Consider the following 57671-nt stretch of genomic DNA (forward strand, 5'->3'; position numbering starts at 1 on the left):
AGCCGAGCCACGCGGGGTGGTTACGGTCGCCTGTTCCACTCGGCGATCACGGGCCGGCCGTGCTCGGTGGACAGCCGGCTGACGGTGCCGGTGGCCAGCTGGAACAGCCGGCCCTCGGCGGGCGGAAGGCCCAGCCGGCGGGCGGCGAGCACCCGCAGGAAGTGGGCGTGGGCGACGAGGACGACGTCCCCGGCGTCCCCGGCGAGCGCGGCGTCGACGCGGTCCAGGACCCGGTCGGCGCGCGCCCCGACCTCCCGCGGTGACTCGCCCGGATGCCCCTCGGGACCGGGCGGTACCCCGTCGGTCCACAGGTCCCAGGCGGGGCGCGTGCGGTGGATGTCGACCGTGGTGACGCCCTCGTAGCCGCCGTAGTCCCACTCGTGCAGATCGGGGTCGGGCACGACCCCGATCAGGCCCGCCAGTTCGGCGGTGCGCATGGCGCGGCCCAGCGGGCTGGCCAGCGCCAGGGCGTACGTCCGCCCGGTGAGGATCGGGGCGAGGGACTTGGCCTGTTCCTCGCCCAGTTCGGTCAGGGGCAGGTCGGTCCAGCTCGTGTGCTGTCCCGACCGGCTCCACTCCGTCTCACCGTGGCGGACCAGCAGGAGGTCCCCCACGGTGGTTCAGTCCTTCTTCTCGACCGCGTGGCCGCCGAACTGGTTGCGCAGCGCGGCGATCATCTTCATCTGCGGGGAGTCGTCCTGGCGCGAGGCGAACCGGGCGAACAGGGACGCCGTGATCGCGGGCAGCGGGACGGCGTTGTCGATGGCCGCCTCGACCGTCCAGCGGCCTTCGCCCGAGTCCTCCGCGTAGCCGCGCAGCTTCTGAAGGTGCTCGTCCTCGTCCAGGGCGTTGACGGCGAGGTCCAGCAGCCAGGAGCGGATGACGGTGCCCTCCTGCCAGGAGCGGAACACCTCGCGGACGTTCTCCACGGAGTGCACCTTCTCCAGCAGCTCCCAGCCCTCGGCGTAGGCCTGCATCATGGCGTACTCGATGCCGTTGTGGACCATCTTCGAGAAGTGCCCGGCGCCGACCCGGCCCGCGTGGACGTAGCCGTACGGGCCCTCCGGCTTGAGCGCCTCGAAGATCGGCTTCAGCGGCTCCACGTGCTCCTTGTCGCCGCCGACCATGAGCGCGTAACCGTTTTCCAGGCCCCACACACCGCCGGAGACACCGGCGTCGACGAAGCCGATGCCCTTGATGCCGAGCGCGGCGGCGTGCTTCTCGTCGTCCGTCCAGCGGGAGTTGCCGCCGTCGATGACCGTGTCGCCGGGCTGCAGCAGGTCGCCGAGTTCGTCGATGACGGTCTGGGTGGCGGTGCCGGCCGGGACCATCACCCACACATGGCGGGGCGCGTCCAGCTTCTCGACCAGCTCTTCGAGGGACTTGACGTCCGAGACGTCGGGGTTGCGGTCGTAGCCGATGACGGTGTGGCCGGCGCGGCGGATCCGCTCGCGCATGTTGCCGCCCATCTTGCCGAGACCGATGAGACCGAGCTGCATGATCAGTTCTCCGATGCGTTCTTGAGAGTGCGGTAGGCGGCGACCAGGGCCTTCGAGGAGGGGTCGAGACCGGGCACGAGAGCGCCCTCGGTCAGGGCGGGCTCGACCCGCTTGGCGAGGACCTTGCCCAGCTCGACACCCCACTGGTCGAAGGAGTCGATGTTCCACACCGCGCCCTGCACGAACACCTTGTGCTCGTAGAGGGCGATCAGCTGGCCGAGCACCGACGGGGTCAGCTCGGTCGCCAGGATCGTGGTGGTGGGGTGGTCGCCGTGGAAGGTGCGGTGCGCCACCTGCTCCTCGGGCACGCCCTCCGCGCGGACCTCCTCGGCGCTCTTGCCGAAGGCGAGGGCCTGGGTCTGGGCGAAGAAGTTGGCCATCAACAGGTCGTGCTGCGCCTTGAGTTCACCGCTCAGCTCGCCGACCGGGCGGGCGAAGCCGATGAAGTCCGCGGGGATCAGCCTGGTGCCCTGGTGGATCAACTGGTAGTAGGCGTGCTGGCCGTTGGTGCCCGGCGTGCCCCAGACCACCGGCCCGGTCTGCCACTGAACGGGCCTGCCGTCGCGCTGCACCGACTTGCCGTTGGACTCCATGTCCAGCTGCTGGAGGTAGGCGGTGAACTTCGACAGGTAGTGGCTGTACGGCAGCACCGCGTGCGACTGGGCGTCGTGGAAGTTGCCGTACCAGATGCCCAGCAGGCCCAGCAGCAGCGGGGCGTTGGCCTCGGCGGGCGCGGTGCGGAAGTGCTCGTCGACCAGGCGGAAGCCGTCGAGCATCTCGCGGAAGCGGTCCGGTCCGATGGCGATCATCAGGGACAGGCCGATCGCGGAGTCGTACGAGTAGCGGCCGCCGACCCAGTCCCAGAACTCGAACATGTTGTCCGGGTCGATGCCGAACTCGGTGACCTTCGCCGCGTTCGTGGACAGCGCCACGAAGTGCTTCGCCACGGCCTTCTCGTCGCCGTCGAAGGCGTTCAGCAGCCACGAGCGGGCCGAGGTGGCGTTGGTGATCGTCTCGATCGTGGTGAACGTCTTGGACGCCACGATGAACAGCGTCTCGGCCGGGTCCAGGTCACGGGTCGCCTCGTGCAGGTCGGCGCCGTCCACGTTGGACACGAACCGCAGGGTCAACTCCCGCGCGGTGTACGGTCGCAGCGCCTCGTAGGCCATCGCCGGTCCGAGGTCGGAGCCGCCGATGCCGATGTTGACGACGTTCCTGATCCGCTTGCCGGTGTGGCCGGTCCACTCGCCCGAGCGGACCCTGTCGGCGAAGGCGGCCATCTTGTCGAGGACGGCGTGCACCTTCGGCACGACGTTCTCGCCGTCGACCTCGACGACCGCGTCGCGCGGGGCGCGCAGCGCGGTGTGCAGCACGGCCCGGTCCTCGGTGACGTTGATCCGCTCGCCCCGGAACATGGCGTCGCGCAGGCCGGACACGTCGGCGGCGGTGGCGAGTTCCTGCAGCAGGGCGAGGGTCTCGTCGGTGATCAGGTGCTTGCTGTAGTCGATGTACAGGTCGCCGACCCGTACGACGTAGCGTTCGGCGCGGCCGGGGTCCTGCGCGAACAGCTCGCGCAGGTGCGGCCGGCCCTCGGCGCGGTGGTCGGCGAGGGCCGTCCACTCGGGCCGGTGGGTGAGCTTCGGAAACTCAGGTGCTGCCATGTCAGGCGTTCTCCCTGGTGGCCTCGCCCTTCAGGGCGATGGCGTACATCTCGTCGGCGTCGAGGCGGCGCAGCTCCTCGGCGATGAGTTCGGAGGTGGGGCGGACCTTCAGCGCGAGGGTGCGCGGCGGCTGGTGCGGCAGCGTCAGCGTCGCGAGCGGCCCCTCGGGCCGGTCGACGACGATCTCGCCGTTCGCGGTCCCGAGGCGTACGGCGGTCACGACCGGGCCGGCGGTGATCACGCGGTCCACGGTCACGTTCAGCCGGACCTCCAGCCAGCGCGAGAGCAGCTCGGCGCTGGGGTTGTCGGCCTCGGCCTCGACGGCCGCCGAGGTCACCTTGGTGCGGGCCTGGTCCAGCGCGGCGGCCAGCATCGAGCGCCACAGCGTGAGCCGGGTCCAGGCGAGGTCGGTGTCGCCGGGGGCGTAGTTGCGGGCGCGGGTCGCGAGGACCTCCATCGGCTTGAGGGCCGCGTACAGGTCGGTGATCCGGCGCTGGGCGAGCGCGCCGAGCGGGTCCGTCGACGGGGCGTCGGGAGCGTCCACGGGCCACCACACCACGACGGGCGCGTCCGGCAGCAGCAGCGGCAGGACGACCGAGTCGGCGTGGTCGGACACCTCGCCGTAGGTGCGCAGCACGACCGTCTCGCCGGTACCGGCCTCGGAGCCGACCCGGACCTCGGCGTCGAGCCGGGAGTTGGTGCGGTCGCGCAGGGTGCGCACATGCCGCTTGATGACGACCAGCGTCCGCATGGGGTGCTCGTGCGAGGCGTCCTCGGCGGCCTTGATCGAGTCGTAGGCGTTCTCCTCGTCCGTGACGATCACCATCGTCAGGACCATGCCCACGGCCGGGGTGCCGATGGCGCGGCGGCCCTGCACCAACGCCTTGTTGATCTTGCTTGCCGTGGTGTCGGTCAGGTCGATCTTCATGGCCTGCGCCAGCTCCGTCCGTCTCGTGCGAGCATCTCGTCCGCTTCCTCGGGTCCCCAGCTGCCCGACGCGTACCGCGCCGGCCTGCCGTGCGCCGCCCAGTACTCCTCGATCGGGTCGAGGATCTTCCAGGACTCTTCCACTTCCTGGTGACGGGGGAACAGGTTCGCGTCGCCGAGGAGCACGTCCAGGATGAGCCGCTCGTACGCCTCCGGGCTGGACTCGGTGAACGACTCGCCGTAGGCGAAGTCCATCGACACGTCCCGGATCTCCATCGACGTGCCCGGCACCTTCGAGCCGAAGCGGACCGTCATGCCCTCGTCGGGCTGGACGCGGATCACGATCGCGTTCTGCCCCAGCTCCTCCGTCGCCGTGGAGTCGAACGGGGAGTGCGGGGCCCGCTTGAAGACCACCGCGATCTCGGTGACCCGGCGGCCCAGCCGCTTGCCGGTGCGCAGGTAGAACGGCACGCCCGCCCAGCGGCGGTTGTCGATGCCCAGCTTGATCGCGGCGAACGTGTCGGTCTTCGACTTCGGGTCGATGCCGTCCTCTTCGAGGTAGCCGACGACCTTCTCGCCGCCCTGCCAGCCGCCGGCGTACTGGGCGCGCACGGTGTGCCTGCCCAGGTCCTCCGGGAGCCGCACCGACTTGAGCACCTTCAGCTTCTCGGTGAGCAGCGCCTCCGCGTCGAACGCGATCGGCTCCTCCATCGCCGTGAGGGCCATGAGCTGGAGCAGGTGGTTCTGGATGACGTCACGGGCGGCGCCGATGCCGTCGTAGTAGCCGGCGCGGCCGCCGATGCCGATGTCCTCGGCCATGGTGATCTGCACGTGGTCCACGTACGACCGGTTCCAGATCGGCTCGTACATCTGGTTGGCGAAGCGCAGCGCCAGGATGTTCTGGACGGTCTCCTTGCCCAGGTAGTGGTCGATGCGGAAGACCTGGTCCGGCTCGAAGACGCCGTGCACGATCGCGTTCAGCTCGCGGGCGCTCGCGAGGTCGTGGCCGAACGGCTTCTCGATGACCGCGCGCCGCCAGGAACCCTCGGTCGGGGAGGCCAGGCCGTGCTTCTTCAGCTGCTGCACGACCTTCGGGAAGAACTTCGGCGGCACCGAGAGGTAGAAGGCGAAGTTGCCGCCGGTGCCGCGGGAGGCGTCCAGCTCCTCGACCGCGTCCTTCAGCTGCTTGAAGGCGGTGTCGTCGTCGAAGTCGCCGGGGATGAACCGCATGCCCTCGGCGAGCTGCTGCCACACCTCCTCGCGGAACGGCGTGCGGGCGTGCTCGCGCACCGAGTCGTGCACGACCTGTGCGAAGTCCTGGTCCTCCCACTCCCGGCGGGCGAAGCCCACCAGCGAGAAGCCCGGCGGCAGCAGACCGCGGTTGGCCAGGTCGTACACGGCCGGCATCAGCTTCTTGCGGGACAGGTCACCGGTCACCCCGAAGATGACCAGGCCGGACGGACCGGCGATGCGGGGCAGCCGGCGGTCGCGGGCGTCGCGGAGCGGGTTGACCCAGTCGGCGGCCGGGCCCACCGGCACGGTCACCTCCGCCGGCGCCGCCGGTTCCTTCACCGGTGCCTCGGCCTTGGCGGGTGCCTTCCCGGCGGCCGGGGCGGCGGGTGCGTTCTGCGTCATCGGGCGTCAACTCCCTTGCTCTTCAGGGACGTCGCGACGGCACCCAGCAGGTCCTGCCAGGCCGTCTCGAACTTGGCGACGCCCTCGTCCTCCAGCTGCTGGACGACCTCGTCGTAGGAGATCCCGAGCGACTCCACGGCGGCCAGGTCGGCGCGGGCCCGCGAGTAGCCGCCGGTCACCGTGTCGCCGGTGATCTCGCCGTGGTCGGCCACCGCGTTCAAAGTGCCCTCCGGCATGGTGTTGACGGTGCCCGGAGCGACCAGCTCGTCCACGTACAGGGTGTCCTTGTACGCGGGGTCCTTCACCCCGGTGGACGCCCACAGCGGGCGCTGCCTGTTCGCCTTCTCGCCGGCGAGCGCCAGCCAGCGCTCGGAGGCGAAGACCTCCTCGTAGGCCTCGTAGGCGAGCCGGGCGTTGGCGAGGGCCGCGCGGCCCTTGAGGGCGAGGGCCTCCTCGGTGCCGAGGGCGGTCAGCCGCTTGTCGATCTCGGAGTCGACGCGGGAGACGAAGAACGACGCCACCGAGTGGATGCCGGCCAGGTCGATGCCACGCTCGCGGGCCTTCTCCAGGCCGGCCAGGTAGGCGTCCATGACCGCGCGGTAGCGCTCCAGGGAGAAGATCAGGGTCACGTTGACGCTGATGCCGAGCCCGATGACCTCGGTGATGGCCGGCAGACCCGCCGTGGTCGCCGGGATCTTGATCATCACGTTGGGGCGGTCGACCAGCCAGGCCAGCTGCTTGGCCTCGGCGATCGTAGCCTCGGTCCGATGGGCGAGGCGCGGGTCGACCTCGATGGAGACGCGGCCGTCGCGTCCCTCGGAGGCGGTGTACACGGGGTGCAGTATGTCGGCGGCGGCGCGCACGTCGGCGGTCGTCATCATCCGCACTGCCTCGTCCACCGTCACCCCGCGCACGGCGAGGTCCGTGAGCTGCTCCTCGTAGCCCTCACCGGAGCCGATGGCGGCCTGGAAGATCGACGGGTTGGTGGTGACGCCGACGACGTTCTTGTTCTCGATCAGTTCCGCCAGGTTCCCCGAGGCGATCCGCTTGCGCGACAGGTCGTCCAGCCAGATGGAGACCCCTTCGTCGGCGAGGCGCTTGAGGGCTCCGGCGGTGGCGATTGCTTCGGTCACGTCAGTCATCTTTCTTGTCTCGTCGTCGCGTTGTCTTCTCGCGGACGTATATCGCGGATGGGTGTCCCGGGTCAGGCGCGCGCGGCGGCGAGGGACTCGCGGGCCGCGGCGGCGACGTTCTCGGGGGTGAAGCCGAACTCGGCGAACAGGGTCTTCGCGTCGGCGGAGGCGCCGAAGTGCTCCAGCGAGACGATCCGGCCGGCGTCGCCGACGTAGCGGTACCAGGTCAGCCCGATCCCCGCCTCGACGGCGACGCGCGCCTTGACGGCCGGCGGCAGCACCGCGTCCCTGTAGGCCCGGTCCTGCTCCTCGAACCACTCCACGGACGGCATCGACACCACGCGTGTGCCGATCCCCTCCGCCTCCAGCGCCTCCCGCGCGGCCACGGCCAGCTGCACCTCGGAACCCGTCGCGATGATGATCACCTCCGGGACCTCGGTCGAGGACTCGCGCAGCACGTAGCCGCCCTTGGCCGCGTCCTCGTTCGGCGCGTACACCGGCACGCCCTGGCGGGTGAGCGCGAGCCCGTGCGGAGCGGGGCTGGTGGCGTGCCTCTTCAGGATCTCGGCCCAGGCGACCGCGGTCTCGTTGGCGTCCGCCGGGCGGACGACGTTCAGGCCCGGAATGGCGCGCAGGGAGGCCAGGTGCTCGACCGGCTGGTGCGTCGGGCCGTCCTCGCCGAGGCCGATGGAGTCGTGCGTCCACACGTACGTCACCGGCAGCTGCATCAGCGCCGCCATGCGCACCGCGTTGCGCATGTAGTCGGAGAACACCAGGAAGGTGCCGCCGTAGATCCGGGTGTTGCCGTGCAGGGCGATGCCGTTCATCTCCGCGGCCATGGAGAACTCGCGGATGCCGAAGTGGACGGTACGGCCGTACGGGTCGGCCTCGGGCAGCGGGTTGCCCGTCGGCAGGAAGGAGCTGGTCTTGTCGATGGTGGTGTTGTTGGAGCCGGCGAGGTCGGCAGAGCCGCCCCACAGCTCGGGGAGCACCGGGCCGAGCGCCTGCAGCACCTTGCCGGAGGCGGCGCGGGTGGCGACGGACTTGCCCTCCTCGAACACCGGCAGCGCGTCCTGCCAGCCGGCGGGCAGCTCGCCCTTGCCGACCCGGTCGAACAGCGCCGCCCGCTCCGGCTGGGCCGCGCGCCACTCGGCGATCCGCTTGTCCCAGGCCGCGTGCGCCTCGGCGCCCCGGTCCAGGGCCCCGCGGGTGTGCCGGAGGACGTCGCCCGGGACCTCGAAGGTCTGCTCCGGGTCGAAGCCGAGCAGGCGCTTGGTGGCCGCGATCTCCTCCTCGCCGAGCGCGGAGCCGTGGGAGGCCTCGGTGCCCCGGGCGTTGGGGGCGGGCCAGGCGATGACCGTGCGCATCGCGATGATCGAGGGCCGCTCGGTCTCGGCCTGCGCGGCCTTCAGCGCCCGGTACAGCGCCTCCGGGTCGACGTCGCCCTCGGCGGTCGGCTCGATGCGCTGGGTGTGCCAGCCGTAGGCCTCGTAGCGTCCGAGGACGTCCTCGGAGAAGGCGGTGGCGGTGTCGCCCTCGATGGAGATGTGGTTGTCGTCGTAGAGGAAGACCAGGTTGCCGAGCTTCTGGTGGCCGGCGAGCGAGGATGCCTCGGCGGAGACGCCCTCCTCCAGGTCGCCGTCGGAGACGATCGCCCAGATCGTGTGGTCGAAGGGGGAGGTGGCCTCGGGGGCCTCGGGGTCGAACAGGCCGCGCTCGTAGCGGGCCGCCATCGCCATGCCGACGGCGTTGGCGACGCCCTGGCCGAGCGGGCCGGTGGTGGTCTCGACGCCGGCGGTGTGGCCGTACTCCGGGTGGCCGGGGGTCTTCGAGCCCTGGGTCCGGAAGGCCTTCAGGTCGTCCAGCTCCAGCTCGTACCCGGCGAGGAACAGCTGCGTGTACAGGGTCAGCGAGGTGTGACCGGGCGAGAGGACGAAACGGTCACGGCCCGCCCACTCCGGGTCGGCGGGGTCATGACGCATCACCTTCTGAAAGATCGTGTACGCGGCCGGCGCCAGGCTCATCGCCGTGCCCGGGTGTCCGTTGCCGACCTTCTGCACCGCGTCGGCCGCCAGCAGACGGGCCGTGTCGACGGCGCGCCGGTCGAGGTCGGTCCACTCGAAGCTGTCGGAAGTCTGCGTGGTCATCTTCAAGAAGTCCTCGTTCAGTGCGGGATCGCTGGCCTGACGTGTTCAAACTTAAAAGTCTGACTTTTTCGGCGGAAGGTCGGGGTGTGTCAGTCTGTGGTGAATCTGGGACAGCGATCACGGAACATGGACGGCGCGAAGAGGACATGGCTGACAGAACGCCACAAGCTGACGACAGTGCTACGGACGGCGACGGAATCAGAACCTTCCCCTTCCCGACCGAGCTGGCCGTCGGCCGCGTCGGCATGCAGGTCGGTCCCATGGGCACCGGCCGCACCTGGCACGCCGACGCCCCGCTGGAACGCGTCCACCGCATCGACTTCCACGTCGTGATGCTCTTCACCGAGGGCCCCGTACGGCACATGATCGACTTCGCCGAGTACGAGGCCTCGGCCGGCGACCTGCTGTGGATCCGCCCCGGACAGGTCCACCGTTTCTCCCGGGAGAGCGCGTACCACGGAACCGTCCTGACCATGCAGCCCGGCTTCCTGCCGCGGGCCACCGTCGAGGCCACCGGCCTGTACCGCTACGACCTGCCGCCGCTGCTGCATCCCGACCCGGCGCAGCTCGCCGCCCTCCAGGCCGCCCTCGACCAGCTGCGGCGTGAATACGAGGACACCGCCACCCTCCCGCTCAGCCTGCACACCGCCGTCCTCAGGCACACCCTCACCGCGTTCCTGCTCCGTCTCGCCCACCTCGCGGCCAGCTCCGCCGAGGCCTCCCGGCAACAGACGGACAGCACCTTCACCCGGTTCCGGGACGCCGTCGAGGAGGGCTTCGCCACCAACCACAGCGTCAGCGCCTACGCCGACGCGCTCGGCTACTCCCGCCGCACCCTCGTACGCGCCGTCCGCGCGGCCACCGGCGAGACGCCGAAGGGATTCATCGACAAACGCGTGATCCTGGAGGCCAAGCGCCTCCTCGCCCACACCGACCTGCCGATCGGGCGCGTGGGTGCGGCGGTCGGCTTCCCGGACGCGGCGAACTTCTCCAAGTTCTTCCAGCTGCACACCGGACGGACGCCGGTGGCGTTCCGGACGGAGCTGCGCTGAGCGGCGCCGGCCGGCGGCGGACGAAGGCGAAGGGGGCTCCACGCGTGTGCGTGGAGCCCCGGACCGCCAGGAACGCCGTCAGTGCCCGAAGTCGAACCAGTTCACGTTCACGAAGTCCGCCGGCTGACCGCTCGAGAAGGTCAGGTACACGTCGTGGGTGCCGGTCACGGAGCTGATGTTGGCGGGGATCGTCTGCCAGGACTGCCAGCCGCCGGTGTTGCCCACCGCGAAGCTGCCGATCGGTGCGCTCGTGGGGCTGTCGAGCCGCACCTGCACCAGACCGCTGACACCGCTCGCGGCGCCGCTGGCGACCCGGCCGTAGAACTGCGTGGCCGGCGTGGAGCCGAAGTTCACGCCCTTGTACAACGCCCAGTCGCCGTTCGCGATGTACCCGATGTCCTGCCCGCCGCCGGTGTCGGTCGTCGTCTCGGTGCCGATGCCGGACTGGCCGTCGTAGGACTCGGCCTGGATCGGGCTGTAGGCGTCCCGGTTGCCGGACGGCGGGGGAGTGGTGCCGCCCGAGCCGGACTGGAGCACCTGCACGTAGTCCACGACCATCGGGTGGTCCGGCTCGGTGGCGCTGGTCGGGCCGCCGCCGAACGCCCCCGGGAAGCCGCCGCCCATGGCCACGTTCAGGATCACGAAGAAGCCGTGGTTCGTGGCATTGGCCCAGGTCGTCGCGTCCATCTGGTTCGCCGTGACGGTCTGGTAGTTGACGCCGTCGACGTAGAAGCGGATCGCCTCGGGAGCCACCGAGCGGTCCCACTCCATCGTGTAGGTGTGGAAGCCCGACTGGCAGGTGGTGTTCGGGCAGGCGGTGGAGTTGCCGAGGCCGGTGGTCTCGTTGCACGGGCCGCCGGGGTTGGTGCCGCAGTGCATCGTGGCCCACGTCTTGTTCAGGCCGTTGACGTTCTCCATGATGTCCAGCTCGCCGACGCTCGGCCAGTTCTGGTAGTTCCCGCGGTACGGCGCGCCCAGCATCCAGAACGCGGGCCAGTAACCGGCGGCCGCGTTCCCGGTCACGTTCGGCATCTGGATCCGGGCCTCCACGCGCAGCTTGCCGCCGGCCGGGGGCTGGAAGTCGGTGCGGGTGGTCTCGATCCGGCCGGAGGTCCAGTTGCCGGAGGCGTCGCGGCGCGGGGTGATCAGCAGGTCGCCGTTGCCGTCGAGGGAGACGTTGTTCGTGCTCGACGTCATCGACTCGACCTCGCCGGTGCCCCAGTTGGCGGCACCGCCCGGGTACGAAGTGCCGGTGTCGTACTGCCAGTTGGAGCTGTTCACGGCGGAGCCGGCCGGTCCGTTGAAGTCGTCCAGGAAGACCTGGGTCCAGCCCGACGGGGGCGCGGGCGCGGTGGCGTTCGCCGGCGTGGTCGCGGCCGTGGCGGCGGCCGCCGCCAGACCGAGCGTCGTGACGACCGCGAGGAGTGCGCGCCGCAGGGGACGGGGGCGCGGGGCGCGCGGTCTGGGTATGCCGGAGGGTGCGCTCATGGGGGACCTCTCGGAGTACGGGGAGTGCGGGGCGGTGTGAGAGCCCTCCCATCCGTGGCCGGTTGAGAGCGCTCTCACGGTGCCGCCAATGTGCTCCCCGCCCCCGCGGCCGTCAAGCCTTGAAACAGGGAAAGTCCCCCAGCGGCGGGGGAGTTCACGGGGTGAAGCCACCCGTACCCGCTCAGACCGCGCTGCCCGCCTTCGGCCGGCGCCCGCGAGCGTCGAGCCGTCGTCACGGGTGCCCCGCACGGCCACCGGCGTGCCGCTGCCGGCCGCCACCTCGACCGGGCTGGTGAAGAGCTGCCTGCTTGGCGCCGGGGTGGGGGTGGGCGGTGTGGGTGTTGGTGTGGCTGGGGCGGGGCGTCGGTGAGGGATGTCGGAGTGGCCGGGAGCGGTGGTGACGGCGAGGGCGTCGGCGTGCAGGGGGTGGGCGTCGGCGTGCACGGGGTGGGCGTGCGTGCAGTGCCGGGGCTGCTGGGGGCTGGGTTGGTGGTGCTTGTGCGGTGCGGGTGTCGCCGGGGTGGCCTGCCGTGCCGGGGTCGTTGGGGTGGTGGCCGTTGTGCTGGGGTCGGCGGGTTGGTGGTGCTTGCGGTGCGGGTGTCGGTGGGGTGGTGCGTGCCGTCGCCGGGGCTGCTGGGGTTGTGGTGCCCGTCGTGCCGGGGCCGCGGTGGCCGTGGCGGCTTTTGCCGGATTGCGTCCGAAGGGGCCGCCGCCGCTGGCCCGGCACCGAACACGGCGAACGGTCCGCCCGGGAGCACGTCCGCGGCTGCCGCCCCGGCCGGTTCCCTGGTGCCCTAGACCCACGCCGCGCCATCCTCCGTGTCCGTGTCCGCGTCCGCCACTGCGCGGGCAGCTCGCGCCCCGCTTCTGGGTGTGCCCGTGGAGCAAGGGGTGCCGCCGGAGATTCCGGCGGGGACGCCCTCCTGGGGCGCCCGCGGTCGTTGTCAGGAGGGGCAGGCGGGGCGGGACGGGTCGGGTCCGCGTGCACCGCGAGCCGGCCGCCAGCCCAGGGCCCGGGAGATCCCGAGGCCCGCCAGCCGGACCGCCGGGGCCAGCGCCGGCACCTGGGCACCCTCGTGGGGCACCACCACCGACACCGCCGCGACCACCTCCCCGTCCGGGCCGCGTACGGCCGCCGCCACCGACAGCGCGTCCTCCGTCACCTGACGCTCGCTGACCGCCACCCCCGAGCGGCGCACCTCGGCGAGCGTGCGCCGCAGCCGCACCGGATCGGTGAGCGTGTACGGGGTGAAGGAGGCGAGCGGCCCGGCGCAGTACTCCTCCTGCAGGGCCGGCCCGGCGTGGGCGAGCAGCACCAGGCCGACGCCCGTGGCGTGCAGCGGCCAGCGGGCACCGACGCGGATGTGCACGCCCACCGCAGAGCGGCCCGACAGCCACTCGACGTAGACGACCTCCGCGCCGTCCCGCACCGCCAGCTGCACGTTCTCGTGCGTCGCCTCGTACAGGTCCTCCAGATACGGCAGCGCGAGCTGGCGCAGGCCGAGGCCGCGGGGGGCGAGCGCGGCCACCTCCCACAGCCGCAGCCCCACGTGGTAGACCCCGGACGCGTCGCGCTCCAGCGCGCCCCACGCGGTCAGGGCGGCGGCCAGCCGGTGCGCGGTGGTCAGGCTGAGCCCGGCCCGGCGGCTGATGTCGGTCAGCGACAGGGCGGGGTGGCCGTGGTCGAACGCGGCGAGTACGGCCAGCAGCCGGTCGGTAGCGGACCGTTCACCCACCGGCACCCACCTCACCCTGTCGCCGTTCCTCCCGCGCCGCGTCGGCCGGGACCGTTCTCGCCGACCCTACGCGCGACAGGCCGCCGGGTCAGCGGGCGCGGGTGCGGATCCGGTGTCCTCAACGGACGTGGGGTCACCGGCCTGCGGTCACATCCACGAAGACGGGGTTGGAGTAGAACCAGGTGTCGGCCCACGGGTCACCCTCGCCGGGCTCGTGCGGGACCGGCCCGTGCGGGTCCACGGCCGCGCCCAGGTAACCGGTTCCCTGCCGGTTGCCGTCGCTGCCGCGCAGGCGGACGTGGAACGGCTCGTCGCCGGCGGTGAGCGGCACGCGCAGGGTGTAGGTGCCCGTGCGGCCGCCGACGTCCGCGGAGTGCACGACCCTGGTGTCCGGTGCGCGCCAGCTGTCCCGGTCGGTGACCGGGCCGCGCACGGCACCCCGGATCACGTCCACGTGCGCCAACCCGGGCAGGATGCCGTGGGGGTTGGGGCGGGAGGCGGTCGTCACCGTCACGGACAGGGTGATCCGCTCGCCCGCGTGGACGCGCAGCCGCCCGCCGAGCGTGACGCCCGGGCTGCGGTCGTGTTCCCGCCTCAGTCGGACGTCGAGCCCGTCGAGCAGATGGCCGTGGTCGACCCACACCCGCCCCGCGCGCAGGCCCGCCATCACCGCGCGGTAGCCGTAGCGGGTCACGCCGACGTGGGTGCGGCTGAACTCGCCGGGCCAGAAGTCGCTGCCGGGCCGCGCGGTGTCCGTGCGCACCGGGTCGGGCAGCCGGCCGGTGTTGTCGAAGTTCCGGCCGGGCGCCCAGTCGCCGTTCTTCCAGGTGTCGAACACCGTGCGGTGGTTGTCGGAGTTGGACGTGATCGTGAACAGTCCGCCCTCGGCCAGCAGCGCGTCCCACAGCCCGCCGACCGTCGCGGTCGCCCAGTCGAAGCCGCCGTAGGTGAGGTAGGCGCCCGCCGGGTAGCCGGACCACGACTGCGCGGACGGCTTGTTCTCGTACTCGCCCCGGATCGACGTCGGGCCGCGCCGGCCGGGGATCGCCGCGCCCTGGGCGCCGGGTGCGCCCTCCATGCCGACCACGATCTCGGGGGCCGCGTCGCGCCAGGCGCGCAGCTCGTGCGGGGAGTCGATGCCGAGGCGCAACGGGTGGTTGGCGAGCACCAGGACGTCGTCGACGTAGCCCGAACGGCGTTGCTCCGCCAGCCACCGGAGGGCCTTGACGGCGTGGGCCTCGTTGCGGGCGGTGTCCGGGTCGGCGGCGCCGCCCTTGTCGTAGCCGAGCAGCTTGCCGTCGTAGGCCAGCTCGAACCGGGTGAGCAGGTCCACCTCGTGCGGTCCGGGCGCGGCGAACACGGTGGCGTGTTCGGCGGCCGGGATGTACCACTCCAGGCCCTGGAAGATCAGCTGGCGCGGGTTCTCGGCGCGGGCCCTGAGGATCTCCTGGTGCTCCAGCGCGGCGCCGTAGCGGGCGTGCCCGACGTTGGAGTGCTCGTTGAACACCATCCAGTCCAGGCCGTACGTGGCGGCGGCGGTGGCCTGCTGGGAGAAGGTGTACTTGGCGTCGTGGCTGTAGACGGAGTGCACGTGGTGGTCGCCGACCAGGTAGGCGAGGTGGGGATCGGCACCGCCGAGCCGTGCGCCGCCGGCGTCGGCCGCGAGGGCGGGCGCCGCCGCCGGCCCGAGGGTGAAGGCCGCCCCGAACAGGCCTGCGCTTGCGAGGAGTCGGCGTCGGGAAAGGCCCTGGGCGTCCAGCTCGGCGGGTGAGACCGCCGGGTCGGCCCAGACGGGGAGCTGCTGCTCGGTCACGAAGATCCTCGCGGCGGGGGTCGGTGGCTCAGTGGGTCATGAAGGCGGTGACGGGCAGCGCGCGGGCGACGACGCGGACGTCGCCGAGGCGGCCGTGCAGGATCTGGTCGATCTTCCCGGCGTACGTGTAGCCGCCGAGCAGCCACGGCAGCCCGACGGAGGCGATCCCGACGGCCGGCGCCTTCGGGTTGCGGACGACCGGGCAGCCCTGCACATAGAGGGTGGTGTGCCTGCCGTCGTTGACGACCGCGAGGTGCCACCAGGTCTCCAGCGGGGTCTCCTGCCCCCAGTTGGTGGCGATGCCCTCCTGGTTGAGCGGACGCATCGCCCACTGCGGCTCCCGGTCGTTCGACAGCGACAGGGTGGCCAGCGGCTCGTCCGGATCGTCCGCGGTCTTGCCGGCCGCGCCGCCCGTTCCGGTCCGGCTGACGATGCCCGACCAGGCGTGGTGGGCCGGGTCCCAGTCGGCCGGCAGACGGTAGAACGCCTCGATGGTGTAACCGTTTTCGAAGGTGGCCGAGTTGAGCGGCGCGCCGTCGACCGTGCGCAGGTACGCGCCCTTCAGCGGGGCCTTGTAGCCCTGGAACTCCAGGCTGCCGTGGCCGGGTTGGTCGGGGTGGTGGTCGGCGGACCAGCCGAGCGAGCCGCTGCCCACCGTGACCAGGGTGAGGTCGTTGCCCCGGCCGGACAGGTCGCGGACGGTGCCGGAGACCGGTGACTCGAACCGCCAGTAGGCGGCCGTCCCCGGTACCAGCATCGTCGCCGCGGGCCGCGCCGGGCGGGCCGGCACGGGGGCGAAGCCGGAGAAACGGTCGGCGAAGTCGACGCCGGCCGAGAAGCGGTCCGCGTCGCCGCTCAGCTCCATCTCCTGCCGCTCCAGCTCGTTCAGGCCCTTCTTGGCCCGGCCGAGGATCCACGGGGAAACGGTTTCGACGTCGATGACGTTCCGGTCCAGGTCGAAGCGGTAGAGGCGGATCATCGCCGCGCCGCCGAAGTAGCGGTTCTGGTAGTTGGTGAGGTGCAGGTGCACCTCGTTGCCCGCCGCGTTCTTGCGCACCGCCCGCGCGGCCGGCCAGTAGTGCCCGTTCAGGGTCAGGAAGATCTGGTCGTGCTCGGCGATCAGCCGGTCCCACAGCTGCTGCCCGTATGCCGACAACTGGTCGTCGGCCACGACGAGTTCGTGCGTGGTGAGGATGACGGGCGTCTTCGGGTGCCGGGCGAGCACGTCCTTCGCCCACGCGTAGCCCTGTGCCGACAGCCGCCAGTCCAGCGCCAGCACCAGCCACGCGCGTCCAGCCGCCCGGAACCGATGGCAGGTGTTGTACCCGTCCGAGGAGGCCTCCAGGAACGTGGACGTGTTCCTGGGGCGTCGTGGGCCGAAGGTGTCCAGGTACGGCGTCGGGCCGCGCTGGTCGTCCGTGGAGGACCGCACGTCGTGGTTGCCGGCCAGCACGCTGTAGCCGACCCCCTTGCGGTCGAGGATCCCGAACGCCTTGCCGATCGCGGCGAATTCCGCCTCGGCGCCGTTCTGGGTGAGGTCGCCGAGGTGGGACAGGAAGACGATGTTCTCGTCCCTGCCGTGCTCCAGCAGATAGCGCAGCGAGGCCTCCACGGGCGCCGGGTCGATGCTCGGCCCGTCGAAGAGGTACTGGGTCTCGGGCATCACCGCGAGGGTGAATCGACGGCTCTCCGGATCGGGCCGCCGACCGCCCGCCGGTGCCGCGTCGGCGACGGCCGGCACCGCGACCCCGGCCGTGGCCGCGGCACCCAGCAGCGCGGTGGCCCTGAGGAAGCTGCGTCGCCCGGCACCGGCCTGCGCGGCCTCGCCCCGGACGGGGTCATGCGACGTACACACGTGTGCTCCGTAGAGGTCATGAGATGAGTGGGACGCGGGAAGGGGGCGGCTGTCGGCGTCAGAGGGCACGCAGCGCCCGGCCCGGCCGACGACGACTCGTGGACGGCGCCCGACGGGAGGGCGGTGCGGCCGGTTCGGACGGTGCGGCGGTCAGGCGCCGCGGGGCGTCCTGGGCTTGCGCGGCAGCCGGGGGCTGTGCGGCAGCCTCTGGGTGAGCGATGCGCTCGGGTTGTGTGGTGACCTCGGGGTGGGTGGCGTCTTCGGATGGGGTGGCGGTCCTGGGCCGTGGGCTGGGCTCGGGCGGTGCGGCTTGCACCGGCACGGTCGGTCCTGCGGGCCGTGCGGCAGCACCGAGCCGAACGGCGCCGCGGGGTCGTACGGCGCCCTCGGGCGGTGTGGTGTCCTCGCTCTCCGCGGGGCCGGCGGGGGCGGCAGGTGGGGCCGGTGTCGGCAGGCGCAGGCGCGGTGTGCACAGGCGTGTACCGCGCGGTGCCCACGGTGTGTCCGCCGCCGTCGCCAGCCGTAGCGTCAGCCAGGCGTCGTGGCCGTCCCGGGGGAGCGGGAAGGGCAGGGGGACTGCCGCCGTCTCGCCCGGCCGCAGATCCGGCAGTTCGGCCGGAGCGGTCAGGATCCGGCCGTCGGCCCGCACCAGTTCCCAGGTCGCCGTCAGCCCGCCGAGGCCGCGCACATAGTGGTCGTTGGCGAGGACGACGCCCTCGTGCCGGTGGCACCGGACACGGACCGCCGCCGGGTTGTCCTGGTGCTCGTACGGCCCGGCACCCGCGCGCCCGGCCGGTCTTCCGTCGCTCACGCGGTGCACCCTTCCGTGGTCCCGGGACCGCAGGATGAAGCCGCCCTGAAGAGCCGGGGTGGACTCGGTGGCCGCGCAGTGGTCGCCCTGAGTGCCGGCCAAGGCTTGTCGAGGGCGGTGGCCATCAGTAGCTCACCCCCAGGTGCTTGGCGATGCGCCGGCAGGAGTGCATGGCGTCCCTCCAGGCCCGTTCGGGGTCCTTGCTGAGGACGCCGACGCTCTTGATCTCGTCCTTGACGGGCTGGGAAAGCGCGGTGTCGTACGGGCTGTCGTAGGCGACCGGGATCCGCTGCGCGGCCGGTCCGAAGACGTCCGTGGTGATCTGGCCGCCGAAGAACGGATCGGGCTCGCGCAGCGCCTTCATGCCGTACGAGGCCGGGTGGAGGGAAACAGGCCCGCGTCCACGAAGCCCTGCCTGGTTCGCGGCGTCCAGCACCCAGGAGGTGATCCGGAACGCCTCCTCGGGCTCCCGGCAGGCCCTGGTGACGGAGAGGAAGGAGCCGCCGATGTCGGACGGCCCGCCGGGACAGGCGGCCACCCGCCAGCGGCCCTTCGTCCTCGGCACCCCGGTCTTGATGTCGTTGGTCGCCCAGGAGGCGTTCAGCTGGCTCGGCAGCTTGCCGTCCTGTACGGCCGACCACTGGTCGGGGGTGCCGCTGACCAGGTCGGAGACGATCCGCCGCCGCTTGGCCTCCACCGCCCGGTCCCAGGCGGTCCGCACATGCTCCTGGTCCCCGATGAAGTGCCGTTCCCGGTCGACGTACCGCTTCGGGCCCTGCGCTCCGCGAGCGCGCCGAGCGCGGCGACGGCGCTGCCGGTCCGCGTGTAGGCCGTCGCCTCCGTCTCGTTGGGGAGGAAGGCGTGGCACAGCGCGAGCTGGTCGAGCGTGTCCCGCGACCACTGCCGGGTCGGGTCCCAGCCCACGTCGGCGAAGACACGGGTGCCGTGCGCGGCGGCTCTGCCGAGCCACGCGGGCGCCTCGGTCTCCAGATGGACCAGCGCGGAGGGCGGGTCGCCCACCAACTCGTCCTGCGAGTACGGCGGTCCCTGGCCATGGGTGACCAGGGCGCGGTCGGCGCCCGGCGCTCCCGGCTCGCGGTCGGCACCCGGCGTCCCGGGCAGGGCGAGGGCGACGGTGACCGGGGTCGGCCAGCCGGGCGCCGTGCGGGACGGCGTGAGGTCGACGCCCTCCTGTCCGGCCAGCACCTCCCGGCACCAGGCGCCGTAGAAGTCGTCACCGAGCACCGTGGCCAGCGACGTGCGCAGGCCGAACCGGGCGGCGGCGACCGCGAGGTTGGCGACGCCGCCGGGTCCGCACCCCATGCCGGAGGTCCAGATCTCCTCGCCCGGCACCGGCGGTCCCGGCAGCCCCGTGAGGACGAGGTCGTAGAAGAGCAGCCCGGCCAGCAGCACATCGGGCCGTTCGTCGTCCACGGACACGAAGACGTCCTCTCGTCGGAACTCTTCACACCGGTGCACGGAGTCGTGCGCGCCTCCGCAGATTTGCTCGATAGTCGAGCAAAAACGAGCATGATGGTGAGCGGAGATGACGAGTACGGTGCATGCCGTGCTGGTAGAACGACGACATCAACGCATCCTGAGCGCCTTGCGCTCCGGCGGCCCCGCCTCCGTCGCCGAGCTGTCCGAGCAGCTCGGGGCCAGCCCGGCCACCGTCCGGCGTGACCTGGTCAAACTGGAGGAGGGCGGCCTGCTCACCCGCGTCCACGGCGGTGCCGTCGTGGAGGAGGGCGACCAGCCCTTCGCCGAGGTCGCCGAGGTGCGGGTCGCCGAGAAGGACGCCATCGCGGCCCGCGCGGCGGCGATGATCACCGACGGCCAGTCGGTCCTGCTGGACATCGGCACCACCGCCCACCGGCTGGCCCGCCACCTGCACGGCCGCCGCCTCACCGTCATCACCGGCAACCTCGTGGTCTACGAGGAACTGGCCGACGACGAGGACGTCGCGCTGGTGCTGCTCGGCGGCATGGTCCGCCGCGAGTACCGCTCGCTGGTCGGCTTCCTCACCGAGGACAACCTCCGTCAGCTGCACGCCGACTGGCTCTTCCTCGGCACCAGCGGGATCCGGCCCGGCGGGCAGGTGATGGACACGGCGGTGGTCGAGGTGCCGGTCAAGCGGGCCATGATCGCGGCGAGCGACCGGGTCGTCCTGCTCGCGGACGCCGCCAAGTTCCCCGGCACGGGCATGGCGAAGGTCTGCGGATCCGAGGAGCTGGACGTGGTGGTGACGGACGCGCCCGTGGACCCGGCCACCGGGGCCGCCCTGCGGGAAGCCGGAGTCGAGGTGGTCCTGGCGGACGACCGGGGAAGGGTGCAGACGTGAAGCTGACGATCCTGGGCGGCGGCGGATTCCGTGTGCCGCTCGTGTACGGTGCCCTGCTGACCGACCGCGCCGAAGGGCGGGTCACCGACGTGGTACTCCACGACCTGGACGACCGTCGACTGTATGCGGTCTGCCGTGTACTGGAGGAACAGGCCGCCGGCGTCCCCGACGCGCCCCGGGTGACCGCCACCACCGACCTCGACGAGGCCCTCGCCGGCGCCCACTTCGTCTTCTCGGCGATCCGCGTCGGCGGCCTGGAGGGCAGGGCGAACGACGAGCGGGTGGCGCTCGCCGAGGGTGTCCTCGGCCAGGAGACCGTCGGCGCGGGCGGCATCGCCTACGGGCTGCGCACCGTCCCCGTCGCCGTCGACATCGCCCGGCGCGTGGCCCGGCTCGCCCCCGACGCCTGGGTCATCAACTTCACCAACCCGGCCGGACTGGTCACCGAGGCCATGTCCCGGCACCTCGGCGACCGCGTCATCGGCATCTGCGACTCGCCCGTCGGCCTCGGCCGCCGGATCGCCCGTGTCCTCGGCGCCGACCCGAACCAGGCCTTCGTCGACTACGTCGGCCTCAACCACCTCGGCTGGGTGCGGGGCCTGCGCGTCGCCGGACGCGACGAACTCCCGCGCCTGCTCGCCGACCCCGCCCTGCTCGGCTCCTTCGAGGAGGGCAGGCTCTTCGGCACCGACTGGCTCCAGTCGCTCGGCGCGATTCCCAACGAGTACCTGCACTACTACTACTTCAACCGCGAAGCCGTACACGCCTACCGGCAGGCCGGGCGCACCCGGGGCGCCTTCCTGCGCGACCAGCAGGCCCGCTTCTACGCCGAGGCCCTGCGTCCGGACCGCTCCGCCCTGGCCGCGTGGGACCGCACCCGCGCCGAGCGCGAGGCCACCTACATGGCCGAGAACCGGGAGAGCGCCGGGGCCGGCGAACGCGAGGCCGACGACCTGTCCGGCGGTTACGAGAAGGTCGCCCTCGCCCTGATGCGGGCCATCACCCGCGACGAGCGGACCACGCTGATCCTCAACGTGCGCAACGGCCACACGCTGTCGGCGCTCGACGGGGACGCCGTCATCGAGGTCCCCTGCCTGGTCGACGCGAGCGGCGCCCACCCCGTCTCGGTCGCCCCGCTGCCCGGCCACGCCACCGGGCTGGTCTGTTCGGTCAAAGCGGTCGAGCGGGAGGTGCTCGCCGCCGCCGAGTCCGGCTCGCGGCGGACCGCCGTCAAGGCCTTCGCGCTGCATCCGCTGGTCGACTCGGTCAGTGTGGCCCGCAGACTGGTGGACGGCTACGCCGAGGTCCATCCTGGCCTCGCGTACCTTAGGTGAGCAGACTGAGAAAGCGCTTTCCGTCCCTCTGTCCCCTCCCTTGCTCACCGCTCCCTCCTGGAGACCGCCATGCACGACGAACGCCGCCGTATCGAGGAGCGCGTCGCCCGCCTCCACGACCAGCGCATCAAGCCCGCGATCTACGCGGCCCGCGTCCCCCTGGAGGTGGCGGCCTGGCAGGCGCCCGGGGAGCCGGTCTCCTTCGAGGAGGCCGCGGCCGCTTCGTACGCGCCCTTCGCCATGGACACCCCCTGGGGCCCGCCCTGGGGCACGACCTGGTTCCGGATGCGCGGCGAGGTGCCCGCCGAGTGGTCCGGCAGGCGTGTCGAGTCCGTGATCGACCTCGGCTTCACCGGCGACTGGCCCGGCAACCAGGCCGAGGCGCTCGTGCACCGCACCGACGGCACCCCGCTGAAGGCGGTCAACCCGCTCAACCAGTACGTGCCGGTCGCGAACCCGGCGGCAGGCGGCGAGGCGGTCGACTATCTGGTGGAGGCCGCGTCCAACCCGGACATCCTCGCGAACGAGTTCACCGCACCCACCCCGCTCGGCGATCCGCGGACGGCGGGCGACCGTCCACTGTATACATTCCGCCGCGCCGACCTCGCCGTCCTCGACGAGGAAGTCTGGCACCTCGACCTCGACCTGCAAGTGCTGCGCGAACTCATGCGGGAACTCGGCGAGCACGACCCGCGCCGGCACGAGATCACGCACGCCCTCGACCGGGCCATGGACCTGCTCGACCTGGACGACGTCCCCGGCTCGGCGAGCGCCGTACGCCAGTCCCTGCGCCCTGTGCTCGCCAAGCCCGCCCACGCCAGCGCGCACATCCTCTCCGGCGTCGGACACGCGCACATCGACTCCGCCTGGCTGTGGCCGATCCGCGAGACCAAGCGCAAGACATCGCGGACCTTCTCCAACGTCACCGCGCTCGCCGACGAGTACGAGGAGTTCGTCTTCGCCTGCTCCCAGGCCCAGCAGTACGAGTGGGTCCGCGACAACTACCCGCACGTGTGGGAACGGATCAAGAAGTCCGTGGCGAAGGGCCAGTGGGCGCCGGTCGGCGGCATGTGGGTGGAGGCCGACGGCAATCTGCCCGGCGGGGAGGCCCTCGTACGCCAGCTCGTGCACGGCAAACGGTTCTTCATGGAGCACTTCGGCATCGAGACCAAGGGCGTCTGGCTGCCGGACTCCTTCGGCTACACCGCGGCCTACCCGCAGTTGGCCAGGCTCGCCGGCAACGACTGGTTCCTCACCCAGAAGATCTCCTGGAACCAGACCAACACCTTCCCCCACCACACCTTCTGGTGGGAGGGCATCGACGGCACCCGGATCTTCACCCACTTCCCGCCCATCGACACCTACAACGCCCGCTTCAGCGGCGAGGAGATGTCCCGGGCCGTGCGCAACTACGCCGAGAAGGGCGGCGCCACCCGCTCCCTCGCCCCCTTCGGCTGGGGCGACGGCGGCGGCGGCCCCACCCGCGAGATCATGGAACGCGCCCGCCGCCTCAAGGACCTGGAGGGCTCGGCGAAGGTCGAGATCGAACACCCCGACGCGTTCTTCGCCAAGGCCCGCGAGGAGTACCCGGACGCCCCGGTCTGGGTGGGGGAGCTGTACCTGGAGCTGCACCGCGCCACCTACACCACCCAGGCCCGCACCAAGCAGGGCAACCGGCGCAGCGAACACCTCCTGCGCGAGGCCGAGTTGTGGGCCACCACGGCCGCCCTGCACGCGCCGGGCTACGCCTACCCGTACGAGCGGCTGGACCGGCTGTGGAAGACGGTCCTGCTGCACCAGTTCCACGACATCCTGCCCGGCTCCTCCATCGCCTGGGTGCACCGCGAGGCCGAGGCCGAATACGCCCGGGTGGCGCGGGAGCTGAACGCGCTCACCGGCGAGGCGATCGCCGCCCTGGGCACCGGCGCCCCCCGTGTCTTCAACACCGGCCCCCGCGACCGCGCCGAGGTGGTCCGCACCCCCGACGGCGCACCGGTGTACGTACGCGTACCCGCGAACGGCTCCGCGCCCCTCGCCCCCGCCGAGCCCCCGCACCCGGTGACGGTGAGCGGACGCACCCTGGAGAACGGGCTCGTCCGGGTACAGTTGGCAGCCGACGGAACACTGTCGTCTGTATACGATCTACGGGCGGAGCGTGAAGTCCTCGCCGGACCGGGCAATCTGCTGCGCCTGCACACCGACCTCCCCAACTACTGGGACGCCTGGGACATCGACAAACACTACCGCAACCGCTACACCGACCTGCTGGAGACCGACTCGGTCACCGTGGTCGAGGACACCCCCCTCGTCGGGGCCCTCCGCGTGGTGCGCGCCTTCGGCAAGGGCTCCCGGATCACCCAGACGATCACCGTCCGCGCCGGCAGCGCCCGTGTCGACATCGAGACGGACATCGACTGGCACGAGACGGAGAAGATCCTCAAGGCCGGCTTCCCGGTCGACATCCGCGCCCCGCACTCGTCCGCCGAGATCCAGTTCGGCCACGTCCAGCGGCCCACCCACACCAACACCACCTGGGAAGCGGCCCGCTTCGAGGTCCCCGGCCACCGCTGGGTGCACATCGCCGAACCCGGCTACGGAGTCGCCGTGATCAACGACTCCACCTACGGCCACGACGTCACCCGCGCCGTGCGCGACGACGGTGGTACGACGACCACGGTCGGCCTCAGCCTGGTCCGCGCCCCGCGCGTCCCCGACCCCGAGGCCGACCAGGGCAGCCACCACCTCACCTACGCCCTCCTGCCCGGCGCGAGCATCGAGGACGCGGTCGCCGAGGGCTACGCCCTCAATCTGCCGCTGCGCGTGGCCGATTCGGCGGGCGAGCCCGAGCCCGTCGTCACCGCCGAGGGCGAGGGCCTGACCGTGGAGGCGGTCAAGCTCGCCGACGACGGCTCCGGGGACGTGGTGGTCCGGCTCTACGAGTCCCGGGGCGGCCGCGCGGGCGGCGTCCTGCGCACCGGGTTCCCGCTGGCCCGTGCCGAGGTCACCGACCTGCTGGAACGCCCGCTCGCCCCGGCCGAGACGGACGGCGACGCCGTACCGGTCGCCCTGCGGCCCTTCGAGGTGCGGACCCTGCGGCTGGCCGTCGCACGCTGAGGCGTCGGCCTCCCCCTGCCCCTCCGCCTCGCAGGGGCAGGGGCACGGGGAGCGGCGGGAGCGACCACGGGCGGCCCGCGGTCGGCGTACGTCCTAAAGGGGCAGTACCCCGGCCGTGGACGCCGCCTGCACCGGCACATGGGCCACCGGCAGCGCGACCCCGGCCTCCGTTGCCCTCTGCCGAGGGAACGCCGTCGGCAGCAGCGGCCGCGGGCCCGACACCACCGTGTAGTCCTGCCCGAGGAACGGCGGTTCGACGACCCCGGGGTCCTCGCCCAGCGCCAGTCGCACCGCGGCCCACGGGGCGTTCACCCCGCACAGCGACAGCTGGTGCAGACCCCCGGCGGGCCGCGTGCTGACGTCGAGCAGCACCGGCTCGTCGCCGTACATGCGGAACTGGACGTTGGACAGGTAGTGCAGTCCGAAGCCCTCCGCGATCAGCCGGGCCGGGGCCAGCCACCGCTCGTCCAGGGTGAAGCCGCGCCGGCGGCCGTTCTTGGTGCGGCCCACCGCGAGCCTCACCCGGTTGTCCGGCCCGGCGAGCACGTCGACGGACACCTCGGGCTGCTCCAGGCGCGGCATCACCAGCCAGTCCACCGGCTCCTGCGACCGCCGCAGCGCCTGCAGCACCAGGTCCAGATGTACGTACGGGCCGGGGAAGCCGGCGAGGTGGGCCAGCGAGAACGGGGACCGCGTGATCACCCGGAAGCCGACCCCGCCCGCCCCGGCCGCCGGCTTCAGGCACGCCGTGTGCCCGGACGTCTCCAACTCGTCGACCGCCGCGAGGAGTTCGTCCGCCGTGCGCACCCGCCACCAGGGCGGCACGGGCACGCCCACCGAGCGGACCGCCTCGTACGCGGTCGCCTTGTCCTCGAAGACGGCCACCGCCTCGCGCGTCGGCGCCAACAGTGCGGTACCCGCCGCCGCGAACTCGCCGCGGTGCGCCACGATCGCCGCCTGGTGCAGCCGGGGCACGAAGACGTCGATGCCGCGCCGGGCGCACTGGTCGAGGGCGTACTCCACGTAGGCGGCCGGGGAGAGCCCCTCCGGCTCCAGGCCGGCGGTGTCGGCGGCGGCCAGCACGGGGGAGTCGGGATCCGCGTGCGTCGCATGGATCTCCACGGCGCGGTCGCTGGGATTTCTCCGCAGCTGTTCCATGAAGAAGACGTTCTCCGCGTACGTGCGGTTGAGCCAGACGCGTACGCGAGAGAGCATGCGGGCCGCCTTTCGTGGGATTCGGGCAGGGCGCAGCAGCCCGGGCCCGGGCAGGAGAAAGGAAGGGACACCGAACGGACCCTGGGAAAAGGGAGGTTGGGGCGACGGTGTTGGGGGCGATCATACGGCTTTCAAACGCCTGCTCGTGCAACGCCGGGATCACGGGATTCCGGACCCCTACCGCACCCCCTACCCGGTGGGGTACCCCCTTGTCCCGGCTGCGGGAATGTGTTCTTGTGGTCCGGTCGAGGGTGATCCGAAAGGGGTACGCGGTGGAGTCGACGGCCGGGGCCGGACAGCTGCTGGCCATCAGCGACCTGCACATCAGCTATCCCGAGAACCGCGCCCTGGTCGAGCGCATGCGGCCCACCAGCGACGACGACTGGCTGATCGTCGCCGGTGACGTGGCCGAGACGGTCGCCGACATCCGCTGGGTCCTCGCCACCTTCGCGGGCCGCTTCCGCAAGGTGCTGTGGACGCCGGGCAACCACGATCTGTGGACCCACCCGAAGGACACCGTCACCCTGCGCGGCGTCGCCCGCTACGAGCACCTGGTCGCGATGTGCCGCGAGCTGGGCGTGGTCACCCCGGAGGATCCCTACCCGGTGTGGGAGGGCCCGGGTGGCCCGGTCGCCGTCGCCCCGCTGTTCCTCGGGTACGACTACTCCTTCCTGCCTGCCGGCTGCGCCACCAAGGCCGAGGGCCTGGCCTACGCGGAGAGCACGGGCGTCATCTGCAACGACGAGTACCTGCTGCACCCCGACCCCTATCCGAGCCGGGACGCCTGGTGCCGGGCCCGGGTCGCCGAGACCGAGCGCCGGCTCGCCGCACTCCCCGAGGGCCTGCCCATCGTGCCGGCCAACCACTACCCGCTGCACCGGCACCCCACCGACGTGCTGTGGCACCCCGAGTTCGCCATGTGGTGCGGCACCACGCTGACCGCCGACTGGCACCGACGGTTCCCCATCGCGACCATGGTCTACGGCCATCTGCACATCCCCCGCACCACCTGGCACGACGGAGTCCGCTTCGTGGAGGTCTCCGTGGGCTATCCCCGAGAGTGGCGCAAGCGTCCGGACCCGCCGGGCAGGCTGCGCCGTATCCTGCCGATGGAGGTCGAAGCCGGTGATCGAGGAACTGCTCCCGGAGTCGGTCGTGGTCGTGGAGGCACACCGTGACGACGCCCTGTGGGACGCGCCGCTCTTTCCGCAGGAGGAAGCGCTCGTCCAGCGCGCGGTGACCAAGCGCCGCCGCGAGTTCGCCGCCGTACGCGGATGCGCCCGGCGCGCCATGGAGAAGCTCGGAGTGCCGGCGCAGCCCGTCGTCAGCGGTGAGCGCGGGGCCCCGGTCTGGCCCGCGGGTCTTATCGGCAGCATGACCCACTGCGACGGCTACTGCGCCGCCGTGCTCACCCGCGACGGCGAACTGGCCTCCGTCGGCATCGACGCCGAGCCGCACGGGCCGCTGCCGGAGGGCGTCGGCGAATCCGTCTTCCTGCCCGCCGAGTCCGGGCGGCTGGCCCGGCTCGCCGCGCGGCGGCCCGGTGTGCACTGGGACCGGGTCCTGTTCAGCGCCAAGGAGTCCGTCTACAAGGCGTGGTTCCCGCTCACGCGCAAGTGGCTGGACTTCTCCGAGGCCGACATCATCCTGCACCCGGACCCGGACGGCCGTGACCACGGCACCCTGCACGCCGAACTCCTCGTCCCCGGCCCCCGGGTCGGGGCGCGCACGCTGCAGGCCTTCGACGGCCGGTGGGCCGTGGGGGAGGGGCTCGTGGCCACCTCCGTGGTCGTCCCGCACACGTGAGGCACCGCCGGCCGGACGGGCGCCGACCGGCACCGGCTCAGGAGGGCGGGCACCAGTGGCGCAACAGGCGGAAGAACTCCTCCTCGTTGCCCGCGAGGCCCGCCCGTGCCAGGGCCTGCTCCGCCTCGGCCAGCACGGCGGGTGGCACCACGGCGGGTCCGGCGTCGTCCGGCGGCCCGTCGAAGGCGGCGCGGACGGTGTGCAGCAGCCGCAGATACGCCTGTACGGCGGTGCGTTCACGGTCGGTCAGTACGGCGGCGGTGGGCATCGCTCGGCTCTCCCCGGTCGGACATCACGGTCATACGCCCCGCGACGGGCGTACACCACCAGCTTGCCGTCCACCACTGACAACGGCCCCTCCCGCGCCGCGACCGGCCCCCGACCGCCCCCGCGACCTGCCGCCCGGCACGGGCCGGGCCTTCGCGCGCGGGCGCCGGGGGAACCTGGCACGCCGCATCCGCCCGAAACCTCACGCGGCTTCCGGCCACACCTGTCCGCACCGGCCACCTCGCCGCGCCGTACCGGCCTGCGGCGCCGAACCGACGTGTGGCGTACGGCACTTGCCGACCAGGATCAGCCTGAAGGCCTCGGCCTGCGCTCCTCGGCGCGGCCGAAGCGGGCGCGGCCGCGATCCGGTGCCCGCGGCCCTGCCCGGCCCGGTCGCTGTCGTCGGCCGGCCGGGGCGCCCCGGTCACCGGCGCTGCGCACGACCGGCGCAGGTCCCGCCGGTGCTCGCGGTCCGCCCGGTTCAGGACTCGGGCCGCTTGACGCTCTCCAAGAGCATGTCCAGCCACTCCGCGACCTTGTCCCGGTGCTGGTCGGTCGGCAACTGCGCGGCACGCCAGGCGATTCCGCGCACCCCGTGGTCCTGGAGCAGCCGTTCCAGCGGGTCCGCGGCGGGCGAGGCGGCGGCCCGCTCCCGGTCGGCGAGCTTCGTCAGCAGCTCCTGCTCGGTGCGCTGCAGCGCACCCGCCAGGGCCTCGGGGTCCTCGGCGGTCAGGAAGCCGGCGTGCACCCGGAAGAAGCGCTGGAGGGCGTCGCAGTGCTCCATGGTGGGCCGCCGGTCGCCGTTGATCAGGGCGCCGGCCTGCTGCCGGGACATGCCCGCGCCGTCGGCGATCTCCTGCTGGGTGTACTTGCGGCCGTTGGGCTTCAGCCGGGTGCGGCGCAGCAGGCCGAGGCGTTGCAGGAAGCGTGCCTGGACGTCCGGTTCACCCGCCGGCCGTCCGCTGAGCAGCGCCCGGACCACCGGCTCGGGGACGCCGCAGGCCACGGAGAGCCGGCCGACGTCGAAGACCTCGGCGTGCGGCACGCCGAGCCGGTCGGCGAGCGCGGTGACGCGGGCGACGACGGCCGGCAGCTGGGCGGTCGCCGCGGCGCCCGGATCCTCGTAGCCATCCGTCACCGACAGAACTCCTACGTCTCTCGTACGACTCTGGGGCTTCCGATGCGTCCGTGCGTCTCGCGAGCGGTCGCCGTGAACTTCCCGGAGAGTAGCCGGTGCCTCGAACTCACATCCAGGTGTCGCCACAACTGTGGCGAATTTCAGCCGTCAACAGGCAAGAAATGCCACGATAGTTGACATGCCGCGTGCCGGGGCCGCAGGATCGCAGGGGCCGCGTCACGGCCGCAGAGGCAAGAGGGGTGACCTCCCGATGGCACAGCAGGCAGGAGGGCAGCGGCCGGCACCGCGGCCCGTCCCCGAGGCGTGCGACACCCAGGTGTATCTCCAGGACTACGCGGTACTGCTGGAGTCCCTCACCCTGCCCTCCCTGGTCGTGGACCACCGCTGGGACGTCGTCATGGCCAACGGCGCCTACGCGACGCTCTTCCGTGGCGTGCGCCCGCACCCGACGGCCATGCCGGGGGAGAACTTCCTGCGGTTCGTGCTCTTCCACCCGGACGCGGGCGGGGTCCTCGGCGAGCACGAGCCGGGCTGGTGCCTGCCGATGCTGGCCCAGGTGCGCGCCGCGCTGGAGACGTACGGTCACGACCCCGAACTCCAGGCCGTCCGCCGGGACATCGCCCAGGACCCGATCATGGAAGCCGCCTACCGCCAGGGGCTGCCCCACTGGATGCGGGCCGTCGGCGAGTCCGCGACCCGGCTCGACGGAGCCGTCCGGCTGCTGATCCACCCCGACCCGCGCCGGGGTGCCACCGAGTGCCGGATCGTCGAGGAGACCCCGCACACGCTGCGGGAGATCGGTTACCGGCGCCTGACGATGGTCCTGCGCGACGCGCGTCGCCCCGTGCCATCCGTACGCCGTCCGCGCCGCGCCCGGGGCACGGCGGCGCACCTGCGCGTCGTGTCGGCGCCCCAGGACTGAAGCGCGCTCCCGGAGCGGCGCGGGGAACGGCGCGGCCGGCGCCGGACCGCCGGCACCGACCTGTGACAAGCCCGCCCACACGGCGTGGCGTTCCGCGCCGCGCGCCGCACCGTGACGGACACCTGCCGTGGCACCTTGCGCAACCCTGATGCAAACCTTGCTCTCGACTTGCGTTCCTTGCGTTAGGCTTGCGCTCATGACGCGACGACTTGCGGAAGTGGCGAAGAAGGTCGGGGTCAGCGAGGCCACGGTCAGCCGGGTGCTCAACGGCAAGCCCGGGGTCTCCGACGCCACCCGGCAGGCGGTGCTCACGGCTCTCGACGTCCTCGGCTACGAGCGCCCGACCCAGCTGCGCGGCGAGCGCGCCCGGCTCGTCGGTCTGGTCCTGCCGGAGCTGCAGAACCCCATCTTCCCGGCGTTCGCCGAGGTCATCGGCGGCGCGCTCGCCCAGCTCGGGCTCACCCCGGTGCTGTGCACGCAGACCAAGGGCGGTGTGTCCGAGGCGGACTACGCCGAGCTGCTGCTCCAGCAGCAGGTCTCCGGCGTCGTCTTCGCCGGCGGCCTGTACGCGCAGGCCGACGCCCCGCACGACCACTACCGGCTGCTCGCGGAGCGCAACATCCCCGTCGTCCTGGTCAACGCCGCCATCGAACACCTCGGCTTCCCCGGCGTGTCCTGTGACGACGCCGTCGCGGTCGAACAGGCCTGGCGCCATCTGGTCTCCCTCGGCCACGAGCGCATCGGCCTCGTCCTCGGCCCCGGCGACCACGTGCCCTCGGCGCGCAAACTGGCCGCCGCGCGCGCGATCGCCGGGGACCTGCCGGAGGAGTTCGTGGCGCGCGCGATCTTCTCCCTCGAGGGTGGTCACGCGGCCGCCTCCCGGCTGATCGACCGAGGGGTCACCGGCATCGTCTGCGCCAGCGATCCCCTGGCGCTCGGCGCGATCCGGGCCGCGCGCCGCAAGGGGTACGACGTCCCGGGGCGGATCTCGGTCGTGGGCTACGACGACTCGGCCTTCATGAACTGCACCGAGCCCCCGCTGACCACCGTCCGCCAGCCCATCGAGGCCATGGGCCGCGCGGCCGTCGAGCTGCTGAACGCGCAGATCGGGGGCACCGCCGTACCCGCGGAAGAGCTGCTGTTCGAGCCCGAGCTGGTGGTCCGCGGATCCAGCGGGCAGGCCCCGCGCGGGTGAGGTCCCTTGCCGTGATCGACGAGGGGTGACCACTGTCAAATAATTTCAGATTTCGCGCGACATCTTGCGATCAGATGTCGGCGGTGCTTGAGTGTGCGGCGCCCACCGCTCCTGCCATGCGTGCCATCAGGGGGTCCACCGATGAGAAGCACCGGGTTCCGCCGTACCGTCGCCGCGATCGGCGTCTGTTCCTCCCTCGTCCTCACCGCCACCGCCTGCGGGTCCGGTGGTGACGGGTCGGCGAGCGGCAAGACCCGTATCACCGTCAACTGCGAGCCGCCCGCAAGCGCCAGGACCGACCGCGGCTTCTTCGAGCAGGACCTCGCCTCCTTCGCGAAGCGGAACCCGGACATCGACGTCGTCGCCCACGACGCCTTCCCCTGCGAGGACCCGAAGACCTTCGACGCCAAGCTCGCCGGCGGCCAGATGGAGGACGTCTTCTACACGTACTTCACCGACGTACGGCACGTCGTGGACATCAACCAGGCGGCCGATCTCACGCCGTACGTCAAGGAGTCGAAGTCCTACGGCACCCTGCGCAAGCAGCTGCGGGACATCTACACCGTGGATGGGAAGGTCTACGGGATACCGCGTACCGGATACAGCATGGGGCTGATCTACAACCGCACCCTCTTCCGCAAGGCCGGCCTCGACCCCGACAAGCCGCCCACCACCTGGGACGAGGTCCGCGCCGACGCCAGGAGGATCGCCGCGCTGGGCGGCGGCACCGTCGGATACGCCGACTACAGCGCGCAGAACCAGGGCGGCTGGCACTTCACCGCCGAGCTGTACGCGCAGGGCGGCGACGTCGTCAGCGCCGACGGCAAGCAGGCCACGATCGACACCCCCGAGGGCCACGCGGTCCTGCAGAACCTGCACGACATGCGGTGGACCGACGACTCCATGGGCAGCAGGCAGCTCCTCGTCATCAACGACGTACAGCAGATGATGGGTTCGGGCAGGCTCGGCATGTATCTCGCCGCCCCCGACAACATCCCCATCCTGGTCAAGGAGAAGGGCGCGCACTACGACGACGTCGCCATCGGACCCATGCCCGGTGGCAAGGGCACGCTCATCGGCGGCGACGGCTACATGTTCGCCAAGCACGACACACCCGCGCAGATCCGGGCCGGGCTGAAGTGGCTGGACCACATGTTCCTCACCCCCGGATCGGGCTTCCTCGGCGACTACGCCCGCGCCAGGAAGAACGGCGCCCCCGTCGGCCTGCCCGAGCCACGCCTGTTCACCGGCGCCGCCGACGCAGCGGACCAGCGGGCCAAGAAGGCGAACGCCGATGTGCCGGTGGAGAACTACCGGGCCTTCCTGGGCGGCGAGCAGACGCTCCGGATGAAGATCGAGCCGCCGGACGCCCAGCAGATCTACTCCGTCCTCGACGCCGCCGTCTCCGCCGTCCTCACCCAGAAGGACGCCGACATCGACCAGCTCCTCAAGGACGCGTCCGGCAAGATCGACGGCATCCTGGCCCGGAGCTGACGGCCATGACCAAGACGGCCGAACGCCCCGTGACGCAGGCCGCCGTCCCCCCGGCCCCGGCGCCGCCCCCGGCCGGGGACGCCAGACGCCGCCGTCTCGCCGACCAGGCCCGCGCCTACGCCTTCCTCCTCGGCGGCCTCGTCTGCTTCGCCCTCTTCTCCTGGTACCCGGCGATCCGCGCGGTCGTCATCGCCTTCCAGAAGTACACCCCGGGCTCCGCGCCCCGGTGGGCCGGCACCGCCAACTTCACCCGGGTCCTGCACGACCCGGAGTTCGGCGCGGCCTGGCGCAACACCCTGACCTTCACCCTGCTCGCCCTGCTCCTCGGCTTCGCCGTCCCCTTCCTCCTCGCCCTCGTACTCAACGAGCTGCGGCACGCCAAGGCCTTCTTCCGGGTCGTGGTCTACCTGCCGGTGATGATCCCGCCGGTGGTCAGCGCCCTGCTGTGGAAGTGGTTCTACGACCCCGGGGCAGGCCTCGCCAACGAGGCGCTGCGCTTCCTGCACCTGCCCACCTCGAACTGGTCCAACGGCACCCACACCGCCCTCGTCTCCCTGGTGATCGTGGCCACCTGGGCCAACCTGGGCGGCACCGTCCTCATCTACCTCGCCGCCCTGCAGTCCATCCCGGGGGAGCTGTACGAGGCCGCCGAACTGGACGGCGCGAACCTGCTCCAGCGCGTACGGCACGTCACGGTGCCCCAGACCCGGTTCGTCATCCTGATGCTGATGCTCCTCCAGGTCATCGCCACCATGCAGGTGTTCACCGAACCGTTCGTCATCACCGGCGGCGGACCCGAGAACGCCACCGTCACCGTCCTCTACCTCATCTACAAGTACGCCTTCCTCTACAACGACTTCGGCGGCGCCTGCGCCCTCAGCGTCATGCTGCTGGTCCTGCTCGGCCTCTTCTCCGCCGGCTACCTGCGGCTCACCCGCACCGAGGGGGACACCGCGTGAGCACCCGCACCCTGATCTCCCCGGTCACCCTCGCCCGCCCGCGCGGCAGGGCGGTCTACTGGGCGGTCTTCACGGCCGTCGTGATCCTCTTCGCGCTCGCCTTCCTCTTCCCGGTCTACTGGATGGTGACCGGCGCGATGAAGTCCCCGGACGAAGTGGCCCAGACCCCGCCGGCCCTGGTACCCCACCACTGGCACCTCGGCGCCTACACCGACGCCTGGGACCTGATGCAGCTCCCGCGGCACCTGTGGAACACCGTCGTCCAGGCGGCCGGCGCCTGGGCGTTCCAGCTCGTGTTCTGCACGGCCGCCGCCTACGCCCTGTCCCGGCTGAGGCCGGCCTTCGGCAAGGTGATCCTCGGCGGCGTCCTCGCCACCCTGATGGTCCCGGCACAGGCCCTGGTCGTACCCAAGTACCTGACGGTCGCCGACCTGCCCGTCCTCCACACCAGCCTGCTCAACGACCCGCTCGCCATCTGGCTGCCGGCCGTCGCCAACGCCTTCAACCTCTATCTGCTCAAACGGTTCTTCGACCAACTGCCGCGTGACGTGCTGGAGGCCGCCGAGATCGACGGCGCCGGCAAGCTGCGCGTCCTGTGGTCCGTCGTGCTGCCCATGTCCCGGCCGGTGCTCGGCGTGGTGTCCGTCTTCGCGCTGGTCGCCGTCTGGCAGGACTTCCTGTGGCCGCTGATGGTCTTCTCCGACACCGGCGAACAGCCGATCAGCGTGGCCCTGGTCCAGCTGTCGCAGAACATCCAGCTCACCGTGCTCATCGCCGCGATGGTGATCGCCAGCATCCCGATGGTGGCGCTGTTCCTCGTCTTCCAGCGGCACATCATCGCCGGGATCAGCGCGGGCAGCACCAAGGGCTGACGCCGCCGCACCGCCTACAGAAAGGTGACGCACCGTGGGACAGCCCACCCCTGCCCGCAAGGACCGCGACTGGTGGCGCACCGCCGTCGTCTACCAGGTCTACGTCCGCAGCTTCGCGGACGGCGACGGCGACGGCACCGGCGACCTCGCGGGCGTCCGCGCACGGCTGCCGTACCTCGCCGGACTCGGCGTGGACGCCCTGTGGTTCACCCCCTGGTACCTGTCGCCGATGGCGGACGGCGGTTACGACGTCGCCGACTACCGCGCCATCGACCCGGCGTTCGGCACCCTGGCCGAGGCGGAGAAACTCATCGCCGAGGCACGGGAACTGGGCCTGCGGACCATCGTCGACATCGTGCCCAACCATGTCTCGGACCAGCACCCCTGGTTCCGGGCCGCGCTCGCCGCCGGGCCCGGCAGCCCGGAGCGCGAGCTGTTCCACTTCCGGCCCGGACGCGGAGCCCACGGCGAACTCCCTCCCAACGACTGGCCGTCGCAGTTCGCCGGCTCCACGGAACCGGTGTGGACCCGGCTGCCGGACGGCGACTGGTACCTGCACCTGTTCACACCCCGGCAGCCGGACCTCAACTGGGCGCATCCGGCGGTCCGCCAGGAGCACGAGGAGATCCTGCGCTTCTGGTTCGAGCGGGGCGTCGCCGGCGTCCGCGTCGACTCCGCCGCCCTTCTCGCCAAGGACCCGGACCTGCCCGACCTGGCCTCGCGCCCCGCGCCGCACCCGTTCGTGGACCGCGACGAACTCCACACCGTCTACCGCTCCTGGCGGCGCCTGGCCGACGCGTACGACGGGGTCTTCGTCGGCGAGGTCTGGCTCCCCGACCCCGAACGCTTCGCCCGCTACCTGCGCCCCGACGAACTCCACACCGCCTTCAACTTCTCCTTCCTGTCCTGCCCCTGGGACGCGGCCCGGCTGCGCTGCGCCATCGACACCACCCTCGCCGGACACGCCCCCGTCGGTGCCCCGGCCACCTGGGTGCTGGGCAACCACGACGTGACCCGCACGGTCACCCGGTACGGCCGCGAGGACACCGCCTTCGACTTCGCCACCAAGGCCTTCGGCACCCCGACCGACCTGTCCCTCGGCACCCGGCGCGCCCGTGCCGCGGCCCTGCTGTCGCTGGCGCTGCCGGGCTCGGTGTATCTGTACCAGGGGGAGGAACTGGGGCTGCCCGAGGCCGAGATCCCGCTCGAGCGCATACAGGATCCGATCTACTTCCGCTCGGGCGGTGCGGACCCGGGGCGGGACGGCTGCCGGGTGCCGCTGCCGTGGGCCGACGGTATGCCGTATGCCGGATTCAGTACACAGGAGCCCTGGCTGCCGCAGCCGGCCGGCTGGACCTCGTACGCGGTCGACCGCCAGCAGCGGGACCCCGGCTCCATGCTCGCCCTCTACCGCGAGGCCATCGCCACCCGCCCGGTCTTCGGTGACGGCCCCCTGACCTGGCTGCCCGCCCCCGACGGCGTGCTCGCCTTCGCCCGCGCGGAGGGAGCGGTGTGCGTGGTGAACCTCGCGCCCGCGCCCGCCGCCCTCCCCGCGCACTCCCGACTCCTGCTCAGCAGCGGCCCGCTGGACGGCGCGGGCCGGCTGCCGCAGGACACGGCGGCCTGGCTGCGAGCCTGAGCCGCACCGGCGCCGGATCCGTCCGGCGCGGGTCCGGCGGGCCGTGCCGGCTGTCCCCGCACCCCACCCCGAAGGGATCAGCACATGCACACCGGTACCGTCAGGAATGTCAGGCGCATGACATCACCCATAGGGGCGGTCGTCGCCCTCGCGGCGGGCATGCTCGTCGCCGTGGCGCCCGCCGCGCACGCCGCCTCGGGGGCGACACTGCCCTTCACCTCCGTCGAGGCCGAGTCGGCGAACACCACCGGCACGGAGATCGGACCCGACTACACCCAGGGCACTCTCGCCTCGGAGGCCTCCGGACGGCAGGCCGTCCAGTTGTCGGCCGGGCAGCGGGTGGAGTTCACCGTGCCGCGCGCGTCCGACGCGGTGAACCTCGCCTACAGCGTCCCGGACGGTCAGTCCGGTTCGCTCGACGTGTACGTCAACGGCACCAAGCTCGCCGAGGCGCTCCCGGTGACCTCGAAGTACTCGTACATCGACACCGGCTGGATCACCGGCTCCAAGACACACCACTTCTTCGACGACGCCCGGATGCCGCTCGGGCAGACCGTGCGGCCCGGCGACACGGTCGCGTTCGTGGCGACCGGCACCCAGGTCACCGTCGACGTCGCCGACTTCGAGCAGGTACCCGACGCAGCCGCTCGGCCCGCCGGATCCGTTTCCGTCGTGTCCAAGGGCGCCGACCCCACCGGCAACGGCGACTCCACCCAGGCCTTCCGGGACGCCATCGCCGCGGCCCAGGGCGGCACCGTGTGGATCCCGCCCGGCGACTACCGCATCACGTCCGCCCTGAACGGCGTGCAGAACGTGACCCTCCAGGGCGCCGGCAGCTGGTATTCGGTGGTGCACACCTCCCGCTTCATCGACCAGTCCAACTCGTCGGGCAACGTGCACATCAAGGACTTCGCGGTGTTCGGCGAGGTCACCGAACGCGTCGACTCCGATCCGGACAACTTCGTCAACGGCTCGCTCGGGCCGGACTCCTCCGTCTCCGGCATGTGGATCCAGCACATGAAGTGCGGCATGTGGCTGATGGGGGACAACGACCACCTCGTCGTGGAGAACAACCGCATCCTCGACACCACCGCCGACGGCATCAACCTCAACGGCACCGCCAAGGGCGTCGTCGTGCGCAACAACTTCCTGCGCAACCAGGGCGACGACGCCCTCGCCATGTGGTCGCTGTACTCACCGGACACGGACTCCAGCTTCGAGAACAACACCATCTCGCAGCCCAACCTCGCCAACGGCATCGCGATCTACGGCGGCACCGACCTGTCCGTCAAGAACAACCTGATCTTCGACACCAACGCCCTCGGCAGCGGCATCGCGATCTCCAACCAGAAGTTCACGGACCCCTTCTTCCCCCTGGCCGGCACCCTCACGGTCGACGGCAACACCCTCGTCCGCACCGGTGCGATGAACCCCAACTGGAACCACCCGATGGGCGCGCTGCGCGTCGACTCCTACGACAGTGCGATCGACGCGACGGTGAACATCACCAACACCACCATCAGCGACAGCCCGTACAGCGCCTTCGAGTTCGTCTCCGGCGGCGGGCACGGCTACCCGGTGCGGAACGTCGACGTCAGCGGCGCGACCGTGCGGAACACCGGCACGGTCGTCGTCCAGGCCGAGGCGCAGGGCGCGGCCGCCGTCAAGGACGTCACCGCCACCCAGGTCGGCTCCGCCGGCATCTACAACTGCCCCTACCCGGCGAACTCCGGCACCTTCACGCTGACCGACGGCGGCGGCAACTCCGGCTGGGACAGCACCTGGTCCGACTGCGCCACCTGGCCCCGGCCCGGCCAGGGCAACCCGGCCCCCGACCCCCACCGCGACCTGGCCAAGGGCCGCCCGGCCTCCGCGACCGGCTCCAAGGACGTCTACACCCCCGACAAGGCGGTGGACGGCGACGCCACCTCCTACTGGGAGTCCACCAACAACGCCTTCCCCCAGTCCTGGACCGTCGACCTCGGCTCCTCCTGCCCGGTGCGCCGGCTGGTGCTGAAGCTGCCGCCCTCACCGGCCTGGGGCGCCCGCACCCAGACCGTCACCGTCCTCGGCAGCACCGACGGCTCGGCCTACTCCACCGTGGCCGGCGCCCAGGACTACCGATTCGACCCGGCCACCGGCAACACCGCGACCGTGGCCCTGCCGAGCGGCACGAACCTGCGCTACCTCAGGCTTACCGTCAGCGCCAACTCCGGCTGGCCTGCCGGACAGTTCAGTGCGGTCGAGGCGTACCTGACGAGCTGACCCCCGGCACGCCCCTGCCCCCTCCGGTGCGGTGTTTCGGCCGTCGGCCCGGCGCGTCAGGAACCGGTTACGAAACATTCCTCCGCGTCCGCCACCGTACCGGAGGGGGTTCTGACACCTCGGTAACCACCCCCTCACGTGCCGGCAAGACGGCGGCGCCACCCTCGCCGTATGACCGACACCACCTCCAGCTCCCCGGCCCCGGCCGCCTCCCGGAGCCTGTTCGAGCAGCTCGGCGGGGAGGACGCCGTAGCCGCCGTCGTCGACCTCTTCTACGACAAGGTCCTCGCCGATCCCGACCTGGCGCCGTACTTCGCGGGCGTGCAGGTCGAGCGTCTGAAGCGGCACCAGCGGAACTTCATCGGCCAGGCCCTCGGCGCCGCCCGCCCCTACACCGGACGCTCCATGCGCGCGGCACACGCGCGGCTCTCGGTCACGGCCAGCGCCTTCGACCGGGTCGTGACCCATCTGGCCGCCGCCCTCGCCGAGGCCGGCGTCGACGAGGCGACCACCGGCACGATCGCGCAGAGCCTGCTGCCCCTCAAAGAGGACATCGTCACCGCGTGAGGGACCCGGCCCTCACAGGTCCAGCACCAGACGGGCGCCCCGGCACCGGGACACACAGATCATCATCGTGTCACCGGTGGCCCGCTCCGCCTCGCTGAGGACCGTGTCGCGGTGGTCCGGCGTGCCCTCCAGCACATCCGTCTCACAGGTCCCGCAGGTGCCCTCGGCGCAGGAGTACAGCACCTCGGCCCCGGCGGCGCGCACCGCGTCCAGCACCGAGACCTCCGGGCCCACCGTGAGCGTTCGCCCGCTGCGCGCGAGCACCACCTCGAACCCGGTGTCGGCGCCCTCCCGCCGGGGCCCCGGCCGGAAGCGCTCGACCCGCAGCCGCCCGGCCGGGCACCGCGCCTCGACGGCGTCCAGCAGCGGCCCGGGACCGCAGCAGTACACCAGGGTGTCGTCGGGGACGTCGTCCAGGACCGGGGCCAGGTCGAGCAGGCCCGTCTCGTCCTGCGGGGCGAGGGTCACCCGGCTGCCGTAGCGGGCCAGTTCGGAGGTGAAGGCCATGGAGGCGCGCCGTCGTCCGCCGTACAGCAGCGACCACTCGGCACCCGCCGCGTCGGCGGCGGCCAGCATGGGCAGCAACGGGGTGATGCCGATGCCGCCCGCGACGAACCGGTAGCGGGGCGAGGCGGCCAGCGGGAAGTGATTGCGCGGCCCGCGGACCCGCACCTTGTCGCCCTCGCCCAACTCGTCGTGCACCCAGGCGGATCCGCCCCGGCCGGCCGGCTCGCGCAGCACCGCGATCCGCCACGCGGAGCGGTCCGCCGGGTCCGAGCAGAGCGAGTACGGGCGTTCCAGCCCCGGGCCGAGCAGCAGGTCCACATGGGCCCCGGGCTCCCACGCGGGCAGCGGCCGCCCCAGCGGATCGCGCAGGACCAGCGACAGCACGTCCTGCGCCACCGGCTCCCGCCGCGCGACGACCAGTTCCGCCTCCGTCACCGTACGGCCTCCCGTGTGTCGTGGCCCTCCGGGTGCGCCAGCATCCACTCCCACATCGTCACCGGATCCCCCGCGGTGTGCTCGGCGCCGCAGTGGCAGGTGCCGTGCAGCACATCGGTGCCCGGCAGCCAGTCGACGCGGTAGACCTCGCCGGTGGGCGCGCTCACCGCACCCGCTCCACCGGCTTGTCGCCCTCCTCGGCCAACCGGGCCAGGATGCGGCGGGCGGCCAGGCCGCCGGTGTCGATGTTGATGCTCAGTTCCTGGTATCCGGCTCGCTCCGAACCCAGCGTCCGCTGCAGGAGGTTGAGGGCGTCCACGTCCTGCATCACCACGGTGTGGTTGTTGGCGCGCAGGAACTCGGTGACCTCCGGGTCGTCGATCGCCCAGTCCCGGGAGACCGCCCAGAAGTCGTACACCCTGCCGTCCGCGGACGGGGTGATGGCGTAGGTGATCTCGGTGTGGAAGCCGTGCGGGTCGCTGCCGTCCGGCTCGGGCACGACACCGGCCGGCGCGATGCGGCTGTGCAGCAGGTACAGGCAGGGCGCGTGGTACTCGATGTCCTGCCAGCGGGTGATCCGGCCCGTGATGCCGGTGGAACGGGCGTAGAACGGCGGGCACTCGGCGTCGTCCATGTGCCGGCCGACCCGGACCACACCCGCGCCCTCGTCCACCTCGGTGGTGATGGGCGTCTCGGCGACCTCCGGGGTGCCGATGTAGCCGCCGTGCAGATAGGTCTCGTGGGAGAGGTCGAGGAGGTTGTCGACGAGCAGGCCGTAGTCGGCGTCGATCGGCTCCATGCCCCGGACGGTGACCCAGCCGGGGGAGTCGAGGTGCCGGGCCCGCGGGACGGCTCCCGGGTCGGCGAGGGCCGGGTCGCCGATCCACACCCAGACCAGGGAGTCCTGCTCCACCACCGGGTAGGCGGCGACGCGGGCGGTGCGCGGGACGCGCTTCTGGCCCGGCACGTACACGCAGGTGCCGGTGCGGTCGTAGGTGAAGCCGTGGTAGCCGCAGACGATCCGGTCGCCGTCCAGGCCGCTCTTCGAGAGCGGATAGCGGCGGTGGACGCACCGGTCGTGCAGCGCGACCGCGGTGCCGTCCTCCTCGGCGCGGTACAGGACGAGCGGCTCGCCGAGCACGGTCCGGCCGAGCAGTTCGCGCCCGACCTCCTGACTGTAGGCGGCGACGTACCACTGGTTCCTGGCGAAGGCGGTTACATGGGGCATCGAGCCGGCTCCCGTCTGTCGTGGTGGTGGCATCGTCGGGCGGCGCCGGACCGGGCCGCAACGCTCCTTCCGCCCCACGGAAGCGCAGGCATACTCCTGTCCCGTACGCTGTGCCGCAGTGGTAAGGCCGAGTGTGGGGGTTGTGGATGGCTGTCGGTCGGGTGGTCCGGTTCGATGGGATGCGCGGGTACGGCTTCATCGCTCCTGACCAGGGCGGAGAAGACGTTTTTCTGCATGTGAACGATTTGCTGATTCCCGAGTCGTCCGTGCGGTCGGGGCTGGCGGTGGAGTTCGAGATCGAGAACGGCGGACGCGGGCTGAAGGCCTCCTCCGTCAGGTTCGCGCAGGAGCCGGAGGGCGCGCCGGCGCAGGAGGCGGAGAGCGCTCCCGCGACTCCGCGGGCCTTCGGGGACGCGCAGGAGCCGATGTGCGACGTGCTCGGGTCCGCCGAGTACACCCGCGAGGTGACGGAGCTGCTGCTCGCCTCCGTGCCCGACCTGACGGGGCAGCAGGTCCTCGCCGTGCGCAAGCAGCTGACGCTGCTGGCCAAGCGGCACGGCTGGATCGAGGACTGACCAGGGGACGACCGGTGGACTCCGGGGGGCCGGCACAGGGGCCCCCTCTTTCCACGCCGACCCGCAGGTACGCCACCCGGCCGAGGCCGACCATGGTGGACAGGGGTGTCCGGCGGACCGCCCGGTTCGTACGGCTCCCCGCTCCTGCGCACATCACATGAGGAGAAGGGACGCAATGAGCACCGAGACGCTGGAGTTCCAGGCCGAAGCGCGGCAGCTCCTACAGCTGATGGTCCATTCGATCTACTCGAACAAGGACATCTTCCTGCGGGAACTCATCTCCAACGCCTCCGACGCCCTGGACAAGCGCCGTCTGGCCGGTCTCACCGACGACCGGTTGAAGGGCGACGACCCGCACATCGCCATCGAGGCCGACAAGGACGCCCGCACGCTGACCGTCCGCGACAACGGCATCGGCATGACCCGCGACGAGGTCGTCGGGCTCATCGGCACCATCGCCCGCTCCGGCACCGCCGAGACGCTGCGCCGGCTGAAGGAGAACGCCAAGAACGCCGAGAACGCCGCGGCCGCCGAGCTGATCGGCCAGTTCGGCGTCGGCTTCTACTCCGTCTTCATGGTCGCCGACAAGGTCACGCTGCTCACCCGCAAGGCCGGCGAGGAGACCGGCGTGCGCTGGGAGTCGGACGGCGGCGGCACCTACACCATCGAGACCGTCGAGGACGCCCCGGAGGGCACGGCGGTCACCGTCCACCTGCGCCCCGCGGACGAGGAGGACGCCCTCCACGACTACGCCGACGAGTGGAAGATCCGGGAGATCGTCAAGCGGTACTCGGACTTCATCGCCTTCCCGATCCGGATGGGCGACGAGACCCTCAACTCGATGAAGGCCCTGTGGGCACGGCCGCGTTCGGAGGTCAAGGACGAGGAATACCGGGAGTTCTACCGGCACATCAGCCACGACTGGACCGACCCGCTGGAGACGATCCGGATGCGGGCGGAGGGCACCTTCGAGTACGAGGCGCTGCTCTTCCTCCCGGCCCGCGCCCCGCACGACCTGTTCCAGCGCGACGCCCGCCACGGCATCCAGCTGTACGTCAAGCGGGTGTTCATCATGGACGACACCCGTGAACTCCTGCCCTCGCACCTGCGGTTCGTCAAGGGTGTCGTGGACGCCGCCGACCTGTCGCTGAACATCTCCCGCGAGATCCTCCAGCAGGACCGGCACATCCAGATGATCCGGCGCCGCCTCGCCAAGAAGGTCCTGTCCACCGTCAAGGACCTCATGACGGGCGACGCCGAGAAGTACCGTACGTTCTGGCGGGAGTTCGGCGCCGCGGTCAAGGAGGGCCTGCTCGACGCGAGCGAGGACCACAAGGCCATCCTCGACATCGCGTCGTTCGCCACCACCGCCGGGGACGAGCCCACCACCCTCGCCGACTACATCGCCCGGATGAAGGACGGCCAGGACAAGATCTACTTCATGACCGGCGAGAGCCGCTCCCAGGTCGAGAACTCCCCGCACCTGGAGGCCTTCAAGGCCAAGGGGTACGAGGTCCTGCTGCTCACCGACCCGGTGGACGAGATCTGGGTGGACGCGGTGCGCGCCTACGACGACAAGGAGTTCCAGTCCGTCGCGCGGGGCGCGGTCGACCTGCCCGCCGGGGAGGACGACGAGGAGCTGTCGGAGGAGAAGTCCGGCGCCTACGCCCCGCTGCTGAGCTGGCTGGGCGAGACGCTGGACGACGTCAAGGACGTACGGCTGACCACCCGCCTGACCAGCTCGCCGGCCTGCCTGGTCAGCGACGCCGACGGGATCTCGCCGGCCCTGGAGAAGATGTACAAGGCGATGGGCCAGGAACTCCCGCCGGTCAAGCGGATCCTGGAGCTGAACCCCGAGCACCCCCTCGTCACGGGACTGCGGACGGCGCACGAGGAGCGCCCGGACGACGCGGAGCTGAAGGACACGGCCGAGCTGCTCTACGGCACCGCCCTGCTCGCGGAGGGCGGCGACCTGGCCGACCCGGCGCGCTTCGCCAAGCTGCTCGCCGACCGTCTGGCGCGGTCCATCTGACCGATAGTTCCGATCTGTTCCGTTCTGCCGCCGGCCACGGCCCTCGTCTCCGTGGCCGGCGGAGCACCTCACGGACCGCCGACTTTCACATGGGCGCCATCAGACCCTTCCCTGACGTTTGCTGCTCTTGGAACACTCGCTCCGCGCAGATTCCGTCATTCGGATGACCGCACGACGGCATCACGTACGTCAGGACGAGAGGACCCGAACACCCATGCCCGAAGTCAACCGGCGCCGCTTCCTCCAACTCGCGGGCGCCACCACGGCGTTCACCGCGCTGTCGAGCAGCATCCAGCGCGCGGCCGCCCTGCCCGCCCACCACCGCACCGGCACCGTCCAGGACGTCGAGCACATCGTTGTCCTCATGCAGGAGAACCGATCCTTCGACCACTACTTCGGTTCCCTGCGCGGCGTCCGGGGCTTCGGCGACCCCCGTGCCGTCTCCCAGAACGGCAGGTCCGTCTGGAAGCAGTCCGACGGCACGAAGGACCTCCTGCCCTTCCACCCCGACGCCGACGACCTGGGCCTCGCCTTCATCCAGGACCTGCCGCACGGCTGGAACGACACCCATGCCGCCTTCAACGGGGGCAAGTACGACAGGTGGGTGCCGGCCAAGGGCACCACGACCATGGCGTACCTGACCCGCGAGGACATCCCGTTCCACTACGCGCTCGCCGACGCCTTCACCCTCTGCGACGCCTACCACTGCTCGTTCATGGGCTCGACCGACCCGAACCGCTACTACATGTGGACCGGTTACGTCGGCAACGACGGGCAGGGCGGCGGCCCGGTCCTCGGCAACGACGAGAAGGGCTACGGCTGGACGACGTACCCCGAGCGCCTGGAGAAGGCCGGGGTCTCCTGGAAGATCTACCAGGACATCGGCGACGGCCTCGACGCGAACGGCTCCTGGGGCTGGATCAACGACGCCTACCGCGGCAACTACGGCGACAACTCCCTGCTCTACTTCAACCAGTACCGCGACGCCAAGCCCGGCGACCCGCTCTACGACAAGGCCCGCACCGGCACCGACGCCAGGAAGGGCGAGGGCTTCTTCGACCAGCTGAAGGCCGACGTCAAGGCCGGCAGGCTGCCGCAGGTCTCCTGGGTCGTCGCCCCCGAGGCCTTCACCGAGCACCCCAACTGGCCCGCCAACTACGGCGCCTGGTACGTCTCCCAGGTCCTCGACGCGCTCACCGCCGATCCCGAGGTGTGGGGCAGGACCGCCCTGTTCATCACCTACGACGAGAACGACGGCTTCTTCGACCACGTCGTGCCGCCCTTCCCGCCGGCCTCCGGCGCGCAGGGCAAGTCGACCGTGGACGCCTCGCTGGACCTGTTCAAGGGCGACGCGAGCCATGTCGCGGGCGCCTACGGGCTCGGTCAGCGGGTGCCGATGCTCGTCGTCTCACCGTGGAGCAAGGGCGGTTACGTCTGCTCCGAGACGCTCGACCACACCTCCATCATCCGGTTCATCGAGCGCCGCTTCGGGGTGCACGAGCCGAACGTCTCGCCCTGGCGCCGCGCCGTCACCGGCGACCTGACCAGCGCCTTCGACTTCTCCCGCAAGGACACCAAGCCGGTCGCGCTGCCGTCCACGGCCGGCTACCAGCCGCCGGACCACAACCGGCACCCGGACTACGTGCCGAGGCCCCCCGCCCACCCCGCCCTGCCCAGGCAGGAGCGCGGCAGCCGGCCCACCCGCCCGCTGAAGTACGCCCCGGTGGTGGACGGCGCCGCGGACACCGCGACCGGCAAGCTCACGCTCACGTTCGCCTCGGGGGCGCACGCGGGCGCGGCCTTCCTGGTGACGTCCGGCAACCGCGCCGACGGCCCATGGACCTACACCACCGAGGCCGGCAAGACCCTGTCCGACACCTGGAACGCGGTCTACTCCGGTGGCATCCACGACCTCACGGTGCACGGCCCCAACGGCTTCCTGCGCGTCTTCAAGGGCAAGGGGAAGACGGCCGGACCCGAGGTGACCGCCCGGCCCGCCGGCGACCACCTCGAACTCACCTTCACCAACAAGGGTTCCGGCACGGTCGAACTGAAGCTCACCAACGGCTATGGGGGCCACCCGGCCACCGTGACCGTACGGCCCGGCGCGAGGGTGCGGCACACCGTGGACCTCACCGCCAGCAAGCGCTGGTACGACGTGACGGTGACCTGCGAGGCCGACCCGGCCTTCCTGCGCGGCTTCGCCGGCCATGTCGAGAACGGCCGGCCCGGCGTCAGCGACCCGGCGATCCTCACGCGGTGACGGAGCGCCCCGGCGGGGCCGGAGCCGAGCGGGCCGGCACCGGGGCGCAGGAAGGCGGCGGCCGGTGCGCGGGTTCGACGCGTGCACCGGCCGCCGTTTCGTGGGGTCACAGCGCGCTGAGGTGTCCCGGCTTCTCCGGCCGGCGCGGCACCAGCGCCGGTTCGGCGGTCGCCGTACCGGGTTCCAGCGCCAGCACCGCCGCCACCGGATGCTCGTCGTGTCCGTTGTGTCCGTTGTGTCCGTTGTGTCCGTCGTTCCCGGCGGAGCCGTGGGGCTCACCGGTGACCCGGGTGAGCAGGACGACACCCCAGGAGGCGAGGGCCGCACCGGCGAGGGCCAGCAGCACACCGCCGGCGCCGCCCTTCAGGCCCTGGCCGAGCAGGGTGAGGCCGATCACGGCGGCCGCCACCGGGTTGGCGAGGGTGACCACGGCCAGCGGGGCGCCGAGGCCGCCGTGGTAGGCCGTCTGGGACAGCAGCAGCCCGCCGACGGCGAACGCGGCGACGAGCACGGCGACCGTGATCACCTCGGTGCCGAGCACCGGGCCCGTGCGGTCGGTGGCCGCCACGGTCACCGTCTGGGTCAGCGCGGAGGCGACACCGGAGGCGAAGCCGGACGCGGTTGCGTGCCGCAGGCCCGGTCGGGCGCCGGGCCAGGAGAGCATGCCGATCGCGGCGGCCGTCGCACCCGCGACCGCCAGCGCCTCGGTCAGCGACAGCACGCGCTCGGGCGCCGGACCCGAGGCGGTGACGAGCAGCGCGCCCAGCCCGAGCAGCGTGAGCGCCGTGCCGCGCCACTCCGCGGCGCTGACCCGGCGCCCGGCCGCCCGGGCCCCGAGCGGCACCGCCGCGACCAGCGTGAGCGCGCCCAACGGCTGGACGAGGGTCAGCGGACCGTACCTCAGCGCGACGACGTGCAGCAGTGCGGCGGCCGCGTTCAGGCCGACGGCCCCCCACCAGGCGCCCGTGCCCAGCAGCCGCAGCAGACCGGCGCCGGGGGTGCGGGAGGCGAGCCGTTCCTGGGCGACGGCGGCGAGGGCGTAGGCGACGGCCGAGACGAGGGAGAGGGCCACGGCGGCCAGGGCGGCGGCGCTCATCGGCCCGCTCCCGCCAGGACCGGCTCGCGCGGGGCGACCCGGCCGGCGTCGCGGCCGGCGGTGCCGGACGTGCGGTGCGGCGGGTGGATCGCGGCGAGGGCGACGCCCAGCATGGCGGTCGCCACGATCGCGTCGAGCCAGTAGTGATTGGCGGTGCCCACGATCACCGTCAGGGTGATCAGCGGGTGCAGCAGCCACAGCCAGCGCCAGCGCGACCGGGTGGCCGCGATCAGGCCGACCGCCACCATCAGCGCCCACCCGAAGTGCAGCGACGGCATCGCCGCGAACTGGTTGGACAGGTGGTCGCTGGACGGCGGCCCGTACACGGAGGGGCCGTAGACCCTCGCGGTGTCGATCAGCCCGGTCCCGGTCAGCATCCGCGGCGGGGCCAGCGGGAACGTGAACGGCAGGATCAGCGCGGCCGTGGTGACCACCGCGAGGACCCGGCGGGCCCAGAGGTAGTGGGCGGGCCGCTTGACGTAGAGCCAGACGAGGAAGGCCAGCGTCGCCGGGAAGTGGACGGTGGCGTAGTACGTGTTCGCGAGGTGGACGAGGGCGTCGCCGTGCAGCAGTGCGGACTGCACGGCGTTCTCGTGGGGGAGGTGCAGCGTCCGTTCCAGGTCCCACACGCGGTGGGCGTCGCGGAAGGCGCCCGCGGTGTGGCCCGTGGCCAGCTGCCGGCCGAGCTTGTAGACGAGGAAGAGCCCCGCGACCAGCAGAAGCTCACGTATGAGCGCCGGGCGCCTGGCCGCGTCCGGCGGCTCCGCCTCTGCCTCTGGCGGCTCGGTTCGGGCAGTCATCCCCCGGCCCCTTCACTGACGTGGTGCGTGTAGAACTCATCGATACGTTGTCGTACCGATACGCCAGTGTACCGATACGCTTGAGTACCGGTACACTGACGTATCGGTTGATGCGCGCCACACTGGAAACAGGGGCCCGGACCTACGAGCGAGAGGAAGCACCGCATGACGTCGCAGGCCGCGGACGGACCGGAGACGGTCGTCGCCTCGCGCCGCTCCAAGATCACGCCGGAGCGTGAGCGGGAGTTCTTCGACGCCGTGCTGGAGCAGATCCGCGAGTGCGGGTACGAGTCGGTCACCATGGAGGGCGTCGCCGCCAGCACCCGCTGCAGCAAGTCCACGCTCTACCGTCAGTGGAAGAACAAACCCCAGTTCGTCGCGGCCGCGCTGCGCGCCAACCGCCGGGTGCGCTTCGCCGGCATCGACACCGGATCGCTCGCCGAGGACCTGCGTCAGGCCGCGCGGGCCGCGGGGGACTGGTCCGGCAAGGACACCAAGCTGCTCCAGGCGCTGGGACACGCGTGGACGGCCGACAAGGAGCTGGCCCAGGCGCTGCGCGAGGCCCTGGTCTACCCCGAGATCGCCGCGTTGCAGGAGATGCTGGCCCGGGGCGTGGCCAGGGGCGAGGTCCCGGCCGGCCATCCCGCGCTGGAGTACGTCCCCGCGATGATGTTCGGCGTCCTGCGGGTGCGGCCCGTGCTCAGCGGCCAGTACGCCGACGCCGACTACCTCGCCCGGTTCGTGGAGGCCACCGTGCTGCCCGCGCTCGGGCTGACCGAAGAACCCAGGCCGCCGTTCACGGGATGACTGAACGGTGACCTGACCGCGCCGCACCGTGGGGACGGGGGCGGCGCGCACCCCCCGGCCGGGTGGGGTTCCTCTTGAGCGGAGGGGCGCCCCACCCGGCCGACATCTCCGCGCCCCGGCGGGCCCGCGGCTCAGGCGTTCTGGCCGCTGCCGCCGCCGGACGAGACCGTGATCCCTTTCAGGATCTCGTCGATGACGGAGAGCTTCTGCCCGACGTCCACACCGAAGCGCACCACCACCAGCTGTCCCGCGTCATTGGGCGAGGGGAAGACGACCGACTCCACGATGCCGTCGGCGCCCTTGCTGGTGACCGCCTTCCAGCGCACCATGTAGCCCTTCTGCCCGGCCACCGTCACCGCCTGCGCGGCCAGCTGCTGGTGCGAGGTGATGCTGCCGTAGGTGTCGCCGCCGTAGGACTGCTTGGCGTTGGCCGCGATGTCCGCCTTGGCGACCTCCTCGGGCGTCGTGCCCTTGGCGCCGAGCGCCACCGCCGGCGCCGTGTAGGCGCCGCCCGCCGTGCAGGTCTGGGAGGAGTTGCCCGGGCACTTGTAGGAGTCGTCGGAGGTGACCTGCGCGCCGACGCTGATCGTCTGCCCGGTCCAGCCCTTCGGCACCGGCAGGCTGATCCCGTCGACCGCGTCCGGCACCGTGCCGCCGCCCTGCACCTTGGGTGCGTCCGACCGCCCCGGTGAGGGCACGCCGCCCCCGGAGCCGTCGGAGCCCCCCGAGCCGCCCGACCCACCGGAACCGCCCGACCCTCCGGAACCGCCCGGTCCGCCGCCGAACGGCCCGCCCTGCCCGCCGTCCTGCCCGCTGTGCTGCGAGCCGGCGCGGTCGCCGCCGCTGCCGTGGTCACCGGCCAGGGCGTAGACGCTGACACCGATGCACGTCAGTACAACGGCCGCCGCCACGACGGCCACGACGTTGCGCGCGGTGCGCCGGGACCCGGCCGGCGGCTCGGCGGGGTACGCCGGATACCCCGCGTAGCCCGGCTGCGTGCCGTGACCGGCCGGCGTGGGGGAGGCCGGCGGTGCGCCGAACCCCGCGGGCGCGGCGGGCGCCGGCAGCGGGGCCGTCTGCCCGGACGGCTGCGCCGGGGGACCCCACGCGGCGGCCGTCCCGGCGGGGCGGGTCTGGTCCGTCCAGGCCTTGCCGTCCCACCAGCGCTCGGTGGGCGGACCGTCGTTCGTCTGCCCGGGGTCGGGGTACCACCCGGGGGGAGTCACCTGCGTCATGCCCCCACCGTATGAGGCGACCGTGAAAGTGTGATGAGAGGATCCGCGGTGAACGGAACAGACCAGAATATTTCGGCCCCGAGAATGCCGCGCGACCGCCTCCGGCACCGCCCCGTGCCGCCCGGTTGACGCTCCGTCGGCTGCTGACCGGCGGTTCGAGCCGGACGCGCGTCGTCTGCCCGCACGTACTTTCACCCGGCGGGGCAACAGGTGCCCGAGGCACCCACCACGGGTCCCGACCGACGGCTACGCTCGTGCCCTGTACGTCATTCGGGCGACCTGGGGAGGTAACGGGATGACGAAGGGACGGCCGCCCACGGCCGCCTCTGCTTCCCTGTGGGAGCGGGACGCGGAGATCGCCACCGTCGTGGACGCGCTCGACGTCCTGTGCGCCGACCGGCAGTCCGCGGGCAGTCTGCTGGTCTTCCGCGGCGAGGCGGGTCTGGGCAAGACCGCGCTGCTCGCCGAGACCCGCCGGATCGCCGAACGCCGCGGCTGCGACGTCTGGTCCGCGCGCGGCGCGGAGACCCTCAGGTCCGTCCCGTTCAACGTGGTACGGCAACTGCTCCAGCCCGCCCTGCTCTCGTTACTGCCGGAGGAGGCCCGCGAGTACCTGGGCGACTGGTACGACATCGCCGGACCCGCCCTCGGCATAGCCGACCCCCAGGAGGGCAGCGCCGACCCGCAGTACGTGTGCGACGGTCTCGTCGCGGCGGTACGCCGGCTCGCCCGCCGTGAATGGCCCCTCGTGCTGCTGATCGACGACGCGCACTGGGCCGATGCCGAGACCCTGCGCTGGCTCGCCGCCTTCGCCGAGCGCCTGGACGACGTGTCCGTGCTGGTCGTGGTCGCCCGCCGCCCCGGCGAGATCAGCGGGGACAGCGCCCGTCACCTCGACGCGGTGGCCGCCGCCGCGGGCCGTCCCGTCAGCAACCTCAGCGCCCTCACCCCGGACGCCACCGCCGGACTCACCCGCGCCACCGTCGGCCGGCACGCCGACGACGCCTTCTGCCGCGAGGTGTGGGCCGTCACCGCCGGCAATCCGTACGACACCGTCGAACTCCTCGCCAAGGTGCAGGACAGCGAGCTGCAGCCGGTCGAGGGCCGCGCCGGCGAACTGCGCGCCCTCAACCGCTCCGCCCGCGGCGGCGGACTCGTCGACCGGCTCAAGGGCCTCGGCCTCGAGGCCACCCGGTTCGCCTGGGCCGCCGCCATCCTCGGCACCTCCATCACCGTCGACATGGTCGCCCGACTCGCCACCATGGACGACGGCATCGCCCGGCACTGCGCCGAACTCCTGTGCAACGCCCGCATCCTCACCACACCCGACCCGGCGGCCGGCACCGAACGCCCGGGCGGGGAGCTGGAGTTCGTCCACCCGCTGATCGCCACCGCCGTCTACAACTCCATCCCGCCCGCCGTGTGCACCGCCATGCACGGCGTCGCCGCCCAGATCATCACCGAACTGGGCCGCGGTGCCGCCGAGGCCGCCCGGCACCTGCTCAAGGTGCACCCGGACGACGACGAGGAACTGGTCGCCCAGCTCCGCGAGGCGGCCCGCGAACACCTCGCCGTCGGCGCGCCCGACGCGGCCCGCCGCTGTCTGGAACGGGCCCTGCAGGAGCCGCCGCGCCCCGAGGTCCACGCCCACGTCCTGTACGAACTGGGCTGCGCCACCCTGCTCACCGCGCCCGCCGTCACCATCGACCACCTCCAGTACGCGCTCGGCCTGCCCGGCCTCGACGGCGAGCGGCGCGTCGACGCGGTGGTCCGCCTGTCCCGGGCGCTGCTCCACAACGACCAGCTGGACGAGGCCGTCCGCACCGTCGAGGCCGAGGCCGCCCGGCACGAACCGGGCCCCGCCAGGATGCGGCTGCAGGCCGTGCAGTTCATGTGGGAGGCCATCCACGGGGAGACCGTCTCCCCGGCCCGCTCGCGCAGCCTCGCCGAACTCGCGGGCACCTGCACCGGCCGCGACAACTCCGAGCGCGCCCTGCTCGTCCTGCGCGGCTTCGACGCCATGACCCACGGCGAGAACGCCGAGGAGGTCGTCGAGCTGTGCGACCGCGCCCTCGTCAACGGCCGTCTGGCGCCCGGCCTCGGCTGGACCGACCAGGAGTGGGGCATCGAGCTGCTGATGATGCTCGGCAGCGCGTACGCCTACACCGACCGGCTCGACCGCGCCGAGAGCCTGTTCGCCGAGGCTCTGCGCGCCTACACCAGCGCCGGCTGGCGCGGCGGCCACCTCTCGCTCGCCAACGCCTTCCTCGGCCTCGCCTACCGCAGACAGGGCCGCCTGCGCGATGCCGAGTCCACCCTGCGCGAGGCACTGATCCTCGCCGAACGGGTCGGCCGCGGGCTGCCGTTGTACTGGTCCGCCACCTGCGGGCTCGTCGACACCCTGCTGGCCCGCGGCCGGATCCAGGAGGCCTGGTCGATCGCCGAGCAGTACGGCTTCGCACCGCCGTACCCGTCCACGATCGTGCTGCCCGACATCCGTTCCGTGCGCGGCCGGCTGCTGCTCGCCGTGGGCCGGACCGAGGACGGCATCAACGAGCTGGAGGCCGCCGAGAAGACGGCCGCCTCGCGCGGCGGCCACAACCCCGTGCTCGCCCCCTGGCCGATCGACCTCGCCAAGGCCCTCGCCGCGCAGGACCCGACGCGGGCCGCCCGGCTCGCCGCCGACGCCCGCCGGCAGGCCGAGCGCTTCGGTACGGACACCGCGATCGGCGAGGCCCTGCGCTGCGCCGCCGCGCTGGAGACCGGCAGCCGCGCGGTCCAGCTCGCCGGCCAGGCCGTCACCTACCTGGAGGCCTCGCCGTGCCAGTACGAACACGCGGCGGCCCGCGTCGAGTACGGCATCGCCGCCCGCTCCGTCACGGAACTCAACCGCGGCCTGGACCTCGCCCGGTCCTGCGGCGCGGAAGGCCTGGTGGCCCAGGCGAGGGAGGTGCTGGAGACGGGGCGGGGGCTGCGGTAGACAGCCGGCGGTATGCGGTATGCGGAACACAGTCGCCCGCATACCGCATACCGCATACCGGATGCCGCATACCGGATGCCGTCGCCCCGTCCGCCGGCGTCACACCGCGAGCAGTTGCTCCGTCACCGCCGCCAGCCGCTCGCGCACCCGTGGGTCGTACGTCCCCTCGTGCGCCCGCGCCCGCCGGGTGCCGTCGAAGTAGCCGCCGGTGCCCGTCTCCTCGGTGGCCAGGGCCAGTACACCGGGCGCGCCGTCGGCGACCGTGTTCCAGGGCGTGACGGCGCTCTCGCGGACCATGGCGGTGTCCATGAAGGTGGCGGGGTGCAGGACGTTCACCGAGACCCCGCTGCCGGCCAGCTCCTCGGCGAGGGTGAAGGTGTGCGCGGCGAGGGCGAACTTGCTGCGGCAGTAGGCGGACATCCCGCTGTAGCCGCGGCTGAGTTCCGGGTCGGCGAAGTCGACGGGCTCCTGGCCGGCCGAGCCGACGTTCACGATCCGGGCCGGGGCGTTGGCGCGCAGCACCGGCAGCAGGGAGCGGGTGAGGGCGACGGGCGCCAAGTAGTTCACCGCGAGCCGCAGTTCATGCCCGTCGGCGCTCAGCTCCCGCCCGGAGCCGGGCGTGCCGCCGCCCACGCCCGCGTTGTTGATCAGTACGTCCAGTTCCGGACGCGCCTCGGCCACCCGGGCGCCCAGCTCGCGCACCTCGGCGAGCCGGGCCAGATCGGCGACGAACCCCTCGGCCGTGCCCTCGGTGCGCAGCTCCGCGACCAGCTGCTCGGTGCGGGCCCGGTCGCGGCCGTGGGCGAGGACGACATGGCCGGAGCGGACCAGCTCGAAGGCGACGTAGCGGCCGAGTCCGGAGGTGGCGCCGGTGATCAGAACAGTCGACATGCTGCCACCCTAGGCACGCCCCGGCGCCGTGCGGGAGGCGCTGGCGAGGCTACGACCAGCAGGGTCACCCTCGGCCCGCACCGTGCCCCTCCTCCCCGTCGACCCCGTCGGCCCCGGCGTGTTCGGCGTGTTCGGCCGAGAGCACCCGCTGGGCCGTCGCGAACGCCGAGTTGGCCGCCGGCACCCCGCAGTACACGGCGCTCTGCAGCAGCACCGCACCGATCTCGTCGGGCGTCAGCCCGCCCCGCAGCGCCGCCCGGACGTGCATGGCCAGCTCGTCCTCGTGGCCTCGCGCCACCAGCGCGGTCAGGGTGATCATGCTGCGCTCGCGCCGGGACAGTGTCGGGTCGGTCCAGATCTCGCCCCACGCGTAGCGGGAGATGAAGTCCTGGAAGCGGGCGGTGAACGGCGTCTGCCGGGCCTGCGCGCGGTCCACGTGCGCGTCGCCCAGCACCTGGCGGCGCACCGCCATCCCGCTCGGCGTCGGTCCGTCGAGCAGCGTGCGCAGCGCGGCCAGCACCGCCTGCGGGACCTGCGCGGGCGCCAGATGCGAGGCCCCGGGCAGCTCCACCAGCGTCGAGCCGGGCACCGCGTCGGCGATCTCCCGCAACTGCGCGGCCGGGGTCGCGGGATCCTCGCGGCCCGCCACGAGCAGGGTCGGTACGGCGATCTCGCCCAGCCGGTCGCGCAGGTCGAACGCGGCGAGCGCGTCGCAGCAGGCGGCGTACGCCTCCGGGTCGGCCTCCCGGTGGTCCCGCACCAGCCGGGGCACCGTGAACCCGGGCGTGAACCAGCGCGCGTCGGCGCTCTCCACCAGCCACTGAAGGCCCTCACGCCGCACGCGCTCCGCCCGCTCCCGCCAGGCGGCGCCGCTGCCGAAGCGGGCGGAGGAGCACACCACCGCGAGCGACGTCAGCCGGTCGGGGTGGTGGACGGCCAGGTACAGGCCGACGGCGCCGCCGAGGGACACGCCCGCGTAGGCGAACCGGTCGAGGCCGAGCGCGTCGGCGAGTTCCAGCACGAGCGCCGCGAGGTCCCCGACGGTCGCGCCGGGCCCGATCAGGTCCGGGGCCGACCCGCCGTGCCCGGGCAGGTCCCAGCGCACCACCCGGTGGCGGGCCGACAGCTCCGGCGCGATCGCGTCCCACAGGGCGTACGAGGTGCCGAGCGAGGGTCCGAGCAGCAGCGGAGGAGCCGAATCCGGCCCCTCCGTACGGTGGTTGAGGAGTTTCACGGTCAACGTCGCTCCAGTGCACGGTCGGTGAGGGCACCGGCGAAGCCGGTGTAGTGCGTGGGGTCGGTGAGGCCGACGAGGTCCATGTCCGCCAACTCGGGCTGTCCGGCGAGGAGTTCAGCGAGCGGACGGTCCTCGGTGCCCGTGCGGCGGGCGAGCGCGGTGAGCAGTTCCTTCGCCCGGGCACGGCCGAGCCGGGAGGCGAGCGCGGCGGACAGCCGCTCGGAGACGATCAGTCCCCGGGTGAGGTCCAGATCCCGGCGCATCGCCCCGGCGTCCACCCGCAGGCCCTCGGCGAGTTCCGCCGCGTCCCGGGCCGCGCCGCCGGCCAGCCGGAGCAGGTCGCGCAGCGGCTCCCACTCGGCGTGCCAGGCCCCGGCCGGCCGCTCGTCCCCGGCGGCGAGCGAGCCGTACAGCGTGGCCGCGAGCTGCGGGGCGCGGCGGGCGGCGGCCGCGAGCAGGGTGGCGCGCACGGGGTTGGCCTTGTGCGGCATGGCCGACGAACCCCCGCCGCTGCCCTCGGCCACCTCGCCGATCTCCGTCCGCGACAGGGTCAGCACGTCCTCACCGGTCTTGCCGAGGGCGCCCACGGCGAAGGCCAGGGCACCGGCCAGGTCGGCCACCGGCGTGCGCAGGGCGTGCCAGGGCAACAGCGGTGCGGCCAGGCCGAGTTCACGGGCGTACGCCTCCGTCAGCGCGGTCGCGTCCCGCGCGCCGTACGCCTGGAACGCCGCCAGCGTCCCCGCGGCGCCGCCCAGTTGGACCGGCAGGGACCGCCGTACCCGCTCGGCGCGGTCGCGGGCGTCCAGGACCAGCGAGCGCCAGCCGGCCGCCTTGAGGCCGAACGTCGTCGGCACCGCGTGCTGGGTGAGCGTGCGGCCCGGCATCGGCGTGTCCCGGTGGCTCGCGGCCAGCCGCGCGAGCGCGCGCTCGGTGCGGGCCAGACCGTCGAGGACCAGGTCCAGGGTGCGCGCGGCGACCAGCATGGCGGCGGTGTCCAGGATGTCCTGGCTGGTGGCGCCCCGGTGCACGTACGGGCCGTAGGGCTCGCCCACGGCCGCGGTCAGGTCGGCCACCAGGGGGATGACCGGGTTGCCGCCCGTGCGGGCGCGCCCGGCCAGGGAGCGGACGTCGAAGCGGGCCGGGTCGGCCGCCCGGGTCACCGCGTCGGCTGCCCCGGCGGGCGCGAGCCCCAGCACGGCCTGGGCGCGGGTCAGGGCCGCCTCGGCGTCGAGCAGGGCGCGCAGGAACGCGGTGTCGCCGGTGGCGCCCGCCGCCGGGGAACCGGCCCAGCCGGGGGCGAGCAGGCCGGCGTCGCCGTCGCTGTGCTCGAGGGTCACCGGTACTCCAGGAAGACCGTCTCGCCCTCGCCCTGAAGGCGGATGTCGAAACGGTAGGTGCCCGCGCCCTCGTCGCCGGCGATCAGCGTGCCGCGCCGCTCGCCCACGCCGGTGAGCAACGGGTCGGCGGCCAGCGCGGCCTCGTCGCCGGGCAGGTAGATCCGGGTGAACAGATGCGTCAGCAGGCCGCGCGCGAAGACGCACACGCTGAGGTACGGCGCGTTGCCGCCGCGGGCGCCGGGCCGGAGCGTACGGGCGTACCAGTGGCCGTCGGCATCCGTCTGGCACCGGCCCCAGCCGGTGAACTCCACGCCGTTGCGGCCCAGATGGCCGCCGGTGGCCGGATCGCGGCGCATGGAGCCGTCGACCCGCGGGAGGGTGCCGTCGGGCCGCGGGCCCCACAGCTCCACGAGGGCGTCCGGCAGCGGCGCGCCCTCGCCGTCGAGGACGTACCCGTGCACCGTGACCGTGTCCGGGTGGCCGAGCGGGGCGATCTCCTCGCCGCCGCGGAAGGGCAGCGCGTAACCGTAGAAGGGGCCGACCGTGTGGGACGGGGTCGGCAGCACCTGCTCCGGGCTGCTCGTGTCGAGGGTCGTCATGGCGGTCAGCGTCCTTCTTCGATCCAGGTGGCGGCCGGGCCGTCGAGCACGATGTCCCAGCGGTAGCCGAGCGAGAACTCCGGCACCGACAGAGCGTGGTCGTAGGCGGCGACCAGCCGCTGCCGGGCCGCGTCGTCCGTCACCGACTGCAGGATCGGGTCGTACGGGAAGAGCGGGTCGTTCGGAAAGTACATCTGCGTCACCAGCCGCTGGGTGAACGCCGTGCCGAAGACGGAGAAGTGGATGTGCGCCGGGCGCCAGGCGCCCACGTGGTTGCGCCACGGGTAGGGGCCGGGCTGGATGGTGGTGAAGTGGTAGCGGCCCTCGGTGTCGGTGAGGGTGCGGCCGACGCCGGTGAAGTTCGAATCGAGCGGCGCGTCGTGCTGTTCGCGCTGATGGGCGTACCGTCCGGCCGAGTTGGCCTGCCAGATCTCGATCAGCTGCCCGCGCACCGGGCAGCCGTCGCGGTCCAGCAGCCGGCCGGAGACGGTGATCCGCTCGCCGACCGGCTGCCCGGTGTGCTGCCGGGTGAGGTCGTTGTCGATGCCGGTGATGTCGCGCTCCCCGAAGGCGGGCGAGTGCAGCTCCACCAGTTCCGGGTCCTTGCCGGTGTCGATGGCGACCAGCGGCTGCCTGGGGTGGCGGAGCACGGAGGAGCGGTAGGGCGCGTAGTCGCGGCGGGGGTGGTGTTCGACGGGTGCGCCGTCGGCGACGCGCTTGTCGTACGCGGCGCGCTCGGCGGCGATCTCCTGGTCGATGTCGGC

At 72.4% G+C, this 57671-nt stretch carries 45 protein-coding genes and 2 pseudogenes (1 of these 47 only partly in view); 19 read left to right on the forward strand and 28 right to left on the reverse strand.

Annotated features, from left to right (window positions below; genetic code table 11):
* Positions 1-20 precede the first annotated feature (20 nt).
* The 7 genes from ACZ60X_RS34115 to tkt form a co-directional block, all read right to left on the reverse strand.
* On the reverse strand, positions 21-614 hold the full coding sequence (locus tag ACZ60X_RS34115) for a histidine phosphatase family protein (RefSeq protein WP_469606921.1): 594 nt from the start codon (positions 612-614) through the stop codon (positions 21-23).
* A gap of 6 nt (positions 615-620) precedes the next feature.
* On the reverse strand, positions 621-1499 hold the full coding sequence (gene gnd, locus ACZ60X_RS34120; RefSeq protein ID WP_469606925.1) for a phosphogluconate dehydrogenase (NAD(+)-dependent, decarboxylating): 879 nt from the start codon (positions 1497-1499) through the stop codon (positions 621-623).
* Between the two features lie 2 nt (positions 1500-1501).
* The gene (gene pgi / locus ACZ60X_RS34125; protein ID WP_469606928.1) at positions 1502-3160 is read right to left on the reverse strand and encodes a glucose-6-phosphate isomerase; all 1659 of its coding nucleotides are present in this window, start codon (positions 3158-3160) and stop codon (positions 1502-1504) included.
* 1 nt (position 3161) lies between these two features.
* Positions 3162-4088 (reverse strand): glucose-6-phosphate dehydrogenase assembly protein OpcA, encoded by a 927-nt coding sequence (opcA, locus tag ACZ60X_RS34130; protein WP_469606931.1) that lies wholly within the window; start codon positions 4086-4088, stop codon positions 3162-3164.
* Positions 4085-5722 (reverse strand): glucose-6-phosphate dehydrogenase, encoded by a 1638-nt coding sequence (gene zwf, locus ACZ60X_RS34135; protein WP_469606933.1) that lies wholly within the window; start codon positions 5720-5722, stop codon positions 4085-4087. Before zwf ends, opcA begins: the two co-directional genes overlap by 4 nt.
* The gene (gene tal, locus ACZ60X_RS34140) at positions 5719-6864 is read right to left on the reverse strand and encodes a transaldolase (protein ID WP_469606936.1); all 1146 of its coding nucleotides are present in this window, start codon (positions 6862-6864) and stop codon (positions 5719-5721) included. Before tal ends, zwf begins: the two co-directional genes overlap by 4 nt.
* 62 nt (positions 6865-6926) lie before the next feature.
* Complete coding sequence (gene tkt / locus ACZ60X_RS34145; RefSeq protein WP_469606938.1) at positions 6927-9002, reverse strand: transketolase; 2076 nt, start codon at positions 9000-9002, stop codon at positions 6927-6929.
* A gap of 146 nt (positions 9003-9148) precedes the next feature.
* Between tkt and ACZ60X_RS34150 the strand changes: the two genes are divergently transcribed.
* A complete protein-coding gene (locus ACZ60X_RS34150) occupies positions 9149-10054 on the forward strand; it encodes a helix-turn-helix domain-containing protein (protein ID WP_469606941.1) in 906 nt (301 codons plus the stop codon).
* 78 nt (positions 10055-10132) lie between these two features.
* On the opposite strand, the gene ACZ60X_RS34155 is transcribed toward ACZ60X_RS34150, so the two are convergent.
* The 7 genes and pseudogenes from ACZ60X_RS34155 to ACZ60X_RS34185 all read right to left on the reverse strand — a co-directional run.
* A complete protein-coding gene (locus tag ACZ60X_RS34155; protein WP_469606944.1) occupies positions 10133-11542 on the reverse strand; it encodes a glycoside hydrolase family 16 protein in 1410 nt (469 codons plus the stop codon).
* Positions 11543-12486: 944 nt separating this feature from the next.
* The gene (locus ACZ60X_RS34160; RefSeq protein WP_469606948.1) at positions 12487-13278 is read right to left on the reverse strand and encodes an IclR family transcriptional regulator; all 792 of its coding nucleotides are present in this window, start codon (positions 13276-13278) and stop codon (positions 12487-12489) included.
* 133 nt (positions 13279-13411) lie between these two features.
* Positions 13412-15091 (reverse strand): histidinol-phosphatase, encoded by a 1680-nt coding sequence (locus ACZ60X_RS34165; RefSeq protein ID WP_469606950.1) that lies wholly within the window; start codon positions 15089-15091, stop codon positions 13412-13414.
* Positions 15092-15119: 28 nt separating this feature from the next.
* Positions 15120-16946, reverse strand: coding sequence for a LamG-like jellyroll fold domain-containing protein (locus ACZ60X_RS34170; protein WP_469606953.1), 1827 nt, complete (start codon positions 16944-16946; stop codon positions 15120-15122).
* Positions 16947-17004: 58 nt separating this feature from the next.
* Positions 17005-17757, reverse strand: a complete 753-nt coding sequence (locus ACZ60X_RS34175; protein WP_469606956.1) for a DUF4981 domain-containing protein — start codon at positions 17755-17757, stop codon at positions 17005-17007.
* A gap of 124 nt (positions 17758-17881) precedes the next feature.
* Positions 17882-18535: pseudogene (locus tag ACZ60X_RS34180) on the reverse strand (extracellular solute-binding protein); the annotation flags it as partial.
* Between the two features lie 2 nt (positions 18536-18537).
* Positions 18538-19191, reverse strand: a pseudogene (locus ACZ60X_RS34185) (carbohydrate kinase family protein); the annotation flags it as partial.
* 133 nt (positions 19192-19324) lie between these two features.
* Between ACZ60X_RS34185 and ACZ60X_RS34190 the strand changes: the two are divergent.
* The 3 genes from ACZ60X_RS34190 to ACZ60X_RS34200 all read left to right on the forward strand — a co-directional run bounded on the left by ACZ60X_RS34190 (position 19325) and on the right by ACZ60X_RS34200 (position 24546).
* On the forward strand, positions 19325-20098 hold the full coding sequence (locus tag ACZ60X_RS34190; RefSeq protein WP_469607145.1) for a DeoR/GlpR family DNA-binding transcription regulator: 774 nt from the start codon (positions 19325-19327) through the stop codon (positions 20096-20098).
* The gene (locus tag ACZ60X_RS34195) at positions 20095-21432 is read left to right on the forward strand and encodes a 6-phospho-beta-glucosidase (RefSeq protein ID WP_469606958.1); all 1338 of its coding nucleotides are present in this window, start codon (positions 20095-20097) and stop codon (positions 21430-21432) included. Before ACZ60X_RS34190 ends, ACZ60X_RS34195 begins: the two co-directional genes overlap by 4 nt.
* Positions 21433-21501: 69 nt before the next feature.
* Positions 21502-24546 carry a glycoside hydrolase family 38 N-terminal domain-containing protein gene (locus ACZ60X_RS34200; protein ID WP_469606961.1) on the forward strand — a complete coding sequence of 1015 codons (3045 nt, stop codon included), beginning with the start codon at positions 21502-21504 and terminating at the stop codon, positions 24544-24546.
* Between the two features lie 93 nt (positions 24547-24639).
* Here the strand turns inward: ACZ60X_RS34200 and ACZ60X_RS34205 are convergent, their stop codons facing one another.
* Positions 24640-25761 (reverse strand): ATP-grasp domain-containing protein, encoded by a 1122-nt coding sequence (locus tag ACZ60X_RS34205; RefSeq protein ID WP_469606963.1) that lies wholly within the window; start codon positions 25759-25761, stop codon positions 24640-24642.
* A 272-nt stretch (positions 25762-26033) separates the two neighbouring features.
* On the opposite strand from ACZ60X_RS34205, the gene ACZ60X_RS34210 reads away from it, so the two are divergent.
* Together ACZ60X_RS34210 and ACZ60X_RS34215 are read left to right on the forward strand one after the other, a co-directional pair.
* Positions 26034-26939 (forward strand): metallophosphoesterase family protein, encoded by a 906-nt coding sequence (locus ACZ60X_RS34210; protein WP_469606965.1) that lies wholly within the window; start codon positions 26034-26036, stop codon positions 26937-26939.
* Positions 26887-27567 (forward strand): 4'-phosphopantetheinyl transferase family protein, encoded by a 681-nt coding sequence (locus ACZ60X_RS34215; protein ID WP_469606967.1) that lies wholly within the window; start codon positions 26887-26889, stop codon positions 27565-27567. Before ACZ60X_RS34210 ends, ACZ60X_RS34215 begins: the two co-directional genes overlap by 53 nt.
* A gap of 37 nt (positions 27568-27604) precedes the next feature.
* Here the strand turns inward: ACZ60X_RS34215 and ACZ60X_RS34220 are convergent, their stop codons facing one another.
* Entirely contained in the window at positions 27605-27835 is a 231-nt protein-coding gene (locus ACZ60X_RS34220; protein ID WP_469606969.1) for a hypothetical protein, read from the reverse strand.
* A gap of 480 nt (positions 27836-28315) precedes the next feature.
* Entirely contained in the window at positions 28316-28972 is a 657-nt protein-coding gene (locus ACZ60X_RS34225; protein ID WP_469606972.1) for a helix-turn-helix domain-containing protein, read from the reverse strand.
* 250 nt (positions 28973-29222) lie between these two features.
* Here ACZ60X_RS34225 and ACZ60X_RS34230 point away from each other — a divergent pair, with 250 nt between their 5' ends.
* The 8 genes from ACZ60X_RS34230 to ACZ60X_RS34265 all read left to right on the forward strand — a co-directional run bounded on the left by ACZ60X_RS34230 (position 29223) and on the right by ACZ60X_RS34265 (position 38885).
* The gene (locus ACZ60X_RS34230; protein WP_469606975.1) at positions 29223-29894 is read left to right on the forward strand and encodes an MmyB family transcriptional regulator; all 672 of its coding nucleotides are present in this window, start codon (positions 29223-29225) and stop codon (positions 29892-29894) included.
* Positions 29895-30090: 196 nt separating this feature from the next.
* Positions 30091-31089, forward strand: a complete 999-nt coding sequence (locus ACZ60X_RS34235; protein WP_469606978.1) for a LacI family DNA-binding transcriptional regulator — start codon at positions 30091-30093, stop codon at positions 31087-31089.
* 141 nt (positions 31090-31230) lie between these two features.
* On the forward strand, positions 31231-32583 hold the full coding sequence (locus tag ACZ60X_RS34240; protein ID WP_469606982.1) for an ABC transporter substrate-binding protein: 1353 nt from the start codon (positions 31231-31233) through the stop codon (positions 32581-32583).
* A 5-nt stretch (positions 32584-32588) separates the two neighbouring features.
* Positions 32589-33542 (forward strand): carbohydrate ABC transporter permease, encoded by a 954-nt coding sequence (locus ACZ60X_RS34245; protein ID WP_469606985.1) that lies wholly within the window; start codon positions 32589-32591, stop codon positions 33540-33542.
* Positions 33539-34414 carry a carbohydrate ABC transporter permease gene (locus ACZ60X_RS34250; protein WP_469606987.1) on the forward strand — a complete coding sequence of 292 codons (876 nt, stop codon included), beginning with the start codon at positions 33539-33541 and terminating at the stop codon, positions 34412-34414. The genes ACZ60X_RS34245 and ACZ60X_RS34250 overlap by 4 nt, the downstream gene beginning before the upstream one ends.
* A gap of 34 nt (positions 34415-34448) precedes the next feature.
* On the forward strand, positions 34449-36053 hold the full coding sequence (locus tag ACZ60X_RS34255; protein ID WP_469606989.1) for a glycoside hydrolase family 13 protein: 1605 nt from the start codon (positions 34449-34451) through the stop codon (positions 36051-36053).
* An 84-nt stretch (positions 36054-36137) separates the two neighbouring features.
* On the forward strand, positions 36138-38318 hold the full coding sequence (locus tag ACZ60X_RS34260; RefSeq protein WP_469606991.1) for a galactose-binding domain-containing protein: 2181 nt from the start codon (positions 36138-36140) through the stop codon (positions 38316-38318).
* A 171-nt stretch (positions 38319-38489) separates the two neighbouring features.
* The gene (locus ACZ60X_RS34265) at positions 38490-38885 is read left to right on the forward strand and encodes a group I truncated hemoglobin (RefSeq protein WP_469606994.1); all 396 of its coding nucleotides are present in this window, start codon (positions 38490-38492) and stop codon (positions 38883-38885) included.
* Between the two features lie 12 nt (positions 38886-38897).
* Here ACZ60X_RS34265 and ACZ60X_RS34270 read toward each other — a convergent pair whose 3' ends face one another.
* From ACZ60X_RS34270 to ACZ60X_RS34280, 3 genes are read right to left on the reverse strand one after another with little or no spacing between them, the layout of a single operon-like run.
* Positions 38898-39827: a PDR/VanB family oxidoreductase gene (locus ACZ60X_RS34270; RefSeq protein WP_469606997.1), complete on the reverse strand. Its 930-nt coding sequence runs from the start codon at positions 39825-39827 to the stop codon at positions 38898-38900.
* Complete coding sequence (locus tag ACZ60X_RS34275) at positions 39824-39994, reverse strand: hypothetical protein (protein WP_469607000.1); 171 nt, start codon at positions 39992-39994, stop codon at positions 39824-39826. Before ACZ60X_RS34275 ends, ACZ60X_RS34270 begins: the two co-directional genes overlap by 4 nt.
* Complete coding sequence (locus ACZ60X_RS34280) at positions 39991-41055, reverse strand: Rieske 2Fe-2S domain-containing protein (RefSeq protein WP_469607003.1); 1065 nt, start codon at positions 41053-41055, stop codon at positions 39991-39993. Before ACZ60X_RS34280 ends, ACZ60X_RS34275 begins: the two co-directional genes overlap by 4 nt.
* Before the next feature lie 146 nt (positions 41056-41201).
* Here ACZ60X_RS34280 and ACZ60X_RS34285 point away from each other — a divergent pair, with 146 nt between their 5' ends.
* From ACZ60X_RS34285 to ACZ60X_RS34295, 3 genes are all read left to right on the forward strand, one after another.
* A complete protein-coding gene (locus ACZ60X_RS34285; protein WP_469607006.1) occupies positions 41202-41630 on the forward strand; it encodes a cold-shock protein in 429 nt (142 codons plus the stop codon).
* A 175-nt stretch (positions 41631-41805) separates the two neighbouring features.
* Positions 41806-43662 carry a molecular chaperone HtpG gene (gene htpG / locus ACZ60X_RS34290; RefSeq protein ID WP_469607008.1) on the forward strand — a complete coding sequence of 619 codons (1857 nt, stop codon included), beginning with the start codon at positions 41806-41808 and terminating at the stop codon, positions 43660-43662.
* A 214-nt stretch (positions 43663-43876) separates the two neighbouring features.
* A complete protein-coding gene (locus ACZ60X_RS34295) occupies positions 43877-45925 on the forward strand; it encodes a phosphocholine-specific phospholipase C (protein ID WP_469607011.1) in 2049 nt (682 codons plus the stop codon).
* 106 nt (positions 45926-46031) lie between these two features.
* Here the strand turns inward: ACZ60X_RS34295 and ACZ60X_RS34300 are convergent, their stop codons facing one another.
* Both ACZ60X_RS34300 and ACZ60X_RS34305 read right to left on the reverse strand, forming a co-directional pair.
* On the reverse strand, positions 46032-47021 hold the full coding sequence (locus ACZ60X_RS34300; RefSeq protein ID WP_469607014.1) for a hypothetical protein: 990 nt from the start codon (positions 47019-47021) through the stop codon (positions 46032-46034).
* Positions 47018-47821, reverse strand: coding sequence for a phosphatase PAP2 family protein (locus tag ACZ60X_RS34305; RefSeq protein ID WP_469607017.1), 804 nt, complete (start codon positions 47819-47821; stop codon positions 47018-47020). The genes ACZ60X_RS34300 and ACZ60X_RS34305 overlap by 4 nt, the downstream gene beginning before the upstream one ends.
* A gap of 165 nt (positions 47822-47986) precedes the next feature.
* Between ACZ60X_RS34305 and ACZ60X_RS34310 the strand changes: the two genes are divergently transcribed.
* Entirely contained in the window at positions 47987-48628 is a 642-nt protein-coding gene (locus ACZ60X_RS34310; protein WP_469607019.1) for a TetR/AcrR family transcriptional regulator, read from the forward strand.
* 131 nt (positions 48629-48759) lie between these two features.
* Here the strand turns inward: ACZ60X_RS34310 and ACZ60X_RS34315 are convergent, their stop codons facing one another.
* Complete coding sequence (locus tag ACZ60X_RS34315; protein ID WP_469607022.1) at positions 48760-49863, reverse strand: DUF2510 domain-containing protein; 1104 nt, start codon at positions 49861-49863, stop codon at positions 48760-48762.
* Positions 49864-50158: 295 nt separating this feature from the next.
* Here ACZ60X_RS34315 and ACZ60X_RS34320 point away from each other — a divergent pair, with 295 nt between their 5' ends.
* The gene (locus ACZ60X_RS34320) at positions 50159-52843 is read left to right on the forward strand and encodes an ATP-binding protein (protein ID WP_469607024.1); all 2685 of its coding nucleotides are present in this window, start codon (positions 50159-50161) and stop codon (positions 52841-52843) included.
* Between the two features lie 99 nt (positions 52844-52942).
* On the opposite strand, the gene ACZ60X_RS34325 is transcribed toward ACZ60X_RS34320, so the two are convergent.
* The 5 genes from ACZ60X_RS34325 to pcaH form a co-directional block, all read right to left on the reverse strand.
* Entirely contained in the window at positions 52943-53734 is a 792-nt protein-coding gene (locus tag ACZ60X_RS34325) for an SDR family NAD(P)-dependent oxidoreductase (RefSeq protein ID WP_469607027.1), read from the reverse strand.
* A gap of 64 nt (positions 53735-53798) precedes the next feature.
* Positions 53799-54974, reverse strand: coding sequence for a bifunctional 3-oxoadipate enol-lactonase/4-carboxymuconolactone decarboxylase PcaDC (gene pcaDC / locus ACZ60X_RS34330; RefSeq protein WP_469607030.1), 1176 nt, complete (start codon positions 54972-54974; stop codon positions 53799-53801).
* On the reverse strand, positions 54971-56308 hold the full coding sequence (gene pcaB / locus ACZ60X_RS34335; RefSeq protein WP_469607032.1) for a 3-carboxy-cis,cis-muconate cycloisomerase: 1338 nt from the start codon (positions 56306-56308) through the stop codon (positions 54971-54973). Before pcaB ends, pcaDC begins: the two co-directional genes overlap by 4 nt.
* Positions 56305-56907 (reverse strand): protocatechuate 3,4-dioxygenase subunit alpha, encoded by a 603-nt coding sequence (gene pcaG, locus ACZ60X_RS34340; protein WP_469607035.1) that lies wholly within the window; start codon positions 56905-56907, stop codon positions 56305-56307. The genes pcaB and pcaG overlap by 4 nt, the downstream gene beginning before the upstream one ends.
* A 5-nt stretch (positions 56908-56912) precedes the next feature.
* A protein-coding gene (gene pcaH / locus ACZ60X_RS34345) for a protocatechuate 3,4-dioxygenase subunit beta (RefSeq protein WP_469607037.1) crosses the window boundary here: on the reverse strand, positions 56913-57671 show its 3' portion. It continues 15 nt past the right edge of the window; only the last 759 of its 774 coding nucleotides appear in the window; its start codon lies beyond the right edge, outside the window — the gene reads right to left on this strand; the stop codon is at positions 56913-56915.

Source organism: Streptomyces sp. NPDC104106 (assembly GCF_055584345.1).

Bases quoted from the DNA above. Each gene is read 5' to 3' on its own strand.
- gnd (WP_469606925.1), bottom strand. From the start codon at position 1,499: ATGCAGCTCGGTCTCATCGGTCTCGGCAAGATGGGCGGCAACATGCGC.
- pgi (WP_469606928.1), bottom strand. From the start codon at position 3,160: ATGGCAGCACCTGAGTTTCCGAAGCTCACCCACCGGCCCGAGTGGACG.
- opcA (WP_469606931.1), bottom strand. From the start codon at position 4,088: ATGAAGATCGACCTGACCGACACCACGGCAAGCAAGATCAACAAGGCG.
- zwf (WP_469606933.1), bottom strand. From the start codon at position 5,722: ATGACGCAGAACGCACCCGCCGCCCCGGCCGCCGGGAAGGCACCCGCC.
- tal (WP_469606936.1), bottom strand. From the start codon at position 6,864: ATGACTGACGTGACCGAAGCAATCGCCACCGCCGGAGCCCTCAAGCGC.
- tkt (WP_469606938.1), bottom strand. From the start codon at position 9,002: ATGACCACGCAGACTTCCGACAGCTTCGAGTGGACCGACCTCGACCGG.
- ACZ60X_RS34150 (WP_469606941.1), top strand. From the start codon at position 9,149: ATGGCTGACAGAACGCCACAAGCTGACGACAGTGCTACGGACGGCGAC.
- ACZ60X_RS34155 (WP_469606944.1), bottom strand. From the start codon at position 11,542: ATGAGCGCACCCTCCGGCATACCCAGACCGCGCGCCCCGCGCCCCCGT.
- ACZ60X_RS34200 (WP_469606961.1), top strand. From the start codon at position 21,502: ATGCACGACGAACGCCGCCGTATCGAGGAGCGCGTCGCCCGCCTCCAC.
- ACZ60X_RS34205 (WP_469606963.1), bottom strand. From the start codon at position 25,761: ATGCTCTCTCGCGTACGCGTCTGGCTCAACCGCACGTACGCGGAGAAC.
- ACZ60X_RS34220 (WP_469606969.1), bottom strand. From the start codon at position 27,835: ATGCCCACCGCCGCCGTACTGACCGACCGTGAACGCACCGCCGTACAG.
- ACZ60X_RS34230 (WP_469606975.1), top strand. From the start codon at position 29,223: ATGGCACAGCAGGCAGGAGGGCAGCGGCCGGCACCGCGGCCCGTCCCC.
- ACZ60X_RS34235 (WP_469606978.1), top strand. From the start codon at position 30,091: ATGACGCGACGACTTGCGGAAGTGGCGAAGAAGGTCGGGGTCAGCGAG.
- ACZ60X_RS34240 (WP_469606982.1), top strand. From the start codon at position 31,231: ATGAGAAGCACCGGGTTCCGCCGTACCGTCGCCGCGATCGGCGTCTGT.
- ACZ60X_RS34245 (WP_469606985.1), top strand. From the start codon at position 32,589: ATGACCAAGACGGCCGAACGCCCCGTGACGCAGGCCGCCGTCCCCCCG.
- ACZ60X_RS34260 (WP_469606991.1), top strand. From the start codon at position 36,138: ATGCACACCGGTACCGTCAGGAATGTCAGGCGCATGACATCACCCATA.
- ACZ60X_RS34265 (WP_469606994.1), top strand. From the start codon at position 38,490: ATGACCGACACCACCTCCAGCTCCCCGGCCCCGGCCGCCTCCCGGAGC.
- ACZ60X_RS34280 (WP_469607003.1), bottom strand. From the start codon at position 41,055: ATGCCCCATGTAACCGCCTTCGCCAGGAACCAGTGGTACGTCGCCGCC.
- ACZ60X_RS34285 (WP_469607006.1), top strand. From the start codon at position 41,202: ATGGCTGTCGGTCGGGTGGTCCGGTTCGATGGGATGCGCGGGTACGGC.
- htpG (WP_469607008.1), top strand. From the start codon at position 41,806: ATGAGCACCGAGACGCTGGAGTTCCAGGCCGAAGCGCGGCAGCTCCTA.
- ACZ60X_RS34295 (WP_469607011.1), top strand. From the start codon at position 43,877: ATGCCCGAAGTCAACCGGCGCCGCTTCCTCCAACTCGCGGGCGCCACC.
- ACZ60X_RS34300 (WP_469607014.1), bottom strand. From the start codon at position 47,021: ATGAGCGCCGCCGCCCTGGCCGCCGTGGCCCTCTCCCTCGTCTCGGCC.
- ACZ60X_RS34305 (WP_469607017.1), bottom strand. From the start codon at position 47,821: ATGACTGCCCGAACCGAGCCGCCAGAGGCAGAGGCGGAGCCGCCGGAC.
- ACZ60X_RS34310 (WP_469607019.1), top strand. From the start codon at position 47,987: ATGACGTCGCAGGCCGCGGACGGACCGGAGACGGTCGTCGCCTCGCGC.
- ACZ60X_RS34315 (WP_469607022.1), bottom strand. From the start codon at position 49,863: ATGACGCAGGTGACTCCCCCCGGGTGGTACCCCGACCCCGGGCAGACG.
- ACZ60X_RS34320 (WP_469607024.1), top strand. From the start codon at position 50,159: ATGACGAAGGGACGGCCGCCCACGGCCGCCTCTGCTTCCCTGTGGGAG.
- ACZ60X_RS34325 (WP_469607027.1), bottom strand. From the start codon at position 53,734: ATGTCGACTGTTCTGATCACCGGCGCCACCTCCGGACTCGGCCGCTAC.
- pcaG (WP_469607035.1), bottom strand. From the start codon at position 56,907: ATGACGACCCTCGACACGAGCAGCCCGGAGCAGGTGCTGCCGACCCCG.